This window comes from Pseudomonas sp. GL-B-19 (assembly GCF_019956415.1).
Taxonomy (GTDB): Bacteria; Pseudomonadota; Gammaproteobacteria; order Pseudomonadales; family Pseudomonadaceae; genus Aquipseudomonas.
Map to the genome: position 1 here is coordinate 57672 of NZ_JAHBDK010000014.1, position 57671 is coordinate 115342.

53 protein-coding genes, 1 tRNA gene and 1 pseudogene (2 of these 55 cut by a window edge) are annotated in these 57671 nt (G+C 58.7%); 32 read left to right on the top strand and 23 right to left on the bottom strand.

All coding sequences use genetic code 11. The features are described from left to right. On the top strand, positions 1-765 hold the 3' portion of the coding sequence (locus KGB06_RS03235) for a helicase HerA-like domain-containing protein (protein ID WP_223511824.1). 723 nt of this gene lie to the left of the window's left edge; 765 of the gene's 1488 nt are visible here — the last part of the coding sequence; its start codon lies off the left edge, out of view; its stop codon occupies positions 763-765. 107 nt (positions 766-872) lie between these two features. Here the strand turns inward: KGB06_RS03235 and KGB06_RS03240 are convergent, their stop codons facing one another. Further along, positions 873-1328: a DUF721 domain-containing protein gene (locus tag KGB06_RS03240; protein ID WP_223511825.1), complete on the bottom strand. Its 456-nt coding sequence runs from the start codon at positions 1326-1328 to the stop codon at positions 873-875. 307 nt (positions 1329-1635) lie between these two features. Here KGB06_RS03240 and secA point away from each other — a divergent pair, with 307 nt between their 5' ends. The 4 genes from secA to KGB06_RS03260 all read left to right on the top strand — a co-directional run bounded on the left by secA (position 1636) and on the right by KGB06_RS03260 (position 7449). Next, the gene (secA, locus tag KGB06_RS03245) at positions 1636-4371 is read left to right on the top strand and encodes a preprotein translocase subunit SecA (RefSeq protein WP_223511826.1); all 2736 of its coding nucleotides are present in this window, start codon (positions 1636-1638) and stop codon (positions 4369-4371) included. Between the two features lie 123 nt (positions 4372-4494). Then, positions 4495-5712, top strand: coding sequence for a bifunctional glutamate N-acetyltransferase/amino-acid acetyltransferase ArgJ (argJ, locus tag KGB06_RS03250; protein WP_223511827.1), 1218 nt, complete (start codon positions 4495-4497; stop codon positions 5710-5712). 163 nt (positions 5713-5875) lie between these two features. Beyond that, a complete protein-coding gene (locus KGB06_RS03255) occupies positions 5876-6508 on the top strand; it encodes a glutathione S-transferase family protein (RefSeq protein WP_223511828.1) in 633 nt (210 codons plus the stop codon). After that, the gene (locus KGB06_RS03260) at positions 6505-7449 is read left to right on the top strand and encodes a Nudix family hydrolase (RefSeq protein WP_223511829.1); all 945 of its coding nucleotides are present in this window, start codon (positions 6505-6507) and stop codon (positions 7447-7449) included. The genes KGB06_RS03255 and KGB06_RS03260 overlap by 4 nt, the downstream gene beginning before the upstream one ends. Before the next feature lie 127 nt (positions 7450-7576). Here the strand turns inward: KGB06_RS03260 and KGB06_RS03265 are convergent, their stop codons facing one another. Genes KGB06_RS03265 through KGB06_RS03275 form a run of 3 tightly spaced genes read right to left on the bottom strand, consistent with a single transcriptional unit; the run spans position 7577 to position 11161 of the window. After that, positions 7577-8158, bottom strand: coding sequence for a cob(I)yrinic acid a,c-diamide adenosyltransferase (locus KGB06_RS03265; protein ID WP_223511830.1), 582 nt, complete (start codon positions 8156-8158; stop codon positions 7577-7579). Positions 8159-8161: 3 nt separating this feature from the next. After that, on the bottom strand, positions 8162-10198 hold the full coding sequence (locus KGB06_RS03270; protein WP_223511832.1) for an ATP-binding protein: 2037 nt from the start codon (positions 10196-10198) through the stop codon (positions 8162-8164). Positions 10199-10243: 45 nt separating this feature from the next. Continuing rightward, complete coding sequence (locus KGB06_RS03275) at positions 10244-11161, bottom strand: putative 2-dehydropantoate 2-reductase (protein ID WP_223511834.1); 918 nt, start codon at positions 11159-11161, stop codon at positions 10244-10246. A gap of 140 nt (positions 11162-11301) precedes the next feature. Between KGB06_RS03275 and KGB06_RS03280 the strand changes: the two genes are divergently transcribed. Together KGB06_RS03280 and KGB06_RS03285 are read left to right on the top strand one after the other, a co-directional pair. Then, a complete protein-coding gene (locus KGB06_RS03280) occupies positions 11302-11787 on the top strand; it encodes a YajQ family cyclic di-GMP-binding protein (RefSeq protein ID WP_007906601.1) in 486 nt (161 codons plus the stop codon). A 144-nt stretch (positions 11788-11931) separates the two neighbouring features. After that, positions 11932-12774 (top strand): mechanosensitive ion channel family protein, encoded by an 843-nt coding sequence (locus tag KGB06_RS03285; RefSeq protein WP_223511835.1) that lies wholly within the window; start codon positions 11932-11934, stop codon positions 12772-12774. A gap of 142 nt (positions 12775-12916) precedes the next feature. Here KGB06_RS03285 and KGB06_RS03290 read toward each other — a convergent pair whose 3' ends face one another. Then, positions 12917-14263: an OprD family porin gene (locus KGB06_RS03290; RefSeq protein ID WP_223511836.1), complete on the bottom strand. Its 1347-nt coding sequence runs from the start codon at positions 14261-14263 to the stop codon at positions 12917-12919. A gap of 871 nt (positions 14264-15134) precedes the next feature. Here KGB06_RS03290 and KGB06_RS03295 point away from each other — a divergent pair. After that, positions 15135-15560, top strand: coding sequence for an HIT family protein (locus tag KGB06_RS03295; protein WP_223511837.1), 426 nt, complete (start codon positions 15135-15137; stop codon positions 15558-15560). A 3-nt stretch (positions 15561-15563) separates the two neighbouring features. Further along, a complete protein-coding gene (locus tag KGB06_RS03300) occupies positions 15564-15770 on the top strand; it encodes a SlyX family protein (protein ID WP_223511838.1) in 207 nt (68 codons plus the stop codon). A gap of 74 nt (positions 15771-15844) precedes the next feature. Here the strand turns inward: KGB06_RS03300 and KGB06_RS29965 are convergent, their stop codons facing one another. After that, on the bottom strand, positions 15845-16447 hold the full coding sequence (locus KGB06_RS29965) for a cold-shock protein (RefSeq protein ID WP_317849322.1): 603 nt from the start codon (positions 16445-16447) through the stop codon (positions 15845-15847). A 541-nt stretch (positions 16448-16988) separates the two neighbouring features. On the opposite strand from KGB06_RS29965, the gene KGB06_RS03310 reads away from it, so the two are divergent. From KGB06_RS03310 to nadA, 18 genes are all read left to right on the top strand, one after another. Beyond that, positions 16989-17327, top strand: coding sequence for a ribbon-helix-helix domain-containing protein (locus KGB06_RS03310; protein WP_223511839.1), 339 nt, complete (start codon positions 16989-16991; stop codon positions 17325-17327). A gap of 136 nt (positions 17328-17463) precedes the next feature. Further along, a complete protein-coding gene (locus KGB06_RS03315) occupies positions 17464-17685 on the top strand; it encodes an FmdB family zinc ribbon protein (RefSeq protein WP_010457489.1) in 222 nt (73 codons plus the stop codon). A 111-nt stretch (positions 17686-17796) separates the two neighbouring features. Further along, entirely contained in the window at positions 17797-19572 is a 1776-nt protein-coding gene (gene aspS / locus KGB06_RS03320; protein WP_223511840.1) for an aspartate--tRNA ligase, read from the top strand. Positions 19573-19688: 116 nt separating this feature from the next. Next, positions 19689-20435, top strand: a complete 747-nt coding sequence (locus KGB06_RS03325) for a YebC/PmpR family DNA-binding transcriptional regulator (protein WP_223511841.1) — start codon at positions 19689-19691, stop codon at positions 20433-20435. A gap of 158 nt (positions 20436-20593) precedes the next feature. Continuing rightward, complete coding sequence (gene ruvC, locus KGB06_RS03330) at positions 20594-21118, top strand: crossover junction endodeoxyribonuclease RuvC (RefSeq protein WP_223511843.1); 525 nt, start codon at positions 20594-20596, stop codon at positions 21116-21118. Positions 21119-21233: 115 nt separating this feature from the next. After that, positions 21234-21851, top strand: a complete 618-nt coding sequence (gene ruvA, locus KGB06_RS03335) for a Holliday junction branch migration protein RuvA (protein ID WP_223511844.1) — start codon at positions 21234-21236, stop codon at positions 21849-21851. Further along, on the top strand, positions 21852-22913 hold the full coding sequence (ruvB, locus tag KGB06_RS03340; protein WP_007945842.1) for a Holliday junction branch migration DNA helicase RuvB: 1062 nt from the start codon (positions 21852-21854) through the stop codon (positions 22911-22913). A gap of 127 nt (positions 22914-23040) precedes the next feature. Next, positions 23041-23508 carry a tol-pal system-associated acyl-CoA thioesterase gene (gene ybgC / locus KGB06_RS03345; RefSeq protein ID WP_223511846.1) on the top strand — a complete coding sequence of 156 codons (468 nt, stop codon included), beginning with the start codon at positions 23041-23043 and terminating at the stop codon, positions 23506-23508. Beyond that, positions 23498-24193 (top strand): protein TolQ, encoded by a 696-nt coding sequence (gene tolQ / locus KGB06_RS03350; protein ID WP_223511847.1) that lies wholly within the window; start codon positions 23498-23500, stop codon positions 24191-24193. The genes ybgC and tolQ overlap by 11 nt, the downstream gene beginning before the upstream one ends. A gap of 23 nt (positions 24194-24216) precedes the next feature. Beyond that, positions 24217-24669, top strand: a complete 453-nt coding sequence (gene tolR / locus KGB06_RS03355; protein ID WP_161807482.1) for a protein TolR — start codon at positions 24217-24219, stop codon at positions 24667-24669. Further along, entirely contained in the window at positions 24669-25748 is a 1080-nt protein-coding gene (gene tolA, locus KGB06_RS03360) for a cell envelope integrity protein TolA (RefSeq protein ID WP_223511848.1), read from the top strand. Before tolR ends, tolA begins: the two co-directional genes overlap by 1 nt. Continuing rightward, positions 25745-27046: a Tol-Pal system beta propeller repeat protein TolB gene (gene tolB / locus KGB06_RS03365; RefSeq protein ID WP_411741829.1), complete on the top strand. Its 1302-nt coding sequence runs from the start codon at positions 25745-25747 to the stop codon at positions 27044-27046. Before tolA ends, tolB begins: the two co-directional genes overlap by 4 nt. Positions 27047-27098: 52 nt before the next feature. Next, complete coding sequence (gene pal, locus KGB06_RS03370; RefSeq protein ID WP_007945836.1) at positions 27099-27596, top strand: peptidoglycan-associated lipoprotein Pal; 498 nt, start codon at positions 27099-27101, stop codon at positions 27594-27596. A 6-nt stretch (positions 27597-27602) separates the two neighbouring features. Further along, positions 27603-28448, top strand: coding sequence for a tol-pal system protein YbgF (gene ybgF, locus KGB06_RS03375; RefSeq protein WP_223511849.1), 846 nt, complete (start codon positions 27603-27605; stop codon positions 28446-28448). Positions 28449-28614: 166 nt separating this feature from the next. Next, on the top strand, positions 28615-29262 hold the full coding sequence (queE, locus tag KGB06_RS03380; RefSeq protein WP_046032066.1) for a 7-carboxy-7-deazaguanine synthase QueE: 648 nt from the start codon (positions 28615-28617) through the stop codon (positions 29260-29262). Position 29263: 1 nt separating this feature from the next. Beyond that, positions 29264-29956 (top strand): 7-cyano-7-deazaguanine synthase QueC, encoded by a 693-nt coding sequence (gene queC, locus KGB06_RS03385; RefSeq protein WP_223511851.1) that lies wholly within the window; start codon positions 29264-29266, stop codon positions 29954-29956. 63 nt (positions 29957-30019) lie between these two features. After that, positions 30020-30095, top strand: a tRNA-Lys gene (locus KGB06_RS03390). 273 nt (positions 30096-30368) lie between these two features. Continuing rightward, positions 30369-31427, top strand: coding sequence for a quinolinate synthase NadA (nadA, locus tag KGB06_RS03395; RefSeq protein ID WP_223511852.1), 1059 nt, complete (start codon positions 30369-30371; stop codon positions 31425-31427). 73 nt (positions 31428-31500) lie between these two features. On the opposite strand, the gene KGB06_RS03400 is transcribed toward nadA, so the two are convergent. The 12 genes from KGB06_RS03400 to arcD (KGB06_RS03455) form a co-directional block, all read right to left on the bottom strand. Beyond that, complete coding sequence (locus KGB06_RS03400) at positions 31501-31989, bottom strand: RDD family protein (RefSeq protein ID WP_223511853.1); 489 nt, start codon at positions 31987-31989, stop codon at positions 31501-31503. Positions 31990-32084: 95 nt separating this feature from the next. Beyond that, positions 32085-32297 carry a cold-shock protein gene (locus tag KGB06_RS03405; RefSeq protein WP_003175786.1) on the bottom strand — a complete coding sequence of 71 codons (213 nt, stop codon included), beginning with the start codon at positions 32295-32297 and terminating at the stop codon, positions 32085-32087. A 404-nt stretch (positions 32298-32701) separates the two neighbouring features. Beyond that, positions 32702-33826: a glycine cleavage system aminomethyltransferase GcvT gene (gcvT, locus tag KGB06_RS03410; protein ID WP_223511854.1), complete on the bottom strand. Its 1125-nt coding sequence runs from the start codon at positions 33824-33826 to the stop codon at positions 32702-32704. Positions 33827-33864: 38 nt separating this feature from the next. Next, complete coding sequence (locus KGB06_RS03415) at positions 33865-35241, bottom strand: L-serine ammonia-lyase (RefSeq protein WP_223511855.1); 1377 nt, start codon at positions 35239-35241, stop codon at positions 33865-33867. Positions 35242-35447: 206 nt separating this feature from the next. Continuing rightward, on the bottom strand, positions 35448-38312 hold the full coding sequence (gene gcvP / locus KGB06_RS03420) for an aminomethyl-transferring glycine dehydrogenase (RefSeq protein WP_223511856.1): 2865 nt from the start codon (positions 38310-38312) through the stop codon (positions 35448-35450). An 11-nt stretch (positions 38313-38323) separates the two neighbouring features. After that, complete coding sequence (gcvH, locus tag KGB06_RS03425; RefSeq protein WP_223511857.1) at positions 38324-38707, bottom strand: glycine cleavage system protein GcvH; 384 nt, start codon at positions 38705-38707, stop codon at positions 38324-38326. A 409-nt stretch (positions 38708-39116) separates the two neighbouring features. Beyond that, positions 39117-40625, bottom strand: a complete 1509-nt coding sequence (locus KGB06_RS03430) for a sigma-54-dependent transcriptional regulator (protein WP_223511858.1) — start codon at positions 40623-40625, stop codon at positions 39117-39119. Positions 40626-40828: 203 nt separating this feature from the next. Further along, positions 40829-41191: a DUF5064 family protein gene (locus KGB06_RS03435; RefSeq protein WP_223511859.1), complete on the bottom strand. Its 363-nt coding sequence runs from the start codon at positions 41189-41191 to the stop codon at positions 40829-40831. A gap of 12 nt (positions 41192-41203) precedes the next feature. Beyond that, complete coding sequence (gene arcC, locus KGB06_RS03440) at positions 41204-42133, bottom strand: carbamate kinase (RefSeq protein WP_223511861.1); 930 nt, start codon at positions 42131-42133, stop codon at positions 41204-41206. A 153-nt stretch (positions 42134-42286) separates the two neighbouring features. Next, positions 42287-43297 carry an ornithine carbamoyltransferase gene (locus KGB06_RS03445; RefSeq protein ID WP_046032048.1) on the bottom strand — a complete coding sequence of 337 codons (1011 nt, stop codon included), beginning with the start codon at positions 43295-43297 and terminating at the stop codon, positions 42287-42289. Positions 43298-43377: 80 nt separating this feature from the next. After that, on the bottom strand, positions 43378-44634 hold the full coding sequence (gene arcA, locus KGB06_RS03450; protein WP_223511862.1) for an arginine deiminase: 1257 nt from the start codon (positions 44632-44634) through the stop codon (positions 43378-43380). 35 nt (positions 44635-44669) lie between these two features. Then, positions 44670-46097 (bottom strand): arginine-ornithine antiporter, encoded by a 1428-nt coding sequence (arcD, locus tag KGB06_RS03455; RefSeq protein ID WP_223511864.1) that lies wholly within the window; start codon positions 46095-46097, stop codon positions 44670-44672. Positions 46098-46558: 461 nt separating this feature from the next. On the opposite strand from arcD (KGB06_RS03455), the gene arcD (KGB06_RS03460) reads away from it, so the two are divergent. Then, entirely contained in the window at positions 46559-47986 is a 1428-nt protein-coding gene (arcD, locus tag KGB06_RS03460; protein WP_223511866.1) for an arginine-ornithine antiporter, read from the top strand. Next, entirely contained in the window at positions 47983-48846 is an 864-nt protein-coding gene (locus tag KGB06_RS03465) for a DNA-3-methyladenine glycosylase family protein (protein ID WP_223511868.1), read from the top strand. Before arcD (KGB06_RS03460) ends, KGB06_RS03465 begins: the two co-directional genes overlap by 4 nt. A gap of 104 nt (positions 48847-48950) precedes the next feature. Here KGB06_RS03465 and KGB06_RS03470 read toward each other — a convergent pair whose 3' ends face one another. The 5 genes and pseudogenes from KGB06_RS03470 to gap form a co-directional block, all read right to left on the bottom strand. After that, the gene (locus KGB06_RS03470) at positions 48951-50282 is read right to left on the bottom strand and encodes a CoA transferase (RefSeq protein WP_223511869.1); all 1332 of its coding nucleotides are present in this window, start codon (positions 50280-50282) and stop codon (positions 48951-48953) included. A 163-nt stretch (positions 50283-50445) separates the two neighbouring features. Further along, positions 50446-51201, bottom strand: coding sequence for a methyl-accepting chemotaxis protein (locus tag KGB06_RS30045; protein ID WP_411741830.1), 756 nt, complete (start codon positions 51199-51201; stop codon positions 50446-50448). 150 nt (positions 51202-51351) lie between these two features. Then, a pseudogene (locus KGB06_RS30050) lies at positions 51352-52584 on the bottom strand (chemotaxis protein); the annotation flags it as partial. A gap of 339 nt (positions 52585-52923) precedes the next feature. Beyond that, complete coding sequence (locus KGB06_RS03480) at positions 52924-53388, bottom strand: methylglyoxal synthase (protein ID WP_223511871.1); 465 nt, start codon at positions 53386-53388, stop codon at positions 52924-52926. Between the two features lie 29 nt (positions 53389-53417). After that, the gene (gene gap, locus KGB06_RS03485) at positions 53418-54419 is read right to left on the bottom strand and encodes a type I glyceraldehyde-3-phosphate dehydrogenase (protein WP_223511872.1); all 1002 of its coding nucleotides are present in this window, start codon (positions 54417-54419) and stop codon (positions 53418-53420) included. 218 nt (positions 54420-54637) lie between these two features. Here gap and edd point away from each other — a divergent pair, with 218 nt between their 5' ends. From edd to KGB06_RS03500, 3 genes are all read left to right on the top strand, one after another. Beyond that, positions 54638-56464 (top strand): phosphogluconate dehydratase, encoded by a 1827-nt coding sequence (edd, locus tag KGB06_RS03490; RefSeq protein ID WP_223511873.1) that lies wholly within the window; start codon positions 54638-54640, stop codon positions 56462-56464. Beyond that, on the top strand, positions 56461-57411 hold the full coding sequence (locus KGB06_RS03495; protein WP_223511874.1) for a glucokinase: 951 nt from the start codon (positions 56461-56463) through the stop codon (positions 57409-57411). The genes edd and KGB06_RS03495 overlap by 4 nt, the downstream gene beginning before the upstream one ends. 183 nt (positions 57412-57594) lie before the next feature. After that, positions 57595-57671: the 5' portion of a response regulator gene (locus KGB06_RS03500; RefSeq protein WP_140667520.1), read on the top strand. 655 nt of this gene lie beyond the right edge of the window; only the first 77 of its 732 coding nucleotides appear in the window; it begins with the start codon at positions 57595-57597; its stop codon lies beyond the right edge, outside the window.

Here is a 57671-nt window from a genome sequence, read left to right on the forward strand (position 1 = left end):
TTCCTGCTCTGGCTGCTCGCTGAGTTGTTTGAGCAATTGCCGGAGCGCGGTGATGCGGACAAACCGCTGCTGGCGTTGTTTTTCGACGAAGCGCACTTGTTGTTCGCCGGTACGCCCAAGGCGTTGCAGGAGCGGTTGGAGCAGGTGGTGCGGCTGATTCGTTCGAAAGGCGTCGGGGTGTATTTCGTCACCCAATCGCCGGGTGACTTGCCGGATGACGTGCTGGCTCAGTTGGGGTTACGCATCCAGCACGGTTTGCGCGCGTTCACGGCCAAGGAACAGAAATCCTTGCGCGCCGTGGCCGAAGGATTCCGGCCGAACCCGGCGTTCGATGCCTTGTCGGTATTGACCGAGTTGGGGATCGGCGAGGCGCTGGTCGGGACGCTGGCCGATAAAGGCACGCCCGAGATGGTCCAGCGCGTATTAATTGCACCGCCGCAGTCGCGGATCGGGCCGTTGAGCGAAGCCGAACGTGCGGCACTGATCGCCGGTTCGCCGTTGCAGGGGCGATATGACAAACCGATTGATCGAGAATCGGCTTATGAAGTGCTGATGGGGCGCAAGGGGCTGGCACCCGATCCGGATGCGGCGCCAGTCAAACCTGCACCCGAAGAGCCAAGTTTTACCGAACAGGCTGGGGAGTTTCTCGGGACGGCAGCCGGTCAGGCATTAAAATCGGCCATGCGACAGGCGGCCAATCAATTGGGCCGACAATTGGTACGCGGGTTGATGGGGTCGCTGCTCGGTGGCAAAAAAAGCCGCTGAACCCTGTAGGAGCATGGTTTGCCCGCGATGAACGATAACGCGGTGTATCTGTTGCACTGCGTCGCTCCCATCGCGGGCAAGCCATGCTCCTACAGAAATCGGTGATCTCAGGTTTTGGGTTTTGCATGCGCCGCCAGGCGTTCCAGCGCGGCCCGCAGATTGGGATCGGTGATCCCGTCGGCCGTCGCCTGAATGGTCGCGCCCGCATCCGTCGACAAACTGATGGTATGCCCCGCCGCCCCTTGCTGAACGGTCGGTGGCTGAACCTTGAACAAAATCCGCGTCAAACTGGCGAACTCATCAAACATCTGTAGCTGACGCTGCAGACGCTTTTGCTGATAACGCAGGCGGGTCGCCCAATGTCCGTCGGTGACGATCAGCAACAAACTGCCTTCGCGCCACGACGCCACATGGCAATGTTCGCGAGCGGCGGGCTGCAATTGGCTTTCGAGCAGGCGTTGTAAATGACCCAGGCGTTGAGCATGGCCAAAAATAGCTTTCAGCGGCTTGGCTTCGCGAAGCAGAACGGCGGGGGCTCTGGCCGTAAGAGGGCGAAATGCCATGATCAGACACCTGAAGTAACAGAGCCGCCATGGTAGCAGAAAGCACCACGTGTACCTGACCCATTGCTTTGCGCGCGCTTTACCCATTAAATCAACGAGTAACTTCTGCCGTGAATGGCTTGAAGTTCAGCAAAAAGCCCTTATTTTAAGTGAGCCCCGTTACAGCGCAGTGCATGCATCGTGGAACAACGCCACTTTCCTCACCATCGTTTCCGGGTAGAATGCTCGTTCGCATGCGGCCATGAGGGCTGCACGGGCGACTCACGGGGCCGCCCTCCATCCCTTTAGTGTGGAAGATCCTGCCGATATGTTTGCGCCTTTGTTAAAGAAACTTTTTGGAAGCAAGAACGAGCGTGAAGTCAAACGCATGCTCAAGACGGTGCAACTCGTCAATGCCTTCGAAGAGCAAATGGTGGCCCTTTCGGACGATCAATTGCGTGCCAAGACCGATGAGTTCAAGGCCCGCATCGCCAAAGGGGAATCCCTCGACAAGCTGCTGCCAGAAGCTTTTGCGGTCGCCCGCGAAGCCGGCAAGCGCGTCATGGGTATGCGCCACTTCGATGTCCAGCTGATCGGCGGCATGACCTTGCATGAAGGCATGATCGCGGAAATGCGTACCGGTGAAGGCAAGACCCTGGTGGCAACACTGGGCGTTTACCTCAACGCACTGTCCGGCAAGGGCGTGCATGTTGTGACGGTGAACGACTACCTGGCCCGCCGTGACGCCAACTGGATGCGTCCGCTCTACGAATTCCTCGGCATGACGGTCGGCGTAGTCACGCCTTTCCAGCCGCCGGAAGAGAAACGTCTGGCTTACGCCGCCGACATTACTTACGGCACCAACAACGAATTCGGTTTCGATTACCTGCGCGACAACATGGCGTTCAGCATGGAAGAAAAATTCCAGCGTGAACTCAATTTTGCCGTGATCGACGAAGTCGACTCCATCCTCATCGACGAAGCCCGTACGCCGCTGATCATCTCCGGTCAGGCCGAGGACAGCTCCAAGCTGTACATCGAGATCAACAAACTGATCCCGCAGCTGGAACTGCACGTCGAAGAAGTTGAAGGCGAAGTCACCAAGGCTGGCCACTACACCGTCGATGAGAAGACCCGTCAGGTCGAACTCAACGAAGCCGGTCACCAGTACGTCGAAGAAACGCTCACCAGCATCGGCCTGCTGGCTGAAGGCGAAAGCCTGTATTCGGCACACAACCTGGGTCTGCTGACCCACGTTTATGCCGGCCTGCGTGCGCACAAACTGTTCCACCGCAACGTCGAGTACATCGTGCAGGACGGTCAGGTTGTCCTGGTCGACGAACACACCGGTCGTACCATGCCGGGCCGTCGTTTGTCCGAAGGCCTGCACCAGGCCATCGAAGCCAAGGAAAACCTGAACATTCAGGCCGAGAGCCAGACCCTGGCATCGACCACGTTCCAGAACTACTTCCGCCTGTACAACAAGCTGTCCGGCATGACCGGTACGGCCGACACCGAGGCGTTCGAGTTCCATCAGATCTATGGCCTGCAGGTCATGGTCATTCCGCCGAACAAGCCGCTGGCACGTAAAGACTACAACGACCTGGTGTTCCTGACGGCCGACGAGAAGTACGCGGCCATCGTGGCCGACATCAAGGAAAGCATGGCGGCGGGCCGTCCGGTGCTGGTGGGTACCGCGACCATCGAAACCTCCGAACACATGTCCAGCCTGCTCGTGAAAGAAGGCATCGAACACAAGGTTCTGAACGCCAAGTTCCACGAAAAAGAAGCCGAGATCATTGCCCAGGCCGGTCGCCCAGGCGCACTGACCATCGCCACCAACATGGCCGGTCGTGGTACCGACATTCTGTTGGGCGGTAACTGGGAAGTGGAAGTGGCTTCCCTGGAAGATCCAACGCCAGAGCAAATTGCCTACATCAAGGCTGACTGGCAGAAGCGTCACCAGCAAGTGCTCGAATCGGGCGGCTTGCAGGTCATCGCTTCCGAGCGTCATGAATCGCGCCGTATCGACAACCAGCTGCGTGGTCGTGCCGGTCGTCAGGGTGACGCCGGTTCCAGCCGCTTCTACCTGTCGCTGGAAGACAGCCTGATGCGTATCTTCGCCTCTGATCGGGTGAAGAACTTCATGAAGGCCCTGGGCATGCAGCCAGGCGAGGCGATCGAGCATCGCATGGTGACCAACGCCATTGAGAAGGCTCAGCGCAAGGTTGAAGGCCGTAACTTCGACATTCGTAAGCAACTGCTTGAGTTCGACGACGTCAACAACGAACAGCGTAAAGTGATTTATCACATGCGTAACACGTTGCTGGCCGCTGACAACATTGGTGAAACCATCGCCGATTTCCGTCAGGACGTGCTCAACGCCACCGTCAGCGCACACATTCCTCCACAGTCGCTGCCTGAGCAGTGGGATGTGGCCGGTCTGGAAGCTGCGTTGCAGAGCGACTTCGGTGTGGCGCTGCCGATCCAGCAATGGCTCGACGAAGACGATCACCTGTACGAAGAGACCCTGCGCGAGAAGCTGATGCAAGAGCTGATCGCGGCGTACAACGAGAAAGAAGACCAGGCGGGCGCCGAAGCGCTACGTAGCTTCGAGAAGCAAATCGTACTGCGCGTTCTGGATGACCTGTGGAAAGACCACCTGTCGACCATGGACCACCTGCGTCACGGCATTCACTTGCGTGGCTATGCCCAGAAGAACCCGAAGCAGGAATACAAGCGCGAGTCGTTCACGCTGTTCTCCGAGCTGCTGGATTCGATCAAGCGCGACTCGATCCGTGTGCTGTCCCACGTTCAGGTTCGCCGCGAAGACCCGATCGAAGAAGAACAACGCCTGCGTCAGGAAGCCGAAGCGCTGGCTGCACGCATGCAGTTCCACCACGAAGAAGCACCGGGTCTTGAGCAAGTGGAACCGTTGGGCGAGGAAATTGATGTCGCCCTCGCCGTAGCACCGGTTCGCAACGAGCAGAAGCTGGGCCGTAACGAGCTGTGCTATTGCGGTTCGGGCAAGAAATTCAAGCATTGCCACGGGCAGATCCAGTAAAACCCGTTTCAAACGCTGAAATACCCGCGCCGCGACCGGCATCAGCCGTCGCGGCGTTTTGCCATTTAATACCACCGTCCATCGTATGACGGTGATGACTACATTTTTTTAAGGAGCGCATTCATGGCTGTTGGTCTTGGTCCTTTGCCAACGTTGCACCCGGTTGCCGGTTTTGAACTCGGTATCGCCTCGGCTGGCATCAAGCGCCCGGGGCGCAAGGATGTTGTGGTCATGCGCTGTGCCGAAGGTTCCACCGTCGCTGGCGTCTTCACGCTCAACGCCTTTTGCGCCGCGCCCGTGATCCTCGCCAAGCAACGTGTGCAAGGCCCGGTGCGTTACCTGTTGACCAACACTGGCAATGCCAACGCCGGCACCGGCGAACCCGGCCTGGCCGCTGCCGAGCGTACGTGCGCCAAACTGGCTGAGTTGACGGGCGTTGATGCCAGCCTGGTGCTGCCGTACTCCACGGGTGTGATCGGTGAACCGCTGCCGGTCGAGAAAATCGAAGGCGCGCTGCAAGCGGCCCTCGACGACCTGTCGATCCACAACTGGGAAGCTGCCGCCACCGGCATCATGACCACCGACACCCTGCCAAAGGGTGCCAGCCGCCAGTTCCAGCATGACGGTGTAACCATCACCGTCACCGGCATCAGCAAAGGCGCGGGCATGATCCGTCCGAACATGGCGACCATGCTAGGCTACATCGCCACCGACGCCAAAGTCTCCCGTGACGTGCTGCAAAACCTGCTGCTGGACGGTGCCAACAAGTCGTTCAACCGCATCACCATCGACGGCGACACCTCGACCAACGATTGCTGCATGCTGATCGCCACCGGTCAGGCTGCCTTGCCGGAGATCACCCGCACCGAAGGCGAATTGTTCGCCAAGCTCAAGCAAGCGGTGTTCGAGGTGTGCATGGACGTGGCTCAGGCCATCGTTCGCGACGGTGAAGGCGCCACCAAGTTCGTCACCGTTGAAGTCAACGGCGGCGGCAATCACCAGGAATGCCTGGACGTCGGTTACACCGTGGCGCACTCGCCGCTGATCAAGACGGCCTTGTTCGCCTCCGATCCGAACTGGGGCCGTATTCTGGCTGCCGTCGGTCGTGCCGGCGTACCGAACCTGGACGTGAGCAAGATCGACGTGTTCCTCGGCGAGGTGTGCATTGCCAGCCAAGGCGCGCGCGCCGCGACTTACACCGAAGCCCAGGGCGCTGCGGTGATGCAGCAGGAAGAGATCACCATCCGTATCGAGTTGGGCCGCGGCGATTGCAGCGAAACCATCTGGACCACCGACTTGTCCCACGAATACGTGAAGATCAACGCCGAGTACCGTACTTAAGACCGAGTCGCCCCAATCGCGAGCAGGCTCGCTCCCACAGTAGATTTCCATTGAACACAGATTTTGTGTACAGCAGGAAACAATGTGGGAGCGAGCCTGCTCGCGATGACGGTCTTTCAGTCACCACAAGACTGGCCTGTACCCCATCAAAAAGGTCCCGAACATGAGCCTCCACCTGATCATCGGCGACAAACTGCATTCCTCCTGGTCCCTGCGCGGCGCACTGGCCCTCGACTTGACCGGCGCTGCCTACACCGAAGAACTGATCAAGCTGGGGCAACCGGACACCCGTGAGCGCCTGCTCAAGCATTCGCCGACCGGTAAAGTCCCGCTGCTGAAAACCGAACACGGCACCATTGCCGATTCCCTGGCGATTGCCGAGTATCTGGCCGAGCAATTTCCCGAGGCGGGTCTCTGGCCAAAAGACACCGCCGCCCGTGCGCAGGCGCGTTCGGCCTGTGCGCAGATGCACGCCGGTTTTTTTGCCATGCGTGGCAACATGCCGTTCGACCTGAGCCGCGATGCACCGCTGTCGCAGGCGCCTGATGATGTTCAGGCCGACATCCAGCGCATGCTGGCGTTGTGGGCTGAATGCCGCGAGGCGGCGACCGACACCGGTCCTTTCCTGTTCGGTGGCGCGACCCTGGCCGATGCTTTCTTCGCCCCGATTGCCGTACGCCTGCGCACCTATCAGGTGAAATTGCCGGCAGCGGACGAGGCCTACGTCGAAACGATTTACCAATGGCCGGCTTTCAAGGCCTGGCAGAAAGCAGGTCTGGAGGAGGTTGGGCAGTGAAACGAGTCCATGTAGCCGCCGCCGTCATCCGTGATCACAGCGGCAAGATCCTCATTGCACGCCGTGCTGACACTCAGCATCAGGGTGGCTTGTGGGAGTTTCCCGGGGGCAAGGTTGAGGGCGACGAGTCGGTCGAAATCGCGCTGGCCCGTGAACTTCAGGAAGAGCTGGGCATTGTGGTCAACGCAGCGCGACCGCTGATCAAGGTTCATCACGACTACCCGGACAAGCACGTGTTGCTGGATGTCTGGGAAGTCTCGGCCTTCACCGGCGAACCTCACGGCGCTGAAGGCCAGCCGTTGGAATGGGTGTCACCGCGCGATCTGTTGAACTACGAGTTCCCGGCGGCCAACCAGCCAATCGTCGCTGCCGCACGCTTGCCGGCCGAATACTTGATTACCCCGCAAGACCTGGAAACCCCGGCCTTGCTGCGCGGCATTCAGAAGGCCATCGCGGGGGGGATCAAACTGATCCAGCTACGAGCGCCCAACGGCTACGATCCCAAATACCGCGATCTGGCGGTGGACGCGGCGGGGCTGTGTGCTGGCAAGGCGCAGCTGATGATCAAGGGGCCGTTCGAATGGCTCGGTGATTTTCCGTCCGCGGGTTGGCACATCACTTCGGCGCAGTTGCGTAAATACGCGGCGGCGGGGCGTCCACTGCCAGCATCGCGCTGGTTGGCAGCGTCGTGCCATAACGCGGAAGAACTGGCATTGGCCGAGCAGATGGGCGTGGACTTTGTGACCCTGTCGCCGGTGCAAAAGACCCAGACGCATCCAGAAGCGCAGCCGTTGGGTTGGGAGCAGGCTTCGGTGTTGATCGAGGGGTTCAGCAAGCCGGTGTTCCTGTTGGGCGGTGTTGGTCCGGCAGAGCGGCAGAAGGCCTGGGAAGCTGGGGCGCAGGGTGTGGCGGGGATTCGGGCGTTCTGGCCTGAGGCTTGATTTTGCGATGATGCAACTGCCGCCATCGCGAGCAGGCTCACTCCCACAGTTGACCGAGTTCTTCCTGAAGAAATGCGATCCACTGTGGGAGCGAGCCTGCTCGCGATGGCGTCTTTGAATACGCCGACTAAACCTGAGGTTTAGCAGCCGCCTGCCAAAGAATCTCGGAAACCCCCTGCCGCTTGGCAATCAACCGCGCCACCACAAACAACACATCCGACAACCGATTGATATACGCCAACCCAACCCCGGCGAGTGGTTCGATCGCATTCAACTGCTGGCACCGCCGCTCTGCACTGCGCGCCAGGCTTCTGCACACATGCGCCTGAGCGATCAGCGCTGAACCGCCCGGCAAAATGAAATTCTCCAGCGGCCCCAACTCTTCATTCCACCGATCAATCGCCGCTTCCAGGCGTTCGATTTCCGCCGCGTCCAGCGCTTGGTACACCGGCATCGCCAGCTCGCCACCCAGGTCGAACAACCGGTGCTGACAAGGCGCCAAAACCTCGATCACCTCGTTCAACCCCGGATACGTGACGCTTTCTGCGGCCAAGCCGGCCAGCAGCACGCCGATTTGACTGTTCAGCGAATCGACTTCGCCAATGGCCTCGATTCGCGGGTGGTCCTTGGGCACTCGGCGGCCATCTCCGAGCCCGGTTTCGCCTTTGTCGCCAGTGCGGGTGTAAATCTTCGACAAGCGAAAGCCCATGGGTTACCTCGATAGCTGATTGAGTTCTTGAGAGGAGACCGTCGTGCCCGACAAGGGCAGGCGCAAGGTGAAGCAGGTGCCTTGGCCCGGCGTCGATTGCACTTCCATCTGCCCCTTGTGATTGTTGGTGATGATGAAATAGGAGACTGATAGGCCCAAGCCAGTGCCCTGGCCGATTTCCTTGGTGGTGAAGAACGGTTCGAACGTGCGCTTGCGCACGCTTTCGCTCATGCCGATGCCATTGTCTTCGACCTGGATTTCCGCCCATGGCGGATTCAGTCGAGTACGCAGAATGATCCGCCCCGGTTCGCTGTCATCTTCACGCTGGTGAATGGCCTGGGCCGCGTTTTTCAACAGGTTGAGCAGCACTTGTTCCAGTTCGTTGGCTGTGCCGGGCACCGGGCCCAGAGCCGGATCGAAATGGCGAATGATCGCCTGGCCCTTGAAGTCAAAACCGATCGCCAGGTCGAAGTCATTACCGGCGATTTCCACCGCTTGATCGATCAGCGCGGGCAGGTCGCAGGGGGCCATTTGCCGGGTGCTGCGGCGGCTGAAGCTGAGCATGTGCGTGACAATCTTCGCCGCGCGAGCGCCAGCCTGCTGAATGCCATCCAGCAATTGCGGCACTTCACGCACTTGCAGGTAGCGGTTGACCGTGTCCAGTTCGACACCGATCTGCTCGGCCTGCTCCATGTTCTTCGGCAGATCAGGAGACAGGCGTCGGCGAATGTTCTGCACGTTATGCAGGATCGCGCCCAAAGGGTTATTGATTTCGTGGGCCATGCCGGCGGCAAGGCCTCCGACCGAGAGCATTTTTTCCGACTGCACCATCATTTCTTCCAGGGACAGACGCTGGGTAATGTCATCGATCCGGATCACCACGCCGCGCCCGGCGCCGCCCATCAGCGGGTAAAAAGTCAGGGCGTAATGTTTGGGCTCATCATCCTTGAACCACGTTACCCGCTCGATCTTGGCCACGGTGTGCTGCTCGACGGTTTGCTTGAGCTGCGGCAGAAACGGCTTCAGCGGTTCGAAGGCGAGGAAGATCGGCTGGTTCAAGGCTTCGTCCAGGCGCGTGCCGGACAGGGCGCTGGCCTCTTGATTCCACTGGGTCACGTAAAGCTGTTCGTCGAGGGCGATCAGCGCCGATGGCATGGAGTCGATAATGCTGTTGAGGTAGTTCTGGAAGCCGGTGAGTTTTTTCTCAATCTTGCTGCGCACCTGGACTTCGAGTTCCAGCTTGCGATTGGTATGGCGCGTTTCTTCGGCCAGGCCCTGGGCCTGATCATAAGCGGCCTGGGAGTCGTCGCGGGCACGCTTGAGTTGCTGCTCCCGGGCTTCGATCCGCGAGAGCATGGTGTTGAACGCTTCGGCGAGGCTGCCGATTTCGTCGTGGTTGCCACGGGAGGCACGCAGCGCGTAGTTCTCTTCGCGGGTCACTTGCCGGGACAGTTCTTCGAGCTCATGGATAGGCCGTGTGATCAGGCGTTTGATTTGCCGGGCGATCACCAGCCACAACAGCACGCTGAAGATCAGAATGCCCAGGCTGGCGGTCAGCGTGCCGGTGTAGAACGCCATTGGCAATTCGCTGCTGGCCACCAACAGTAAATGGCCGGGCTCGGTGCCGGGACGGGGCAGGGTGATCAGTTGATTACTGCGAAACTCGGTCGCTTGCCAGGCTTCAATGTGCTGATAGCGCCCCGGCAGACTCAGTTTGTCGCCATGCTGCAACTGCGCCAGCCGTTCGCCCTTGCCGTCATAAAGGGCTGCCGCACGCAGGGGTGAGTAACTGTCGAGTTCGTTGAGCAGGCGTTCGGCGTTTTGTGGCGACTTTAAGGCATCAGCCACCATGCTGGGGTTGGACACCAGTCGGCCAATGGTCTGTAAGGCTTGGGGCGCCATGCTTTCCTGGGAGATGTAATACGCCGCGCTAATGAACGTCAGGTTGGCGACCAGCAGTATGGTGATCAACAGCACCAGCAGGGCAGCCAGTAACTTTTGGCCGACGGGGAGGTTTTCGAGGCGCTGGCGCAGTGGCATCAGGTTCGTCGCTGAAAAGGAACAAGTGGCCAGCGTAGCCGCTGCTCAGTCGCTGGGCAATCCAAGGCTGTGCAGATGGCCGATCAGCCGTTGCTGTAATTGATGGAGGTGGGGCAGGTTGAGTTGGTGACGCGAGGCTACTTTGCAGACGTAACCCAGCAAGTAGGTGATTTCGGTGCGGCGCATATTCGCTACATCCTGGTACATCGAGGAGTAATTGGCTGCTGTGGCATGGATCACGCGTTCGACTTCCTGTTGCAGGTTTTCTGCCGCCGCGGGCTGGCCACAACGCTCCAGCAACTCGGTCAATTCACCGCAAAGGGTAGCGACTTCGCACTGGTGCTCCTGCAATCCGCCATTGCGGCAATTGTGAAGGACGGTCAACGGATTGATTGCACAGTTGAGCGCCAGCTTGCGCCACAGCCGTGTGAGGATGTCGGTGCTCCATTCATGGGGAATCCCGGCGGCCGTCAGGTCATCCAGCCAGATCGGCGCAACTGGATGGCCGGCATCACCCAGCCAGGTGTAACCGTGACCCGCGAATACCACACGCCAGTCGCCATCGCGAAACGCACCTTCAGTACTCGATGCACTCACGCAACGGGCTTGTGGCACCTGCGCTGCGACAGCGTCCTGACTGCCGAGGCCGTTCTGCAACAGGATCAATTCGGCGTCGGGCGTCAGGCGTGGCGCCAGTTGCGCGACGGCTTTCTCGGCGTCGTAGGCCTTGCAGGCCACCAGCAGGCGTCTGATCGGTTCGCGGTTGTCGGGTGTTTCGCCGGGGATGTCATAGCTGTTGGCTTCGCCGTGCTCGACCAGCGTTAAACCGCCCGCAGCTTGATACGCCTGCAAGCGCTGCGCATCCCGAACGATCAGCCTGACCGGCAATCCGGCCCGAGCCAGGCGCGTGGCCCACAACGTGCCGAGGCTGCCGGCACCCAATACATGCCAAGGGGTCGACATCAGATTTTTACTCGGTTTGAGGCAGGCATGTGAGGCTCGCAGTATGGGTTGGAAAAGACCCGTTATAATGAGCCCGATTTTAACCGCAAGCCAAGCGCGCGCCATCGCAATCGAGTGCGCCTTTTTATTGGAGAGATTACATGCCGTCGTTCGACGTGGTATCCGAACTGGACAAACACGAAGTCACCAACGCGGTCGAAAACGCCGTCAAGGAACTCGATCGTCGTTATGACCTGAAGGGCAAGGGCACGTTCGAGTTCAAGGAAAAGGACCTGACCGTCAACCTGACCGCTGAAGCCGATTTCCAGCTCGAAGCGATGATCGAGATCCTCAAGCTGGCGCTGGTCAAGCGCAAAATCGACGTGCAGTGCCTTGAAGTCAAGGATGCCTACGCGTCGGGCAAGCTGATGAAGCAGGAAGCGGTCCTCAAGGAAGGCATCGACAAAGAGCTGGCGAAGAAAATCGTCGCTCACGTCAAAGACGCCAAGCTCAAGGTCCAGGCCGCCATTCAGGGTGAACAGGTGCGTATTACCGGCAAGAAACGTGACGATTTGCAGGAAGCCATTGCGGCCCTGCGCGCCAAGACGTTCGATATGCCGCTTCAGTTCAACAACTTCCGCGACTGACCTTATCAATGCGGGAACCCTGTGGGAGCGAGCCTGCTCGCGAAAGCGGTGTGTCATTCAAAAGTGATGTCGACTGATATGCCCTCTTCGCCGGCAAGCCGGTCTCGCTCCCACCCGGATTGCGCTTAACCCAGGAGAAAGTAGATGGATTTGAATACTGAAGTGGACAATCTGGTCAAGGCCTCTCAGGCCTGGATCCCGATGATCATGGAATACGGCAGTCGTGTACTGCTGGCAGTGATCACCCTGGCCGTCGGCTGGTGGCTGATCAATAAAGTGACGGAAAAGCTCGGCGGCCTGTTGGCGCTGCGTAACGCCGACCTTGCGCTGCAAGGGTTCATCAGCAGCCTGGCTAATATCATTCTCAAGGTTTTGCTGATCGTCAGCGTAGCGTCGATGATCGGTGTGGAAACCACGTCGTTCGTCGCGGCCATCGGTGCGGCGGGGCTGGCCATTGGTCTGGCCTTGCAGGGCAGCCTGGCAAACTTCGCCGGCGGCGTGTTGATTCTGCTGTTTCGCCCGTTCCGGATCGGTGACTGGATCGAAGCCCAAGGTGTTGCCGGTACTGTCGACAGCATTCAGATCTTCCACACCGTACTGCGTACCGGCGATAACAAAACCATCATCGTGCCTAACGGCAACTTGTCGAACGGCATCATCACCAATACCAATCGTCAACCAACGCGCAAAGTGGTGTTTGACGTGGGTGTGGACTACGAAGCGGACTTGCAGAAGGCCCGTGAAGTTTTGCTGGAGCTGGCCAAAGATCCGCGTGTATTGACAGATCCGGCACCTCAGGCGGTGGTTTCTACTCTGGGTGACAGTTCGATCACTCTTTCGCTTCGGGTCTGGGTAAAGACAGCCGACTACTGGGATGTGATGTTCATGTTTAACGAACAGTCCCGCGATCGTTTGAAAACTGCCGGTGTTGATGTTCCGTTGCCACAGCGGATGATTCGTGTGGTTCAGGAATCTGCGGTGCAGTGATTGTTTTTTGATCATGTCTGACTATTTGGTCAGGCATGTTTCTCACGGATTTGATCGTTTTAACGCATTGTTTCCAGCCAACGAAAAAAGGCCCATCCGAAGATGGGCCTTTCTTTGATTACCGGGTGCTAACTTTCTGCAATTACAGAATGTTGAGCGGGTAGTCGGTGATCAGGCGGAACTCTTTGATATCGCCTTCGCCTTCGTCAGCATTGGCGTAGTGCCATGCTTGACGGATGCGGAAGGACAGATCTTTGGCTGGGCCGGATTGAACCACGTACTTGGCTTCAAAGTTGATTTCGTGGTGTTTGCCGTCTTCGCCGTACAGACCAGCGTAAGCGCTGCCCGCTGGAGTCTTGGTGCCGTCGATGTTCCAACCATCCACGTAACGGGTCATGAAGCTCAGGCCAGGTACACCATATTCAGCCATTTTCAGGTCGTAACGGGCTTGTACCGATTTCTCGCCAGGACCGTTGAAGTCGGAGTACTGGATGGAGTTGGCGAGGAAAATCGAGTCGCCACCGCGGTTGTTCTTGCCCACGCCGATGTAGTCGAACGGAGTATCGCCGTTAACCTTCTGGAAGCCCAGGGTCAGGGTGTGCGCATTCAGGAACGAGTAAGCAGCAGCCAGCGAGAAGGCGGTGTTGCTGATTTCGCCTGCGTTAGCGTCGCCGGTGTCCTGAGTGTTGTAGATGTTACCGTCGAAGTTCAACGACTGAGTGCCACCCAGTGCGAGGGTGTAGTTCGCGTTGGCGTAGTACTGGTTCCAGATGTTATCGAGCTTGGCACCGTAGAACGAAAGGCTCAGTGCATCGGTGGCGCCCCATTTGATGCCTGCGTAGTCGATGTTGTCGGCTTCTACGCCAGCGTACGTTGCAAACAGGCCGCCGTCACGGGCGTTTTTGTCCTGGCTGGTCGCCGAGTAGAAGTGACCGCCTTCCATGTCAATGTTGTTGAATTCGCTGCTCTGCAGTTGGAAACCGCTGGCAGTTTGAGGAAGGATACGGGAACCGCCAACAGCGAACACTGGAGCAGTGCTTGGCTGCATGTCACCGGCTTTCAGCTCGGTTTTCGATACGCGAACTTTAACGGCGCCGCCGGCTTTGCCTTGGCTGTCGTTGACATGGCGATTGCCATTAGCGTTAGCGGTATCGCTACGGCTCATGTTGCCGGTGCCACCGGTGCCGTCGCCACCATCCAGTTTGATTGCCAGGTAACCGAATGTATCAACGCCAACGCCAATCAGGCCCTTGGTGTAACCGGAGCTGTAGTTGCCCCAGATGCCCTGGGTCCAGTCTTTCTGGTCGTTGGCGCCATTTTTGTTGTCACGGTTGAAGTAGTAGTTGCGAACCAGCAAGTTCAGCGAGCTGTCTTCAACAAAACCTTTGGCTTCAGCCTGGTCACTTACGAAAGGTGCGGCCGTAGCCAACTGAGTACTGGCTGCTGCTGCAACTGCCAGTGCGATGGTGCTCCACTTCATCACGCGCATCGTGATTTGCTCCTTTGGTTTTAGAAGAGTACTGCCGTCCACCTGATTTATTATCTGGGCGGCTCTTTCTTTTTGTGTCGGCGCAAACTTATATCACGCCGACTCTATTGGCGATACTTGCGTATCCATCCTTTCGGCTTCTTTACGACCCTGTCGCAAACAAGTCGGTAGATGTCGCAAATTTACAGCATTAATGCAAGCGGACCGACAACTTTAGCGTTGTTTTCCAGGGCTTGAACTTCGGTAAAAAGAGTCCTTGGTGAAACGTTTGAATCTCCATCGGGCAACCCTGCCGCTGTTTTTATTTGCCTTGAGCCTTCCACGTCCCGCAGAGGTTTCAAGGTGATGTGGGTGTGAATGCAACAAACGTGCACAAATTGGCAGTTTGTTGGCTTTTTTTCTTCTGGCCTGCCTTTCGCTGTAAAAACCTCATAAAACCGGGCGTTTCAAGCATGTTTTATGAGGCTTGACGCAAAGGTTTGCATCGTGTTTCAGCATACGGGTCGGCGGCGTAACAATGTAAAACGTTACCGGTCCACCCTGCAAGTGAGTAGATGGCGGATGCTGACGCGCTCAGCGTAGACGAACTGTGCGATTTTGGTGCAGAAAATTTTAACCGCTGTACCGAATTCATACAGTGCTGTCATTTGTCCGAATCGAACAGATCGTTGTTAATCAGTCATTTCAGTGTTTTTGGCCTCAAAGCTGGTTCTGTAGTGGTGCGTATTGGTAAAAATGCTTCATGTCGGGGCGTGTGTCTGTTCGTGAAGCCAGCGCCGTTCGCAGGTATGCTGCCGTCCTGTCGCTTGGTGCGCCGTCCTTCGGAAGGGGCGCTAAGCTGAAAAATGAGAACCAGGCGGGAGTGCGCACAGTGTTCGCTTTAGATCCACGGCTTCAACAAGACACGCTACCGATCGGGGATTTCCCGCTCTGCCGGTTGCTGTTGTCCAACGATTCGAATTACCCCTGGTTCATCCTGGTGCCTCGTCGTGACGATATCAGCGAGATATTTCAGTTGAGTGTCGCCGAGCAGCAACAGCTGTGGCAGGAGACGACTGCGTTGGCAGAAACGCTGAAGGATTCGTTCGACGCCGACAAGTTGAATGTCGCGGCCTTGGGTAACGTTGTCAGTCAGCTACACATGCATGTGATTGTGCGCAAGCGTGATGACGCCGCCTGGCCTGCTCCGGTCTGGGGCAAGCTTGCGGCCACGCCTTACACTGCGGAGCAGATCGCAGCGATTCGCGAACGCCTGCGTTTGGTATTGGCCGAAGACTTTACGTTTCTGGAGGGTTGAATCATGAGCCTGGAAGAACGCGTTACCGATCTGGAGAGCCAGTTGGCGTTTCAGGATGACGCCCTTCAGTCGTTGAGTGATGTGCTGGCGACGCAGCAGCGTGCAGTTGAACGCCTGCAGCTGCAAATGGCTGCACTGCTCAAGCGGCAGGAGGAAATGGCCGGCCAATTCGAATCCTTCGAAGAGGAAGCGCCACCGCCGCATTACTGACTTTTTATGATAAAGAAGTAGGCAATAAAAAACCGCGAACAGCCTGGCTGTTCGCGGTTTTTTTTAGCCTTGAATCAGCGACGCGGCAGGGCGGCGATCACATCTTCGGCTTGCAGGCCTTTGTCACGATTCATGACAGAGAACTCCACACGCTGGCCTTCGACCAGAACGCGGTGACCTTCGCCACGAATTGCCCGGAAATGCACGAAAATATCATCGCCGGAATCGCGGGAAATAAAGCCGAAGCCTTTGGATGTGTTGAACCACTTGACGGTGCCGGTATCGCGGTTGCTCATGTCATAGCTTGGCGAGGCGGCGGCTGGTGAAGATTTGTAGAAGCTGACGCCCAGGTGCAGCAAAACGGCGGACAGGGCAGCTAACAGGCTGAATAGAACGGCAGGTTGACCGGCGATGACAGGCATCGGCGCGAGCAACGTCAGAACTTGCAGGAAGACGGCCAGAACCAGCAGCACGCTGACCAGGTTTTGCAGTTGGTGGCGCGGGCCTTTGTTCCAGTAAGGGATAACAGGAGCAAGGGTGAGGTTCAGCAGGCCGAAAAACGCCAGGTACAGCGCATCGGGTTGTTGCAGGTAAGGGACCGCTTCAGCTCGCAGGCTGGGGATGAAGGACAGCAGCAGGGCGGCTGCGCCCGTTAGCAGGTGGACGATTTTCAACATTTTAATTAACTCGCGTTAAGACGGATCACAAGGAAGAGCTGATGGAGCACGGTTCGCTTCAGAACAATAAGAGGCGTTGGACACGTACCCGGTATCAGCCTATGCGCTGCCCCCGGAAAAATAGGCGGTAGCGACACACTGCCTATTTAACAGCAAAGCCTGCAGCTACTCAAATCAGGCAGTCCGGCGGTGCTCTGGTGTTCGACTTGTTGCGGGTCATGTAAGGAAGTAGCCGGCGTGCCCGGCACCGAAGATATGATCAAACAGCTTGCCGAGGGGGCAGGAGGCAGTCAGGTCCTTGGGTTTTGTTCTCTTTCTGGCTTTTTACTTCATCAGGTCTCTTTTGCACGGGGTAAAACGCGCCTGAGCGCGTAGGAAAATGGCCGGCCTAGGACGGGCTCCATGATCCCCCTTTAGCTGTTGGCTTATCCTACGTGGATGGTCATAAAGTCATCTGGATATACCTTTGCGCCTGCGCTTTTATAAGGCAACAGATGTAGCTCTCTATAGAAGGCAAGGATGGCAAAGGAGTGTCAGCGATATGGTTTACGAAGACAGGCTGGGCGAAGGGAGTCTCGGTCCGACCAAGGATATTAGGGTTGATCCGTTCGTCAGTGAATTTGATATGGGGCTGGCCCGGCCTTTATCCCGCTCGGTGCGTTTGAATGGTTTTGCGACCTGCTTGCGGCTTGAGCAGGTCTACTGGGATATTTTGGGTGATATGGCCAAGGTCAATTGCTGTTCTGTCAGTGCGCTGCTGTCCCATGTGGACCGCGAGGTGCATTTGCGTCACGGCGGGGTCAAGAACTTCACAGGGCTGGTGCGGGTTGTCTGTGTCGTGCGCAGCTTGAAGGAAGGGGGCTGCATTGTGATGCCCTAGTCGCAGCGGCGTGAGGAGTTGAGTGTCAGTCTGTGCAGTCTTACGGCTGCACAGGCTGCATTTAATGGATATAATCCCGCTCTTTGCCGCAAAACCCAGCGTGTGCGGTAGCAATCTGATCGCCGAGACAACCCCCATGCCGATGTACGACTATCAATGTGCTTCCTGTGGTCATCAGTTGGAAGCCATTCAAAAGATCAGCGCAGCACCGCTGGTCGACTGCCCTGCCTGCCAGGCGCCAGAGCTTAAAAAGATGCTGTCCATGCCAGGCTTCCGCCTCAGCGGCACTGGCTGGTACGAAACCGATTTCAAGACCGGCTCGAAGAAGAACCTGGCCGGCGGCGACAAAGCTGACTAGAGCCTGAGTTGAACCACACGCGTGAGCGCTTGCATCATCCGGCACCTTTATCAAGGGCAGGATGTGCAGGTCTCCAACCGAATTTCGATTACGAGAAGTGAAACCACTACCATGATGCGCAGCCATTATTGCGGCCAACTGAACGAAAGCCTGGAAGGCCAGGAAATTACTCTTTGCGGTTGGGTTCACCGTCGCCGTGACCACGGTGGGGTGATTTTCCTCGATATCCGTGATCGTGACGGTCTGGCCCAGGTGGTGTTCGACCCGGACCGCGCTGAATCCTTCGCCGCGGCCGATCGCGTGCGCAGCGAGTACGTCGTGAAGATCACCGGCAAGGTTCGCCTGCGTCCGGCCGGTGCCACCAACGCCAACATGGCGTCGGGTATGATCGAAGTCCTCGGTTACGAACTGGAAGTGCTGAACGAATCGGAAACCCCGCCGTTCCCGCTGAACGAGTTCTCCGATGTCGGCGAAGAAACCCGCCTGCGCTATCGCTTCCTTGACCTGCGTCGCCCGGAAATGGCCGAGAAGCTGCGTCTGCGTTCGCGCATGACTACCAGCATCCGTCGCTACCTGGACGAGAACGGCTTCCTCGACGTCGAGACTCCGATCCTGACCCGCGCCACCCCTGAAGGTGCTCGCGACTATCTGGTGCCGAGCCGTACCCACGCCGGTTCGTTCTTCGCCTTGCCGCAATCGCCGCAGCTGTTCAAGCAACTGCTGATGGTGGCCGGCTTCGACCGTTACTACCAGATCGCCAAGTGCTTCCGCGACGAAGACCTGCGTGCCGACCGTCAGCCTGAGTTCACCCAGATCGACATCGAGACCAGCTTCCTCGATGAAAAAGACATCATGGGCCTGACTGAAGGCATGATCCGCAACCTGTTCAAGGAAGTGCTGGATCTGGAATTCGGTGAATTCCCGCACATGACCTTCGAACAGGCCATGCGTCGTTATGGTTCCGACAAGCCGGACCTGCGTAACCCGCTGGAGCTGGTTGACGTTGCCGATCAACTCAAAGAAGTTGATTTCAAAGTGTTCAGCGGCCCGGCCAATGATCCGAAGTGCCGTATTGCTGCCTTGCGCGTTCCAGGCGCGGCGAGCATGCCGCGCAAGCAGATCGACGATTACACCAAGTTCGTCGGCATCTACGGTGCCAAAGGCCTGGCGTACATCAAGGTCAACGAGCGCGCCAAAGGCGTTGAAGGTCTGCAATCGCCGATCGTCAAGAATATCCCTGAGGCCAACCTCAATGTAATCCTCGATCGCGTTGGTGCGGTTGACGGCGACATCGTGTTCTTCGGTGCCGACAAAGCCAAAATCGTCAGCGAAGCCCTGGGCGCGTTGCGAATCAAGGTGGGTAACGACCTGGACCTGCTGACCTGCAAGTGGGCGCCAATGTGGGTCGTCGACTTCCCGATGTTCGAAGAGAACGACGACGGCAGCTTCAGCGCCTTGCACCACCCGTTCACCGCGCCGAAGTGCACGCCGGAAGAACTGGAAGCCAACCCGGCGACCGCTCTGTCCCGTGCCTACGACATGGTGCTGAACGGCACCGAGCTGGGTGGCGGTTCGATCCGTATCCACCGTAAGGAAATGCAGCAGACCGTGTTCCGCCTGCTGGGTATCAACGAAGCGGAACAGGAAGAGAAATTCGGCTTCCTGCTCGACGCCCTGAAGTACGGCGCGCCGCCGCACGGTGGCCTGGCCTTCGGCCTGGATCGTCTGGTGATGCTGATGACCGGCGCCCAGTCGATCCGTGAAGTGATCGCCTTCCCGAAAACCCAGAGCGCGGCGGACGTCATGACGCAGGCACCGGGTCAAGTGGATGCCAAGGCATTGCGCGAACTGCACATTCGTCTGCGCGAAACACCAAAGGCTGAGTAAGGCTGACCGCAAAGGCGCATCCTTTTGGGTGCGCCTTTTCTTTAGGTCGAGATTTTTTGTTGCTGGCCGACACTGTGTGGGGCGGGCAATGTTTCAAAGATAATTCGGAGCGAGTTATGGCGGGTCATTCCAAGTGGGCGAACATCAAGCACCGCAAAGAACGTCAGGATGCCAAGAAGGGCAAGATTTTCACCAAGTGGATTCGTGAACTGACTGTTGCTGCCCGTCAGGGTGGCGGTGATCCGGGCTCCAACCCGCGCCTGCGTCTGGCGCTGGACAAGGCCCTTGGCGCGAACATGAGTCGCGACATCATTGATCGCGCGGTTGCACGCGGCGCGGGTGCTGCCGACACCGACGACATGGTCGAGTTGAGCTATGAAGGCTACGGCCCGGGCGGTGTGGCGGTGATGGTCGAGTGCATGACCGATAACCGTAATCGCACTGCCGCTGCTGTTCGCCACGCGTTCAGCAAATGCGGCGGCAACCTCGGCACCGACGGTTCCGTGGCGTATCTGTTCGAGCGCAAAGGGCAGATTTCCTTCGCGCCAGGCGTTGATGAAGACGCGCTGATAGAAGCGGCCATGGAAGCCGACGCCGATGACGTAGTCACCCACGAAGATGGCTCGATTGACGTGTTCACATCTTTCGCTGGCTTCTATGCCGTGCGCAATGCGTTGGAAGCGGCTGGTTTCAAAGGTGAAGACGCAGAAATCGTCATGCTGCCGACCACCAGTGCCGAGCTGGACCTGGAAGGCGCCGAGAAGGTGCTCAAGCTGATCGACATGCTTGAAGACCTGGATGACGTGCAGAACGTCTACTCCAACGCGGACATCCCTGAATCGGTGGCCGCACAGTTAGGTTAAGGGCGACTAAGATTCAATGTGGGAGCTGGCTTGCCTGCGAAGACTTGGTTACATCAAACAATGATGTAGCCTGACACACCGTCATCGCAGGCAAGCCAGCTCCCACAATTGTTATCCGTTGCAGTGAATATCGTGCTCTTACCTGACCCGCAGGCGTTATGACTTTAATTCTTGGTATCGACCCCGGTTCGCGTATTACCGGTTATGGCGTGGTGCGCGATACCGGGCGTGGCTGTGTGTACGTCGCGTCGGGCTGCATTCGCACGGGCTCGGGAGAATTGCATGAGCGTCTGCAGATCGTTTATCGCGGCGTGCGTGAAATCATCCAGACTTACGGACCGGTCACCATGGGCATCGAAAAGGTGTTCATGGCGCGCAATGCCGACTCTGCACTGAAATTGGGTCAGGCGCGCGGTGCTGCAATCGTTGCCGGTGCCGAAGAATGCCTGGAAATCGCCGAGTACACCGCGACCCAGGTCAAGCAGGCAGTGACCGGCACCGGCGCGGCAAATAAAGAACAGGTGCAGATGATGGTCATGCACATGCTGAAATTGACCAGCAAGCCGCAAATCGACGCCTCGGACGCCCTGGCCATTGCCATCTGCCATGCTCACACCCGTTCCAGTTTGTTACCCCATGGCCTGGGGACGGCACGCAGTCGTGGCGGGCGCTTGCGTCTCTGATAGCATCAGCAGTCTTTTTTATGGAATGAGGGTTGTCGTGTCTGTGTCGTCGGCGCGACCCCTTGTTCTGTTCGTCGCCAGGCATTGATCTGGCCAACGCTCAAGGATCTGAAACGTGATTGGACGCTTGCGCGGCACACTGGCTGAAAAACAGCCGCCGCACCTGATTCTGGATGTAAACGGTCTGGGGTATGAGCTGGAAGTGCCCATGACCACGCTGTATCGCTTGCCGTCGGTCGGTGAACCGCTGACCTTGCACACCCACTTGGTCGTACGCGAAGACGCGCAGTTACTCTATGGTTTCTTCGGCAAGCGTGAGCGAGACTTTTTCCGCGAGTTGATCCGTCTCAACGGCGTAGGGCCAAAATTGGCGCTGGCGTTGATGTCGAGCCTGGAAGTCGATGAGCTGGTCCGTTGCGTGCAGTCCCAGGACACCTCGGCGCTGACCAAGGTGCCAGGCGTGGGCAAAAAAACCGCCGAACGTTTGTTGGTGGAACTCAAGGATCGCTTCAAAGCTTGGGAAACCGTACCGGCGATGTTCGCCCTGGTGCCAAACCAGCCGGGAGGGTCAGACGCGCCGGCTCCGGTTGCCACCGCCGAAAATGACGCGGTCAGCGCGCTGATCTCCCTGGGCTACAAGCCACAGGAGGCCAGCAAGGCGATTTCCGCGATCAAGGAGAAAGGTTTGAGCAGTGAAGACATGATTCGTCGTGCCCTGAAGGGAATGATTTAAGTGATTGAAGCTGATCGTCTGATTACCGCCGCGCCCGGTCCTCGTGATCGCGAGGAAGTCCAGGATCGGGCGATTCGTCCTGTCAGCCTGGCCGAATACATCGGCCAGCCGACTGTTCGCGAGCAAATGGAGTTGTTCATCCAGGCCGCCCGTGGGCGTAACGAGTCGCTGGATCACACGCTGATCTTCGGTCCGCCGGGCTTGGGGAAAACCACCTTGGCGAACATTATCGCCCAGGAAATGGGGGTGTCGATCAAGAGCACGTCGGGGCCCGTGCTTGAGCGTCCGGGTGACCTGGCGGCGCTGTTGACCAACCTTGAACCTCACGACGTGCTGTTCATCGACGAAATCCATCGCCTGTCACCGATTGTCGAAGAAGTGCTGTACCCGGCCATGGAAGATTTCCAGCTCGACATCATGATCGGTGAGGGGCCGGCCGCGCGTTCGATCAAGCTTGATTTGCCGCCATTCACTCTGGTCGGTGCAACGACTCGTGCCGGTATGTTGACCAACCCCTTGCGCGACCGCTTCGGGATCGTCCAGCGCCTGGAGTTCTACAGCACCGCTGACCTCGCCACGATTGTCAGTCGTTCGGCGAGCATTCTTGGTTTGCCGCTGGACCCGGAAGGCGCCTTTGAAATCGCCCGTCGTGCTCGCGGTACGCCACGGATCGCCAACCGTCTGTTGCGTCGGGTGCGCGATTTCGCCGAAGTGCGCGCCAAGGGGCACATTACCAAGCCGATTGCCGACCTCGCTTTGAATCTGCTGGACGTCGACGAACGTGGTTTCGACCACCAGGACCGGCGTCTGCTGTTGACCATGATCGAGAAGTTCGACGGTGGTCCGGTCGGAGTGGACAGCCTGGCCGCCGCCATCAGCGAAGAACGCCACACCATTGAAGACGTGCTGGAGCCCTACCTGATCCAGCAGGGCTACATCATGCGCACCCCGCGGGGGCGAGTGGTGACCCGGCATGCGTATTTGCACTTCGGTTTAAACATTCCGTCACGAATGGGCGAAATGCCCGTCGTAGACGAGTTCCTTGATGCCGTGGACGATTAATAATCTTTGCGCACTGATATATTCGGCGTTTGTGCGGTCCCAGGACCGTACTTTTGCCGCAAAGCCGCAGATCAATGAAAAACAGTTGCCTGGCCGGATTGGCAACCTGAGGAGTAAGCACTAGAGTATGCGCGCGCAAAACGGGCTTGAGCCGTTCGCACATCGTTGTCGCGTTTATTACGAGGACACCGATGCCGGCGGCATCGTGTATTACGTCAATTACCTCAAGTTTATGGAACGGGCTCGAACCGAGCGGCTCCGGGATCTGGGCTTTGCCCAATCGGCGCTGGTAGGGGAGGACCTGTTGTTTGTCGTGCACTCCAGCGAAGCGCGTTACCACGCGCCGGCGCGACTGGACGACGAGCTTCTGGTAAGCGCTGAAGTAATCGAATTGAACCGTGCCAGCCTGCGCTTCAAACAGCAGGTCAGGCGGGCTACGGATAATGTGCTGCTCTGCGAGGGGCAGTTTTTGGTGGCCTGTGTGCGCACTGACAGTTTAAAACCCCGGGCCATTCCCGAAGCTCTACGTGCGGCCTTTGCCGACGTGAGCGGCGCGGGTACACACTCAAAGCAGGAGATTAAGCGTGGAAGCTAACGTCGTCGACCATACCTCCATGTGGAGCCTGGTCAGCAATGCCAGTATCGTGGTGCAACTGGTAATGCTGATCCTGGTAGCCGCATCGGTCACCTCATGGATCATGATCTTTCAGCGCAGCAATCTGCTGCGCGCCGGTCGACGTGCCCTGGAGAGCTTTGAAGAGCGCTTCTGGTCGGGTATCGACCTGTCCAAACTCTACCGTCAGGCCGGCAGCAACCCTGATCCGGATTCGGGCGTCGAGCAGATCTTCCGTGCCGGCTTCAAGGAATTCTCCCGTCTGCGCCAGCAGTCAGGCGTTGACCCGGAAGCGGTCATGGAAGGTGTGGCCCGTGCCATGCGCGTTGCCATTTCTCGCGAAGAAGAAAAGCTTGAACAGAGCCTGCCGTTCCTCGCTACCGTCGGTTCCGTCAGCCCGTACATCGGTCTGTTCGGTACGGTCTGGGGCATCATGAACTCCTTCCGTGGTCTGGCCGCTGCCCAGCAAGCGACCCTGGCCACTGTGGCTCCAGGTATCGCCGAAGCACTGATCGCCACCGCGATCGGTCTGTTCGCCGCCATCCCGGCCGTTATCGCGTACAACCGTTTTGCTGCTCGCAGCGAAACCCTGCTGGGCCGTTACTACACCTTCGCCGACGAATTCCAGGCGATCCTGCACCGCAAAGTGCACACCAGCGAAGAATAAGCAGGTAATTTCCAATGGCTTTAATCGCTCGAGCTCGCAAAAAGCGCAAGCCGGTTGCGGAGATGAACGTGGTGCCTTACATCGACGTGATGCTGGTACTGCTGGTCATTTTCATGGTGACCGCGCCGATGCTCAATCAGGGCGTGAAAGTTGATCTGCCCAAGGTTTCCAGCGAAGCCTTGCCGCAGGACAACAACACTCAGGTCCTGACCATTTCGATCAAGGCTGACAAGACCTACTACTGGAACCTTGGCAGCGAAGTCGACACCGAAAAGCAGCAGGACAAGGCCATGACCTTGCCGCAGATGACTGACGCGGTGACCAAGATCATTCGTGCCGGTACTGAAGGTGGCAAGCGCACTCAGGTGTTCATCCGCGGCGACAAGACCGTCGACTACGGTTCGGTCATGGGCGCCATGGGCGGGTTGCAGAAAGCCGGCGTCGGTAATGTTGGCTTGATTACCGAGGCGCCCTGATGCAGCAACAACGAGAGCCAACAGCCTCGGAAAGCTACTTCTGGCCTAGTGTCTGGGCGATTGGCTTGCACGTGCTGGTGTTTGGCATGCTGTTTGTCAGTTTTGCCATGACGCCTGAGTTGCCGCCGGCCAAGCCGATTGTCCAGGCGACGCTGTACCAGCTGAAATCGAAAAGTCGGGCGACCACCCAGACCAATCAGAAGATTGCGGGTGAAGCGCAGAAATCTGCTGCGCGACAGACCGAAGTCGAACAGATGGAACAGAAGAAGGTCGAGCAGGAAGCGGTGAAGGCTGCGGAACAAAAGAAAGAAGAGGCGGCTCAAAAGGCCGAGGAAGCCAAGAAGGCCGACGAGTCAAAGAAAGCGGATGAGGCGAAAAAGGCTGATGAAGCCAAGAAAGCCGATGAAGCGAAGAAGACCGCCGAAGCCAAAAAGGCCGAAGAGAAACAATTGGCTGATATAGCCAAGAAGAAAGCCGAAGAAGAAGCCAAGAAAGCTGCTGAAGAAGAGGCCAAGAAAGAGGCCGCTGAAGAAGCGAAGAAGAAAATCGTCGAAGACGCGAAGAAGAAAGCCGCCGAAGACGCCAAGAAGAAAGCTGAAGCTGAAGAGGCGAAGAAGAAAGTCGCCGAAGACGCGAAGAAGAAAGCTGCTGCCGATGCTGCGAAGAAAAAATCGCAGGATGCGGCACGTAAATCTACCGAAGACAAAAAGGCTCAGGCCTTGGCCGATTTGCTTTCCGACACGCCGCAGCGCCAGCAGGCCTTGGCGGATGAACAGGGTGACGAAGTCGCCGGCAGTTTCGATGATTTGATTCGTGCTCGTGCGGCGGAAGGCTGGGCTCGTCCACCTTCGGCACGCAAAGGTATGACAGTCGTGCTGCAAATCGGCATGTTGCCGGATGGTACGGTGACTTCGGTCAACGTGGCCAAGTCCAGCGGTGACGGTCCGTTTGACGCGTCTGCTGTAGCGGCGGTCAAGAATATTGGACGTTTGATAGAAATGCAGGGAATGAAGCCGAGCGATTTCGCTCCGTATCGTTCATTCAAGATGACATTCACGCCTGAGGATTTAGCCCCGTGAGAAACCTTCTTCGAGGGATGCTTGTCGTTATCTGCTGCCTGGCAGGGTTAGCGACGGCAGATGAAAAAAACATTCTGGTTACCAGCGGCAGTGATCGGGCCACCCCGATTGCAGTCGTTCCGTTCGCGTTCCAGGGCGGTACTGTCCTGCCGGACGACATGGCCGAAATCATCGGTAACGACCTGCGCAACTCGGGTTACTACTCGCCGATTCCAAAGCAGAACATGATCAGCCTGCCGAGCCAGGCCAGCGAAATCATTTTCCGTGACTGGAAGGCGGTTGGCGCCCAGTACATTATGGTCGGCAGCATTGTTCCGGCAGGCGGTCGTCTGCAGGTGCAGTACGCTCTGTTCAACGTCGCCACCGAGCAGCAAGTGCTGACCGGCAGCGTGTCGGGCAGCGTTGATCAACTGCGCGACATGGCGCACTACATCGCTGACCAGTCGTTTGAAAAACTGACCGGTATCAAAGGTGCGTTCTCGACGCGTCTGTTGTACGTGACGGCCGAGCGTTTCTCTGAGAAGAACACGCGCTACACGCTGCAACGTTCGGACTATGACGGTGCCCGCGCCGTGACCTTGCTGCAATCGCGCGAGCCGATTCTGTCGCCGCGTTTTGCACCGGATGGCAAGCGCATCGCGTATGTGTCGTTCGAGCAGAAGCGTCCACGTATTTTCGTGCAGAACATCGACACCGGTCGCCGCGAGCAGATCACCAACTTCGAAGGCCTGAACGGCGCGCCAGCCTGGTCGCCGGACGGCAATCGCCTGGCCTTCGTATTGTCCAAGGACGGCAACCCGGACATCTACGTGATGAACCTGGGTTCGCGTCAGATCTCTCGCGTCACCAATGGTCCCGGCATCAACACCGAACCGTTCTGGGGTAAGGATGGTTCGACCATCTACTTCACTTCCGACCGTGGCGGCAAGCCACAGATCTACAAAACCAGCGTCGGTGGTGGCGGTGCGGAGCGTGTGACCTTCGTGGGTAACTACAACGCCAACCCGAAGCTTTCAGCTGATGAAAAGACCCTTGTGATGATTCACCGCCAGGACGGCTTCACCAATTTCAAGGTGGCGGCCCAGGATTTGCAGCGCGGTAGTGTAAAGATCCTCACTGATAGCACTCTGGACGAGTCGCCCACTGTCGCGCCTAACGGCACCATGGTAATCTACGCCACCCGCCAGCAGGGCCGGGGAGTCTTGATGCTCGTGTCCATTAATGGACGCGTAAGGCTCCCGCTTCCTACCGCACAAGGCGAAGTCAGAGAACCTTCCTGGTCCCCTTACCTGAACTGACGCGGCGCTACACGTTGTACTTAACACATTGGGGTTCATTAGGAGTTTCACGATGGAAATGCTGAAGTTTGGTAAATTTGCTGCGCTGGCTCTGGCCATGGCTGTAGCTGTAGGTTGCTCGTCCAAAGGCGGCGACAATGCCGGTGAAGGCGCAGTAGATCCAAACGCTGGTTACGGCGCAAACACTGGTGCCGTTGACGGTTCCCTGAGCGAAGAAGCTGCTCTGCGCGCAATCACCATCTTCTACTTCGAATACGACAGTTCGGACCTGAAGCCAGAAGCCATGCGCGCTCTGGACGTTCACGCAAAAGACCTGAAAGCAAACGGCGCTCGCGTTGTTCTGGAAGGCAACACCGACGAACGTGGTACTCGTGAGTACAACATGGCACTGGGCGAGCGTCGTGCGAAAGCCGTTCAACGCTACCTGGTACTGCAAGGTGTTTCCCCAGCTCAGCTGGAACTGGTTTCCTACGGCGAAGAGCGTCCAGTTGCTACCGGCAACGACGAGCAGTCCTGGGCTCAAAACCGTCGCGTCGAACTGCGTAAGTAATTCGTCATGCGAACGTGCCGTCGTGCTGTAACTGTCTTGGCTCTCAGTCTCGCGCCGCTTGCGGTGTGGGCTGCGGTTCCTGTGGTCGATAACAACTCCGGTTATAACAATAGCGGGACCAGTTATCCGCCTGCGGGTTACGGTACGAACGGCGCCTATGCCGGGGGAGGGGTTTCGACCCCTGTCTCGGCACAGGGCGAGCTGTTCAACCAACTGCAATCCATGCAGGAGCAGATCTCACGCCAACAGGGTGTGATCGAAGTTCTGCAAAATGAAGTAGCGCGCATGAAGCAAGAGAACCTGGAGCGATATCAGGATCTTGATCGGCGCATAGGAACCGGCGTTGCACCTGCCGCGACTCCTGAAAATTCTTCCACCGGTGGTGATTTGAATGCCCCCGGCGCAGCCGCAGCAGCTGGCGCAAGTGCAGGAGCCGCTGCCGCTCATGCACCTGCCGCGGGTAGCGAACCAGCTGATCCCGCGAAGGAAAAGCTGTATTACGACGCAGCCTTCGACCTGATCAAAGCCAAGGATTTCGACAAGGCCAGCCAGGCTTTTGCTGCCTTCCTGCGCAAATACCCGAACAGCCAATACGCGGGCAATGCCCAGTACTGGTTGGGCGAAGTGAACCTGGCCAAAGGCGATCTGCAAGGTGCAGGTCAGGCGTTTGCCAAGGTTTCGCAGCTGTACCCCAAGCACCCAAAAGTGCCTGACTCTCTGTACAAACTGGCTGATGTAGAGCGCCGCCTAGGTCACACCGACAAGGTCAAAGGCATTCTGCAGCAGGTTGTGTCGCAATACCCGGGCACTTCCGCCGCTCAGTTGGCCCAGCGAGACTTGCAGCGCATGTAAGCCTGTAAGGCCTGTTTTGAAGAAACCCGCGCCTGTCGCGGGTTTTTTCGTTAGAATTCACCCCCTTTTTATGAAACACGCTTTTTGGGATCTGCGCGGTGGCGGGGTTCCTTGAAGTGCCTGACGGAGGCGGACAGCCTGTTTAGCTGTTATGCCCGTGGCGACTATGCAAGACACATTGAGAATTACCGAAGTTTTTTACTCGTTGCAGGGTGAAACGCGGACTGCCGGGCTGCCCACAGTATTTGTGCGCCTGACCGGTTGCCCATTGCGTTGCCAATACTGCGACAGCGCCTATGCGTTCACTGGCGGCACCATTCGCCCGCTCGACGACATCCTCGAGCAAGTGGCCGGTTTCCGCCCGCGTTATGTGTGTGTCACCGGTGGCGAACCGTTGGCCCAGCCTAACGCCATCCCATTGCTCAAGCAGTTGTGCGACGCCGGTTACGAAGTGTCACTGGAAACCAGTGGTGCGCTCGACATCTCGGCAGTAGATTCACGGGTCAGTCGCGTTGTCGACCTGAAAACCCCGGGTTCGAAGGAAGCACACCGCAACCGCTACGAGAATATCGAATTGCTCACGCCTAACGATCAGGTGAAGTTTGTCATCTGCTCGCGGGAAGACTACGACTGGGCCGTGTCCAAGCTGATCCAGTACGGTCTTGATCGACGTGCCGGCGAAGTCCTGTTCTCGCCAAGCCACCACGACCTGAATGCTCGGGACCTGGCGGATTGGGTGGTGGCGGACAACCTGCCCGTGCGTCTGCAATTGCAGCTGCATAAATATCTTTGGAATGACGAGCCGGGGCGCTGAAATGACGGAACAACTGAATACAGCTGAAAAACGTGCGGTCATCCTGCTGTCCGGCGGCCTGGACTCGGCGACAGTCGTGGCCATGGCTCGCGCCGAAGGTTACAGCTGCTACACCATGAGCTTCGATTACGGTCAGCGTTCTCATGCCGAGTTGTACGCCGCCGAACGCGTCGCCCGAGACCTCGGTGTGGTCGAGCACAAAGTGATCGGTCTGAACCTGAACGGCATCGGCGGTTCGGCGCTGACTGACAGCAGCATCGACATTCCGGAGGAGCTGGGGGAGGGCATTCCAGTCACTTACGTGCCGGCGCGCAATACGGTATTCCTGTCGCTGGCGTTGGGTTGGGCCGAAGTGCTCGGTGCGCGTGACATCTTTATTGGTGTCAACGCGGTGGATTACTCCGGTTACCCGGACTGCCGTCCCGAGTTCATCGAGTCCTTCGAGCGCATGGCCAATCTGGCCACCAAGGCCGGTGTAGAGGGCAATGGCTTCCGTATCCAGGCGCCTCTGCAGAACCTGAGCAAGGCGCAGATCGTCGAGGCGGGCGTGAAGCTGGGCGTCAATTACGGGCTGACGGTTTCCTGCTATCAGGCCGACGATAACGGCCGTGCGTGCGGCAAATGCGATAGCTGCCGACTGCGTGCAGAAGGCTTTGCGGCGGCCGGAATCAGTGACCCAACACCTTATTTTTGATTTATTTCAAATTAGGTGTTGAATAGTCCTTAAAAATCAGTATTATACGCGCCACCACACAGCGGGTCGTTAGCTCAGTTGGTAGAGCAGTTGGCTTTTAACCAATTGGTCGTAGGTTCGAATCCCACACGACCCACCATTTTTGTAGCAGTTTTAAAAGTCTGGAAGGCCCACGCAAGTGAGGATTTCCGGATTTTTTTTTGCCCGCGATTTAAGGTCGCCCGGGTTCTGGGCTGCACCGCGTGACGCAGGTCAGAATCATCTTTTGCATCCGCGGGATATTCTGTAGCCTTGCCGGCTTCAACGCTGTCCGTGCCTGATGAATACTCACTCTCCCGGCGGTACCCCTGAAGGGTCCGGAGCCGGGTGTATACTCGACTTTCGCGCAAATGCGCCTGCAGGTCTTGCGAACATGACGCAGATTTCCGAACGCCTTTTGGTTCAGGCTCACCTCGATGCCAAGCAGCCCAAGCCGCTGACTGCCGAGGAAGAAGCCTATTACCGTGCCGCCATCGCCGCCGAGCTCAAGGCTCAGGACGCGGTGCTGGTTGCCCACTTCTATTGCGATCCGGTGATTCAGGCCCTGGCCGAAGAAACCGGTGGTTGCGTCTCCGACTCGCTGGAGATGGCCCGCTTTGGCAATGCTCACCCGGCCAAGACCGTGGTGGTCGCCGGGGTGAAGTTCATGGGCGAAACCGCAAAAATCCTCAACCCTGAAAAACGCGTGCTGATGCCAACCCTTGAGGCGACCTGCTCGCTGGACCTGGGTTGCCCGGTGGACGAATTTTCGGCGTTTTGCGATCAGCACCCGGAACGCACGGTAGTGGTGTATGCCAATACCTCGGCGGCGGTCAAAGCGCGAGCGGATTGGGTGGTGACGTCCAGCTGTGCGCTGGAGATCGTCGAAAGCCTGATGGATAACGGCGAGACCATCATCTGGGGGCCGGACAAACACCTGGGCACCTACATTCAGCGCCAGACCGGTGCGGACATGCTGCTGTGGGACGGTGCCTGCATCGTTCACGAAGAATTCAAGTCCAAGCAGCTTGAAGACATGAAGGCGCTGTACCCGGATGCTGCGATTCTGGTGCACCCAGAGTCGCCAACCGCGGTGATCGAATTGGCGGATGCCGTCGGTTCCACCAGTCAGCTGATCGCGGCGGCCCAGAGCCTGCCGAACAAAACGCTGATCGTCGCCACTGATCGCGGCATTTTCTACAAAATGCAGCAGTTGTGTCCGGACAAGGTCTTCATCGAGGCGCCAACGGCCGGTAACGGTGCAGCGTGCCGTAGTTGCGCGCACTGCCCATGGATGGCGATGAACACCCTTGAGCGCACGCTGAAGAGCTTGAAAGAGGGGGCGAACGAGATCTTTGTAGATCCAGCGTTGATCCCTCAAGCCATTCGGCCGTTGAAGCGCATGCTCGACTTCACTCAGGCGGCGCGGATGAAGCTGGCCGGCAACGCTTGAGAACTTTCAGCTAGTCACGAAAAACTGTGGGAGCGAGCAGGCTCGCTCCCACAGTGGTTTTCGTTTGGCTGAATTACTTGGTTTTCTTTGGAATCCGCACCAGTTGCGTATTGGAGTAGATGTCATGCCAGCTGCGCTTCTGCTTGTCGAACAGCGACCAGAAGAAACCCAGCCCGAGGCATAGCCAGGACGCAATCGACACCACAAATCGCAACAACGCCTGCCACAGGCTGATGGACGAGCCATCGGCGTTCTGTACGCGGATGCACCACACCTGCATGCCGAGGGTCTGACCCGACCAGGTCCAGAACTTGGCGAAGAAGCCGAACAGCACAAACAGCAGCACGGTCGAAAGCAATGGATCACCGTCCAGCGCGCCGGCTTCAGTCAGAGTGCGCATTTTGTCTTCGCCGAGGATCGCCATCTGGATCATCTTGTAAATGCCGCTGGTGACGATCAGCAGGGCGGTACACAACAGGAAGTCATAGAACATCGCTGCCAGACGACGACCCAGGGTGGCGGCGGGAAAGTCGCCCTGGGGGTTGAGCAGGTGTTTCGACATGGCAGCCTCTGGACAGAAAAAGAAGCCATTTTACGGATTTACGCGCACAAAAAAGCCCCTGATGTCAGCATCAGGGGCTTTTTCGTTACAGAAGATTAGGCTTCTGCTTGTACTTCGTCAGCCTGCATGCCTTTCTGGCCTTGCACAGCAACGAAAGTCACTTTCTGGCCTTCTTTCAGGCTCTTGAAGCCGTTGCCCTGGATGGCGCGGAAATGCACGAACAGATCCGGACCGCTTTCAGGAGTGATAAAACCAAAACCTTTCTCGTCGTTAAACCACTTGACGGTACCGCTCTGACGTTGGGACATTTCTTATTTCCTTTGACGCTAAAATTAATGACAGTCTCCTTCTCGTGAAAGAGTACTGGGGCTGGTTGCAGGAGAGTAAGAAGACGTCGAACGGGATGTAGCTAACTGGTAGGCTACTGCCCAGGTCACGATTCCAAGCGACCCTTGCAAACACAGTGGACAAACTCTACGCCAACTACGGGAGAAAAAACAAGCCCTGTCAGAGGCCCGGTTTTGCTCAGGTTGAGGGCATTAGTCGCTCCACTAGTGCGTTCTTATTCTTTGTGGCTGTTCAATTGTTTTCGAACGTTATAAGCCGCGTTCATAAACGAAGCTTACAGGTAATGATATGCACTACTTTATGGCGGTTGCGTTACACATTAGTGCACTGTTAACGCAACCGCGTTACTTATAGAAACAGTCAATCAGCCACGATAGTAGCGTTGTGCAACAAATGGCATTTTGCTTACAAGCAAAGGCACCTTTTTCCCACGGACAATCGCCCACACGGGTGTGTCGATGGCGATATAAGCGCTGTTGACGTAACCCATGGCCAACGGACCGCCGAGTGTCGGACCGAAGCCGCCACTGCAAACAGTACCGATGATGTCGCCGGCTTCGTTGACGATTTCCGCGCCTTCACGCACAGGCGTGCGTTCCTGAGGCAGCAGACCGACGCGCTTGCGGCTGACGCCACCTTGTTGTTGTGCGAACACGGTTTCAGCGCCAGGGAAGCCACCCGCCCGCGCACCATCGGCACGACGAGGCTTGGAAATGGCCCACAGCAGGCTCGCTTCGATAGGCGTGGTCTCGGTGTTCATGTCATGGCCGTAGAGGCACAGGCCGGCTTCCAGACGCAGCGAGTCACGGGCGCCGAGGCCGATGGCCGCCACTTCAGTTTCAGCCAGCAGGGAGCGGGCAAGGGCTTCGGCGTTGGCGGCCGGTACCGAGATTTCGAAACCGTCTTCACCGGTGTAGCCCGAGCGGCTGACAAAGCAGTCAACACCCAGCAGTTTCACGCGGGCGAACTGCATGAAGGTCATCTTCGTCACTTCGGGTGCCAGACGCGCGAGCACGGTGACCGCGGCCGGGCCTTGCAGCGCCAACAGCGCGCGTTCTTCGAACAACGGCTCGATGGTGCACTGGTCGCCGATGTGCTTGCGCAGGTGCGCCAGGTCCTGATCCTTGCAGGCCGCGTTGACCACCAGGAACAGTTCATCGTTACCGAGGTTGGCGACCATCAGGTCGTCGAGGATGCCACCGGTTTCGTTGGTGAACATCGCGTAGCGCTGCATGCCCACCGGCAGGTCGATGATGTCCACCGGCACCAGGGTTTCCAGGGCCTTGGCGGCATTGGCACCGGTCAGGCGAATCTGGCCCATGTGCGAGACATCGAACAACCCGGCCTGATCACGGGTGTGTTGGTGTTCTTTCATCACGCCGAGCGGGTATTGCACCGGCATGTCATAGCCAGCGAACGGCACTATGCGTGCGCCAAGTTCGATGTGCAGAGCGTGCAGCGGGGTTTTCAGCAATTGTTCGGTGGACATATTCAGCTCCTGAAAAAGTGTGCAAATGCGCGTGAGCATCAGCACTCGATAATGTTGACCGCCAAACCGCCACGGGCGGTTTCCTTGTATTTGCTTTTCATGTCGGCGCCGGTCTGGCGCATGGTGCGGATGACCTTGTCGAGGGAAACGAAGTGCTGACCGTCGCCGCGCAGGGCCATGCGTACCGCGTTGATCGCCTTCACCGAGCCCATAGCGTTGCGCTCGATGCAAGGCACTTGCACCAGTCCGCCAATCGGGTCACAGGTCAGGCCGAGGTTGTGTTCCATGCCGATTTCGGCGGCGTTTTCCACTTGCTGCACGGTCCCGCCAAGGACTTCGCACAAGGCGCCGGCCGCCATGGAACAGGCCACGCCGACCTCACCCTGGCAACCGACTTCGGCGCCGGAAATCGAGGCGTTTTCTTTATAGAGAATGCCGATGGCCGCCGCAGTCAGCAGGAAGCGCACGACGCCGTCTTCGGTCGCGCCGGGGATGAAGCGCATGTAGTAATGCAACACGGCGGGAACGATCCCGGCCGCACCGTTTGTAGGTGCGGTCACGACGCGTCCGCCATTGGCGTTTTCTTCATTGACCGCCAAGGCGTACAGGTTGACCCAGTCCAGCACCGACAGCGGATCACGCAACGACGATTCCGGGTTCTTGCACAGTTGTCGATGCAGGGCTGCGGCGCGACGTTTGACCTTCAACCCGCCGGGCAGAATGCCTTCGTTGCGGCAGCCGGCATCGACGCAGTCTTGCATTACTTGCCAAATCTTCAACAGGCCGGCGCGGGTTTCCGCCTCCGGGCGCCAGGCGCTTTCGTTGGTCAGCATCACCTGGCTGATGGACAGACCGTAGGTGGTGCAATGACTGAGCAGATCCTTGGCGCTTTTGAACGGGAAGGTCAGCGGTGTGGCGTCTTCGACGATGCGGTCGGCGCCGGCGGCGTCTTCATCGACCACAAAACCACCGCCGACCGAATAGTACTCGCGGCTGCGAATCTGCAGGCCGGCGGCGTCGAACGCGCGAAAAATCATGCCGTTGGGGTGATAGGCCAACGGTTTGCGAATCATCGCCAGGTGTTCTTTCTCGTTGAACGCAATGCTGTGTTCGCCGAGCAGGTTCAAGCGTCCGTTGCCACGGATGTCTTGCAGACGGGCGGCGACGGTTTCGGTATTCACGGTGTCCGGGTGTTCACCTTCCAGGCCCAGTAACACAGCTTTGTCGCTGCCGTGCCCCTTGCCAGTGGCGCCCAGCGAGCCGTAGAGCTCGACTTTGACGCAGGTGGTGGCCGCCAGCAGCCCTTCACGGCGCAAACCTTCGGCGAAACGCGCGGCTGCGCGCATCGGGCCGACGGTGTGGGAGCTGGAGGGGCCGATGCCAATCTTGAACAGGTCGAACACGCTTAACGACATGGTTGTTCTCCGGTTTCTTCTTATAGGTATGGGCGCAATCTGAAACTTGCCACAGATCCCCTGTAGGAGTGAGCCTGCTCGCGATAGCGGTCTTTCAGTCGACATTTATGGTGAATGTCAGTCCGTCATCGCGAGCAGGCTCACTCCTACAAGGGTTTTGTGATGTTCTTGGAAGTGGGGGCGAGCAGACTCGCCCCCTTATCCGTTTAAGCGTAGCTTTCGATCGACGGGCAGGCGCAGATCAGGTTGCGATCGCCGAACACGTTGTCGACGCGACCGACCGGTGGCCAGTATTTGCCTTCGATCAGCGACGCTACCGGATAAACGGCTTGCTCACGGCTGTACGGATGCGTCCACTCGCCGACGATTTCCGCTGCAGTGTGCGGAGCGTTCTTCAGCGGGTTGTCGTCCTTGTCCAGCGTGCCGTTTTCCACGGCGCGGATTTCTTCGCGGATGCGGATCATGGCGTCGCAGAAGCGGTCCAGTTCTTCCTTGGATTCGCTTTCGGTCGGCTCGATCATCAGCGTGCCGGCGACCGGGAACGACATGGTCGGGGCGTGGAAGCCGAAGTCGATCAAACGCTTGGCGACGTCATCAACGCTGATGCCGCTGCTGTCTTTCAACGGACGCAGATCGAGGATGCATTCGTGCGCCACCAGGCCGTTGCTGCCGGTGTACAGCACTGGGTAGTGCTCTTCGAGGCGACGGGAGATGTAGTTGGCATTGAGGATCGCCAACTGCGAAGCGCGCTTGAGACCTGCGCCGCCCATCATTCGAATGTACATCCAGGTGATCGGCAGAATGCTCGCGCTGCCGAACGGTGCCGCGCAAACTGCGCCTTCCTTGCGTTCCATCTGGGCGTGGCCCGGCAAGAATGGGGTCAGGTGCGATTTCACGCCAATCGGGCCAACGCCCGGGCCGCCACCGCCGTGCGGAATGCAGAAGGTTTTGTGCAGGTTCAAGTGCGACACGTCGCCGCCGAACTTGCCCGGTGCGCAGAGGCCGACCATCGCGTTCATGTTGGCACCGTCGATGTAAACCTGGCCGCCGTTGTCATGAATGATGCCGCAGATTTCGCGGATGCCTTCTTCGAACACGCCGTGGGTCGACGGGTAGGTGATCATCAGCGCGGCCAGGTGCTCGCGGTGCTCGATGGCCTTGGCGCGCAGATCTTCAATGTCGACGTTGCCGCGGGTATCGCAGGCGGTCACGACCACACGCATGCCAGCCATGTTGGCGGTAGCCGGGTTGGTGCCGTGGGCGGACGACGGGATCAGGCAGATGTCGCGGCGGTCTTCGCCACGGCTCTGGTGATAGGCGCGAATTGCCAGCAGACCGGCGTACTCACCTTGCGAACCGGCGTTCGGTTGCAGCGAGATCGAGTCGTAACCGGTAGCGGCGCACAGCATCGCTTCCAGTTCGTCGGTCAGTTGCTGGTAGCCGGCGCTTTGCTCGGCCGGGGCGAACGGGTGCAGGGCACCGAATTCAGCCCAGGTCACCGGGATCATTTCGCTGGCGGCGTTGAGTTTCATGGTGCACGAACCCAGCGGGATCATGGTGCGGTCCAGCGCCAGGTCCTTGTCGGCCAGCTTGCGCAGGTAGCGCATCAGCTCGGTTTCCGAGTGATAACGGTTGAACACCGGGTGGCTGAGGATCGGCGATTGACGAACCAGTGTGGCCGGAATGGCGCTGACCACCGAAGAGGCGAGGGCGGCGAAGTCTGGCAAGGTTTTGCCGTCAGCCAGCACGCTCCACAAGGTTTCGACGTCGGCCTGGGTGGTGGTTTCGTCGAGGGACAGGCCCAGGCGTTCAGCGTCGACCACACGCAGGTTGATGCGCTGGGCGCGAGCCTGCTCGTGCAGCTTGGCGGTGTTGGTGCCGGTGTTCAGGGTCAGGGTGTCGAAGAAAGCGGCTTGTTCGACGGTCAGGCCCAGTGCGCTCAAGCCTTTGGCCAGAATCGCCGTCAGGTGGTGCACGCGATTGGCGATCTGAGTCAGGCCTTTCGGACCGTGGTACACGGCGTACATGCTGGCGATGTTGGCCAGCAATACTTGTGCGGTGCAGATGTTGCTGGTGGCCTTCTCGCGGCGGATGTGTTGCTCGCGGGTTTGCATGGCCAGGCGCAGGGCCGGCTTGCCGAAACGGTCCACCGAGACACCGACCAGACGGCCCGGCATGTCGCGCTTGAACGCATCTTTAGTGGAGAAGTACGCCGCGTGCGGGCCACCGAAGCCCAGCGGCACGCCGAAGCGTTGTGCGCTGCCGATGGCCACGTCGGCACCGAATTCGCCCGGCGGGGTCAGCACGGTCAGGGCCAGCAGGTCAGCGGCCACGGCTACCAAAGCGTTGGCAGCGTGGAAGCGCTCGGTCAGTTCGCGGTAATCGAATACGTCACCGTTGCTGGCCGGGTATTGCAGCAGGGCGCCGAAGAACGGCGTCACGTCAGTCAGTTCGAGCTCGTCGCCGACTACCACGTCGATGCCCAACGGCTCGGCACGGGTGCGCAGCACGTCGAGGGTTTGCGGGTGGCAATGCACGGAGGCGAAGAAAGCGTGGCTGCCCTTGTTCTTGCTCAGGCGTTTGCAGAAGGTCATGGCTTCGGCAGCGGCGGTGGCTTCATCGAGCAAGGAAGCGTTGGCAATCGGCAGGCCGGTCAGGTCGCTGATCAGGGTCTGGAAGTTCAGCAGCGCTTCGAGACGGCCTTGGGAGATTTCTGGCTGGTACGGGGTGTAAGCGGTGTACCAGGCCGGGTTTTCCAGCAGGTTGCGCAGGATCGGCGACGGCGTGTGGGTGCCGTAGTAACCCTGGCCAATGTAGGTCTTGAACAGCTGGTTTTTACCGGCAATGGCTTTGATCGAGGCCAGGGCCTCGGCTTCGCTCAGACCGTCTTCCAGGCCCAGGACGCTAGTGCCTTTGATGCTGTCCGGGATGACGCTGGCGCTCAGGGCTTCCAGCGAGTCGAAGCCGAGACTGTTGAGCATCGCTTGCTCGTCACCGGCGCGCGGGCCGATGTGACGGGCGATGAATTCGTTGGCGGTGGTCACATTTACAGAAACAGGAAGTACAGTCATGTCGGTGCTCCTCAGGCTTCGGCGTTGGCTTTGATCAGGCGGTCGTAGGCGTCCTGATCCAGCAGTTTGGCGACCGCCGAGGCGTCGCTTGGCTGGAAGCGGAAGAACCAGCCTTCGCCCAGCGGATCTTCGTTGACCAGTTCAGGGCTGCTGTCGAGTGCCGGGTTGACTTCCAGCACTTCGCCGTCCAATGGCATGTAGACGCCGCTGGCGGCTTTTACCGATTCCACGGTGGCGGCTTCAGCGCCTTTTTCGTAGGACTGCAGCTCAGGCAGCTGTACGAAAACCACGTCGCCCAAGGCGTTCTGTGCGAAAGCGGTGATGCCGACGGTAACGGTGCCGTCAGCTTCGGTGCGCAGCCATTCGTGATCTTCAGTAAAACGCAAATCGCTCATGAGAACTCCTAAGGGGGCCAGACTCGTCTGGTGGACGCTATTGAATGCGTGGGCAATAAGCCCTGTTATGACGAACTACTTAGCAAGAACGCGGCCAATGTTGGTTTTGTCCTTATTAATCAATGTTCTATAGGGTTTTATGGGCGGGTGAAACTTGCGCGCTGTAGCGAAATCGATACGGGCAGGGGCGGAGAGGAAAGCCGAGGTGGATCAAAGCCTTGTGCAGCCGTGATTGAAGAGGAGTGTAGCGATATCGTTCCGCTGTAGCGCTTTCAGTACAGATGGAGGTCGTTTTCAGCATAGAGCCCTGTAGGAGCCGAGCTTGCTTGCGATAGCGGTATTTCAGTCGAAATCAATGGTGAATGAAATACCGCTATCGCGAGCAAGCTCGGCTCCTACAGGGGGGGATTCAGGGCTTGTTGGGTATGCCGTATTTGCGCAACCGATGGGCAATCGCCGTGTGGGACGTTTGCAGGCGGCTGGCCAGTTGGCGGGTCGAGGGGTAGCTGATGTAGAGTTTTTCCAGCAGGGTTTTCTCGAATTCCTCCATCGCCTGCTCCAGGCTGTCGACATCGCTGTCGCTCTGGCGTGCCACCGAGGTGCCGGCGATGTCGAGGTCGCCGATGTCGACCAGCGTGCTTTCGCAAATGGCCGCCGCGCGAAAGATCACGTTCTGCAATTGCCGCACGTTGCCCGGCCAGCGATTACCCAGCAGCGCCGGGTAGGTGCCCGGTGCCAGGCGACAGACCGGTCGCTGGATTTGCGCGCAGGCCTGCTGCATGAAGTAGCGGGCGAGCAACAGAATGTCCTGGCCACGTTCGCGCAACGGCGGGACTTCGACATTGAGCACATTGAGGCGATAAAACAGGTCTTCGCGGAAGCTGCCTTCGCTGACCATTTTTTCCAGATCGCGGTGGGTGGCGCTGAGGATCCGCACGTTGACCTTCACTTCACGATCGCCACCGACCCGGCGGAAGCTGCCGTCATTGAGAAACCGCAGCAGTTTCGCCTGCAAGTACGGCGACATCTCACCGATCTCATCCAGAAACACCGTGCCCTGGTTGGCCAGTTCCATGAGCCCGGGTTTGCCGCCACGCTGAGCACCGGTGAAGGCGCCGGGGGCGTAGCCGAACAGTTCGCTTTCGGCGAGGTTCTCCGGCAATGCCGCGCAGTTCAACGCAAGAAATGGCGAGCTGTGCCGAGCGCTGCTGGCATGGCAGGCCCGAGCCACCAATTCCTTGCCGGTGCCGGTTTCGCCCTGAATCAGCAGAGGCGCATCAAGGGCGGCGACCCGTTGGGCGCGAGCCTTGAGGGTGCGGATCACCGGCGACTCGCCGAGCAGCGCATCGAAACCTTCGGCGTGGTCATGGTGCAGCGCCGAGAGGCGTTCGCCGATGCGGTTGGGTTGATACAAGGTCAACAGGGCGCCCGCGTCGGTGATCGGCGTGGCGTCCAGCAGCAACGTCTGACCGTCGACGGTAATTTCCCGCAGCGGCAAGCGAAAGCCGTGTTCAAGCAGGGCGTCGAGCAGCGCCGGGTCGGCGAACAGCTCGGCGATGCTTTCACCGGCTGGTTCACGCCCGTACAACGCAATCAGTGCCGGGTTGGCCAACAACACTTTGCCGGCACTGTCCAGCGCCAGTACCGGGTCGGTCATGGCCGCGAGCAATGCGTCGAGTTGCAGGTGTCGGCGCTGGCCGGGAAGGATGTCGACCACCGTCACCGCCTGCACGCCACGCACGCTGAACAGCGCATCGCGCAGCTCCTCAAGGACTTGCGGGCTCAGGGTCGGGGCGTCGATGTAAACGTTGGGCGGAACCATTTCCACCGCATCCAGATTGAGATTGCGCCCACCGAGCAGGGCCAGGACTTCCTGGGTAATGCCGACGCGGTCGATGAAGCTGACGTGGATACGCATGGGGCGGTTTTTGGTTCTGAGGTGCGGAGGGTGGCAAGTATGCCTTGGGGCGGGCGAATGGTGAAATCCTGCGCAGGATTTCAGGCCAACACCAAACCCTTGTAGGAGCTGGCTTGCCGGCGAAGGCGGCGTGTCAGTCGCTATCGATGTCGACTGTTAGACCGCTTTCGCGAGCAAGCTTGCTCCTACAGGGGGAGTGCGGGTTACTCGAAGTGTTCGGGGTTGACCGGGTCGCCGGATTTCATATCCAGCTGCACCCGAATGTCTTCAAACATCAAATCGTAATGCTTGTGGACCGAGCCGATCTGGCTGTGTGTCTTCGGGATTCCGTATCTCTCGGCGATTTTCGTCACGTTGTTGGCAAAGTTGTAGGCTTCCTCCTTGGGCAGGAAGAAGGTCTCTGTCATGTCCTTACCTTGAATGCTGCCATGCATCGTGAACTGGATGCCTTTTTCCCCTTTGGGATTCTTGCTGACTTCATAGTCGAGGTGAATGTTGTAGCTGACATCATCCTTGGTCAGCGCGTGACGCTCGATGTGCAAGTGCCCTGGCTGAAACTGCGCCATAGACGTCTCTCCTTATAAGTAAGTAATGCCAGGTTTCGCTGTGCTGATGCGCGTACCGGCCGTGCCCTGGACGATCGCTTCGATGTCCGAGAGTGAACCGATCACTGCGACCTTTCCAGTATGGCGTGCGAATTCACAGGCTGCCTGAACCTTCGGTCCCATGGAGCCTGCGGCGAAGCCGAGTTTTTCCATTTCATCCGGGTGAGCCTGGCCGATGGCTTTCTGGGTCGGCTTGCCGTAATCGATGAACGCGGCACTGACGTCGGTGGCGATCACCAGAATATCGGCTTCAAGTTGTTCGGCCAGCAGCGCCGAGCACAGGTCTTTATCGATGACTGCTTCGACACCTTCCAGTACGCCGGGAGCCGTGTACATGGTCGGAATGCCGCCACCACCGGCGCAGATCACGATGCTGCCTTTTTCCAGCAGCCATTTGATCGGGCGGATCTCGAAAATGCGTTTCGGTCTGGGGCTGGCCACCACACGACGATATTTATCGCCGTCCGGGGCAATTGCCCAGCCTTTCTCGGCGGCGAGCTTTTCTGCATCGGCCTTGGCGTACACCGGGCCGATCGGTTTGGTGGGGTTCTGGAACGCCGGGTCGTTGGCGTCGACTTCGACCTGGGTGAGCAGGGTGGCGAAGGGCACTTCGAAGTCCAGCAGGTTGCCCAGTTCCTGTTCGATGATGTAGCCGATCATGCCTTCGGTTTCGGCACCGAGCACGTCCAGCGGGTAAGGGGTAACCGAGGTGTAGGCCGCGGCTTGCAGCGACAACAGGCCGACCTGCGGGCCATTGCCGTGGGCAATCACCAGTTGGTTACCGGCGTGGACCTTGGCAATTTGTTCAGTGGCGACGCGAATGTTGGCGCGCTGGTTGTCCGCGGTCATGGGTTCACCACGGCGGAGCAGGGCGTTACCGCCCAAAGCGACGACGATACGCATAATGCAGTCCTTCTAAACAGAGGAAAGGCAAACGACTCGATCAATTGTAGGAGTGAGCCTGCTCGCGATTGCGCGGCATCAGTCGACATTAATGTTGAATGTCAGACCGCTATCGCGAGCAGGCTCGCTCCCACATTGATCGGGTTCCGTTCTTTACAGATCAGCCAGGGTCGACACCAGGATCGCCTTGATGGTGTGCATGCGGTTTTCCGCTTGCTCGAAGGCGATGCAGGCCGGCGACTCGAATACGTCATCGGTCACTTCGATGCCGTTCTTCAGGTTCGGGTACTGCTCGGCAATCTGCTTGCCGATTTTGGTGTCACTGTTGTGGAAGGCCGGCAGGCAGTGCATGAACTTGGTGCGCGGGTTGCCGGTGGCTTTCATCAGTTCGGCGTTGACCTGATACGGCAGCAGTTGCTGGATACGTTCGGCCCAGGCTTCGACTGGTTCGCCCATCGAGACCCAGACGTCGGTGTGGATGAAGTCCACGCCTTTGACCGCAGCTTTCGGGTCTTCGGTCAGGGTGATGCGGGCACCGCTTTCTTCCGCGTATTGCTTGCAGCGCGCGACCAGATCGTCAAGCGGCCACAGGGCTTTCGGGGCGCAGATGCGCACGTCCATGCCCAGCTTGGCGCCGATCAGCAACAGTGAGTTGCCCATGTTGTTACGGGCGTCGCCAAGGTAGGCGTAGCTGATGTCGTGAATCGGCTTGTCGGCGTGCTCACGCATGGTCAGCACGTCGGCGATCATTTGCGTCGGGTGGTATTCATCGGTCAGGCCGTTGAACACGGGTACACCGGCAAATTTGGCCAGCTCCTCGACGATTTCCTGTTTAAAGCCACGGTATTCGATGGCGTCGTACATGCGCCCCAATACGCGGGCGGTGTCTTTCATGCTTTCTTTGTGACCGATCTGCGAGGAGTTCGGGTCGATGTAGGTGACGTTGGCGCCCTGGTCATAAGCCGCGACTTCGAACGCACAGCGGGTGCGGGTCGAGGTTTTTTCGAAGATCAGCGCGATGTTGTTGCCTTTGAGGTGTTGCTGCTCGGTGCCGGTGTACTTGGCGCGCTTGAGGTCGCGGGACAGGTCGAGCAGGTAGCGCAATTCGCGAGGGGTGTGGTGTTCCAGGCTCAGCAAATTACGGTTGTGAATATTAAAAGCCATGATGGATCTCCTTTGGTGTCGGTTATCCCCTTGGTCGTGCATGCCCAGGGGTACAGGGCAGCGACGGCCAAGGCTGAAGGTTAGTAGTCGATTGGGTCGCGAATGATCGGGCAGGTCATGCAGTGGCCGCCGCCACGCCCACGGCCCAGTTCGCCGGCGCTGATGGTGATGACTTCGATACCCGCCTTGCGCAGCAGGGTGTTGGTGTAGGTGTTGCGGTCATAACCGATGACCACGCCTGGCTCCACGGCCACCACGTTGTTGCCGTCGTCCCATTGTTCGCGTTCCGCGGCGAAGCTGTTGCCGCCGGTTTCCACCACTCGCAACGTTTTCAGGTTGAGGGCCTTGGCCACCGTGTCGAGGAAGCTGGTTTCTTCGCGCCGGATGTCAATGCCGCCCGGTTTCTTCTCGTCCGGACGCAGGGTGAAGGCGACGATCTGGTTCACGACTTCGGGGAAAATGGTTACCAGGTCGCGGTCACAGAAGCTGAACACGGTGTCCAGGTGCATCGCGGCGCGGGATTTTGGCAGGCCGGCGACAATGACTTTTTCGACCGCTTTGTTTTTGAACAGGTTTTGCGCCAGCAGGCCAATGGCCTGGCGGGACGAGCGTTCGCCCATGCCGATCAGCACCACGCCGTTACCGATTGGCATCACGTCACCACCTTCGAGGGTGGAACTGCCGTGTTCCAGGTCCGGGTCGCCGTACCAGATCTGGAAGTCGGCGTTGGTGAATTCCGGATGGAATTTGTAAATGGCAGTGGTCAGCAGGGTTTCCTGACGGCGTGCCGGCCAGTACATCGGGTTCAGGGTCACGCCACCGTAGATCCAGCAAGTGGTGTCGCGGGTGAACTGGGTGTTAGGCAGTGGCGGCAGAATGAAGCTGGAGTGGCCGAGGAAGTCGCGGAACATCTCGATGGTTTTGCCGCCGAAACTGGTCGGCAGATCATCGGCGGAGACACCGCCGATCAGGAACTCGGCGATTTTGCGCGGCTCCAGGCTACGCAGCCACGAGCCGGTTTCATTGATCAGGCCCAGGCCCACAGAGTTGGGGGTGATCTTGCGCTCCAGAATCCAGTCGAGCGCTTCCGGGATCGCGACGATGTCGGTCAGCAGGTTGTGCATTTCCAGCACGTCGATGTTGCGTTCGCGCATCTTGGTGACGAAGTCGAAGTGGTCACGCTTGGCTTGGGCGACCCATAGCACATCATCAAACAGCAGTTCGTCACAGTTGTTCGGGGTTAGCCGCTGGTGGGCCAGGCCGGGGGAGCAAACCATGACTTTGCGCAGTTTGCCGGCTTCGGAATGTACACCGAACTTAACTTTTTCCGTGGTCATTACAGTGATCCTCCAGATGACAAATTATTCAGGTGTTACAGGGTCAGGAAGCCGTCATACAGGCCGAAGGCCGCCACCACGGCGCCCACGATTACGCCTGCAAAAATCAGCTTCTCGACGTTGGTGAAAACAGGTTTGTTGAGTTCTCTCTTGGCTTTGGCGAACAGGATCACGCCGGGCGCATAGAGCAGGGCGGACAGCAGCAGGTATTTGGTGCCCCCCGCGTAGACCAGCCAGACCGCGTAGATCACCGAGATAGCGCCGATGAGCAGGTCTTTGGTGCGGTCGCCGGAATCGTTTTCGTAAGTCTCACCGCGCACCGCCAGCAGCAGCGCGTAAGCCGCCGACCACAGGTAGGGCACCAGAATCATCGAGGTGGCGAGGTAGATCAGCGACAGGTAAGTACTGGCCGAAAACAGCGTAATGATCAGGAACAGCTGCACCATCGCGTTGGTCAGCCACAGTGCGTTGACCGGCACATGATTGGCGTTTTCCTTGCGCAGGAACTCCGGCATGGTGTGGTCCTTGGCGGCGGCGAACATGATCTCCGCACACAGCAGCACCCACGACAGCAAGGCTCCCAGCAGCGAGATGATCAAGCCGACGCTGATCAGCACCGCGCCCCAATGCCCGACCACATGCTCCAGCACTGCCGCCATCGACGGGTTCTGCAGCTTGGCCAGTTCCGGTTGGGTCATGATGCCCAGGGACAGGACGTTCACCAGCACCAGGAACAGCAGCACGGTGATGAAACCGATGACGGTGGCTTTACCCACATCGCTGCGTTTTTCGGCGCGGGCCGAGAAAATGCTCGCGCCCTCGATGCCGATGAACACCCAGACGGTGACCAGCATCATCTTGCGCACCTGGTTCATCACGCTGCCCAGGTCCGGGTTTTTCAAGCCCCAGATGTCAGCGGTGAATATGTCCAGTTTGAAAGCGAAAATCGCGATCAACACGAACAGCACCAGCGGCACGATCTTGGCGACCGTGGTCACCATGTTAATGAACGCCGCTTCCTTGATCCCCCGCAACACGAGGAAATGCACACCCCAGAGCAGCGCCGATGCGCCAATGATGGCAGCCACGGTGTTGCCTTCACCGAAAATCGGGAAGAAGTAGCCAAGGGTGCTGAACAAGAGAACGAAGTAGCCAACGTTGCCCAGCCAGGCACTGATCCAGTACCCCCAGGCGGAAGAGAAACCCATGTAGTCGCCAAAACCGGCCTTGGCGTAGGCGTAAACCCCGCCGTCCAGATCAGGCTTGCGGTTGGCGAGGGTCTGGAAGACGAACGCCAGGGTCAACATGCCGACGGCAGTGATGGCCCAACCGATCAGTACCGCGCCAACATCGGCACTGGCGGCCATGTTTTGTGGCAACGAGAAGATCCCGCCACCAATCATTGAGCCGACTACCAACGCAACCAATGCGCCAAGTTTCAGTTTTCCGGGGGATTCAGACATCGCATGACTCCAGTGCAGGAGAAGAGAGACAACAGAGTAGATCTGCTAGCTATTCGAACATCTGACTTAGATCAGTGGATGGGCGCATTTCATTGTTAATTAAAGAGTTACTAATCTTTTCCGTCCATGGCGGTGTTGCCGGGGAAAGCCCTATCCAGAGGTCTCGGTAAGAACAAACAGGAATAACGAACCCCCTGCTTCGATTTTCAAGCTAGTTGGTTTTTGGGTTTCCGCAAATATTTGGCGCCGGTTTCATGAACAGACCAGATTCATCAGGATTAGGCCACGCAATTGCTCTTTGCCATGACGCTCATAGAATGATCGGTTATAAATAAAAAGGCCTGACATGGCGTTATCTAATAAACGTTATTACGCTGTATCTATTTAGTTAAATCCAAGCATGTGACGGTTTTATAACCATGGTCGCCCCGGCCGGATCAGGAAACAGTGGAGACGCAGGAATGTCACAACCGACGCAAAAGCTACGCCTGAGCGCGCTGATCGCCCTGGTGGTGGGATCGATGATTGGTGGCGGGATTTTCTCGTTGCCGCAGAACATGGCGGCGCGGGCCGATGCGGGGGCGGTGCTGATCGGCTGGGCCATTACCGCCGTGGGGATGCTGACGCTGGCGTTCGTCTTCCAGACCCTGGCCAATCGCAAACCCGAACTGGATTCCGGGGTGTATGCCTACGCCAAGGCCGGCTTCGGTGACTACATGGGATTCTCGTCGGCCTGGGGGTACTGGATCAGCGCCTGGCTGGGCAACGTCGGCTATTTCGTGTTGCTGTTCAGCACCCTCGGTTACTTCTTCCCGGTCTTTGGCCAGGGCAACACGCCCATTGCGATCGGCTGCGCCTCGGTATTGCTGTGGGCTGTACATTTTCTGGTGATGCGCGGGATCAAAGAGGCGGCGTTCATTAACCAAGTGACGACCGTGGCCAAGATCGTGCCGCTGATCATGTTCATCGTCATCGCCGCCGTCGCCTTCAAGGCCGACATTTTTACCCGGGACATCTGGGGGCGCAGCAACCCGAGTTTTGGCGGGGTGATGGACCAGGTGCGCAACATGATGCTGGTGACGGTGTTCGTGTTTATCGGCATTGAAGGCGCCAGTGTGTATTCGGCACGAGCGCAGAAGCGTTCGGATGTGGGGCGGGCGACGGTTATCGGTTTTCTCGGAGTGCTGGCGCTGTTGGTACTGGTCAATGTGCTGTCGCTGGGGATCATGAGTCAGCCGGAACTGGCCAACTTGCAGAACCCGTCGCTGGCGGCGGTACTGGAACATATCGTCGGGCCCTGGGGCGCGTTGCTGATCAGCGTTGGCCTGGCGATTTCGCTGTTGGGGGCGTTGCTGTCCTGGGCGCTGCTATGTGCCGAGATTCTTTTCGCCACGGCCAAAGACAAGACCATGCCCGCTTTCCTGAAAAAGGAAAACGCCAATCACGTGCCGGTGAACGCGTTGTGGCTGACTAACGTGATGATCCAGATTTTTCTGCTGATCACACTGTTTTCCGCCGGCACTTACACCAGCCTGATCTACCTCGCGTCGTCGATGATTCTGGTGCCCTACCTGTGGTCGGCGGCGTATGCGGTGTTGTTGAGCGGGCGGGGCGAAACCTACGAACACGCCAGCGCCGAACGCACCAAAGACCTGATGATCGGCGGTATCGCGCTGGGATATGCGGTGTGGTTGCTGTATGCCGGCGGGGTCAAATATCTACTGCTATCGGCGTTGCTGTATGCGCCGGGGGTGATTCTGTTTGCCAAGGCCAAGCATGAGCAAGGCGAGCCATTGTTCACGCCTATAGAGAAGGGCATTTTTACCGGTGTCCTGATTGGTGCCGGGCTGGCCGCGTACGGGTTGTACAGCGGGTTACTGTCGTTGTGAGATTGTTTTTGGCGTATCAACCTCCGTATGACTGGCCGGCAATGTTGCAGTTTTTATCGGCACGGGCGGTGGCCGGTATGGAAGTCGTGGCCGGTGGGGTGTATTCGCGCAGCATCGGGCTGAACGGTGTTCACGGTACGTTTTCGATAGGGCCGGCGGACGGTGATGCGCTTGAACTGACGCTGGATTTTGCGGATGAGTCGGCGGTGCCTGAGATTGTGGCGCGACTGCGACGGATGTTTGATCTGGAGGCGGATTTGCCGTCGATTCACCGTCAGTTAGCCTTGGACCCCTTGATGAAACGCTTGATTGCCCAGCGTCCGGGCTTACGGGTGCCGGGGGCGTGGGATGGGCTGGAGCTGGCGATTCGTGCCGTGCTGGGGCAGCAGATTACCGTGAGCGCGGCGATCCGCTTGGCGGGCAAACTGGTTGCGCAGCATGGCGTGCCGTTGCAGTCGCCGCTGGCGGGTTTGACTCATGTATTTCCTGCGCCGGCCGTGTTGGCGCAAGCGGATCTGGCGACGTTGGGCATGCCGAAAAGCCGGGGGCGAACCTTGTCTGGCGTAGCGCAGGCGTTGCTGGATGATCCGCTGTTGTTTGAGCCCGGCCGGGAGGGCGGTGTGGCGCGGTTACTCGCCTTGCACGGGATTGGGGACTGGACGGCGCAGTACATTGCCTTGCGCCAGTTGCGCGAGCCGGATGCATTTCCGTCAGGGGATGTGGGGTTGATCAAGGCGCTGGCCGCGCTTGAAGGCGGGCCGGTGACCGCGCGGGAGTTGCTGCTGCGAGCGGAGGAATGGCGACCTTGCCGAGGGTATGCGGCGCAGCTGCTTTGGGCTTCGTTGAGTCGGTCGGACTGAATTGTCTGTTCGGGCCTCATCGCCAGCAGGCTGGCTCCCACAGTGGATTTATGTCGATCACAAAACCTGTGGAAGCGAGTCTGCTCGCGAAGGCGATCTGACAGTCACCACCACTGCGCGCGATGGGAACCCAATTCAGAGGCAGGAAGCACCCACTGCAACGGCGTCCCGGTGATTTTCAGCGGCACATGAAGCCGATGCGCCGGTCCCCAAGTCGTCTGTTCAACCACTAACCCCTGATCGTTTTCATCCTCCGTCCGCAACGCCTCGGCTGTTCCCGCGCCATTTTCAATCAACAACTTCGCTGTGCGCGCCAACGACAACCGCGCCGAGCCACCACGCCCCAACAATCTGATCGCTGCAGCCGCCATCAAATACCCGGTGGCGTGATCGAGTGCTTGCACCGGCAAAGGCGTCGGTTTGTCCGCGTTCTTCCACTGCATCCCGGCGTCTGCAATCCCGCTGCTCATCTGCACCAGGCTGTCGAAACCACGGCGGTTTTGCCACGGGCCACTCCAGCCGTAAGCGTTGAGGCTGACATCGATCAGGCCTGGCGCCAGTGTTCGGCGCTCGGCAACGCCGTAGCCCAGGCGTTCCAGCGCATCCGCGCGGTAACCGTACAGTAGGATGTCGGCCTCCTTGAGCAGGGTTTCGAACACCGCGCGATCCTCGTTGTTGTGCAGGTCCAGGCGTGCGCAGCGTTTGCCCAAGGTGACTTCCGGCACCACTCCGGGTTCGTTCCAGGTCGGTGGGTCAATGCGCAACACATCCGCACCGAGGCCTGCGAGAAACCGGCTGGCGACCGGACCTGCCAGCACGCGGGTCAGATCCAGCACCTTGAGCCCGTTCAGCGGCCGGGCCACATTGCCTTGCCACAGTTTCGCGGGTTGGCCACTGTCGCCGCTGAACTGAATCAACGACTCGGCGTTCACGGCCAAACCCTGGGGGTGGCGTTGCCATTGCGCCCACGTGCGCATCTGGGCGGCACATCCCCCGGCGTCGACCACGGCCTGTTCCAGATCGCTTATGGCCCATTGCGCCACCTTGCTCGCCATCGCCGTGCGGTCGACACAGCTGCCGAGCACGCTTTCAGCTGCTGCTCGGTGATGGGGCGCGTTGGTGTGCAGACGGATCCAGCCGTCCTTGGTCGCGTAGTCACCGGCAATCGGGTCCCACAGGGGAGGGACGCTCCAGCCAACGGGACGGATCGAGGTGGCGAACCAGAAAGAGGCGAGGCGGCGGTCGACTTCAACGCCGGGCAAGCGACCGGTGTGCTGCAGCAACAACTCGCTGACAGCTTGTCCGGCCACGGCAATGCTGGCGCAGGCAAGATCCGTAACGGCAAACGCCGAGGGCTGTGCGCCGCTCGACGTGAAAGGAATGGGGGTGTGGGGCAAGCCGAGCGCGGCTTGAATGGACGTGAGTAAATCAGTCATCGAATGCCCTCCGGAGCGAGAGCCCGAGCATAGTTCAAATTAGCTGACAGGCCAGATGAAACCTGTAGGAGCAAGGCTTGCCTGCGATTGAGACACCTCGGTTTGTCAGGCCGCCCGCGTCATCGTTTATCGCGGGCAAGCCTTGCTCCTACAGGGACGGGGATTACACCCGGAACTGATCCATCAATTTCATCTGGTGGGTGGTCAGCGAGTTGAGCTGGCTGCTGATCTGCGCTGATTCGGTGGCCTGGCCGGTCAGGGTTTCGGTGACGGTGCGGATCGCCGAGACGTTGCGGTTGACCTCTTCGGCCACGGCGCTTTGCTGTTCGGCAGCGCTGGCGATTTGCAGGTTCATGTCGCTGATCACCGTTACCGCATCACTGATTTTGCCCAGGGCCTGGACCGCTTGCTGGATTTGTCCGGCGTTGCTGTGGGCCTGGGTCTGGCTCGAATGCATGGTGGCGACCACGCCGCGCGTGCCGCTCTGGATGCGTTCGATCACCTGGCGAATTTCTTCCACTGAATCCTGGGTGCGTTTGGCCAGGTTGCGCACTTCATCGGCCACCACCGCAAAGCCGCGACCGCTCTCGCCGGCGCGGGCCGCTTCAATGGCGGCGTTGAGCGCCAGCAGGTTGGTTTGCTCGGCAATGCTGCGGATCACTTCCAGTACCGAACCGATTTGCTCGCTGTTGACCGCCAGCGCTTCGACTTCGGTCACGGCTTTGCTGACTTCGTCGGCCAGTTGATTGATGTCGCGGGTGCTGCGTTCGATGATCTGCATGCCATCACGGGCCGATTGGTCGGCGCCTTTGGCGGCGTTGGCCGCGTTCGAGGCGCTGTTGGCGACGTCGTGGGCAGTAGCGCTCATTTCATTGGACGCGGTGGCGACCTGATCGATTTCGCGGAACTGTAACTGCATGCCTTCGCTGGTCTGACGGGCGATTTCCGAGGATTGGTCGGCGGTGCCGCGGGCGTCGGTGATGCTTTGTTTGATCTGCGCGATGGTCGGTTGCAGCTTGTCGAGGAAGCGGTTGAACCAGCTTACCAGCTCACCCAATTCGTCTTTCTTGCTGTAATGCAAACGCTGTGTCAGGTCGCCGTCGCCGCTGGCAATTGCCTTGAGCATCTGGGCCACGCTGTTGATCGGCCGGGTCACGCCCGATGCGGTGAGCCAGATCAGCAGCAAGCCGACCAGGCCGGCGATGACCGCGACCAGCACGGCTTTGATCGTGCCGCTTTGCTGGGCGTCATCGAGCAGCGCTTGCAGTTTCACCGAGTCGGCCAGCAATACTTGTTTGGGCAGGTCGATCACCACGCCCCAGGCTTTGGAGTCGCCAATCGGGTTGACGGGGTACACCGCGCGGATCAAGTCACCTTGTTCGAGAATTTTTGGTGCGCCGCCGCTGAGCAGTTGCAGGATTTCCTTACCGTCTGCGCCCAGGGTTTCGCCAATGCTTTTGCCGACCTTGCTGGCATCAACGCTGTAGCCGGCCAGCACGCCAGTTCCGGAGACGATCAGCATGTGCCCGGCGTTGTTGAACAGTTCTCGCTGGGAGTCGACCGCCGCCGCTTGCAGCGCATCGAGCGCAATGTCGACACCGACCACGCCGATGGACTTTCCATCCACCAGCAGCGGCACGGAAATGGTGGTCATCAACACTTCCTTGTTGCCCACGGTATCGGCGTACGGGTCAAGCAGGCAGGTACGCTTGCTGTCACGCGGGCAGGTGTACCAGACGTTGTAAGGCGTGCGGCTGAGGTTCAAGGTGGTTTTGGTCATGTCTTCTTCGACCATGATCGTATTGAGCGCTTGCCCCCCGGCGCGGCTCCAATACGTGGCGAAACGACCGGCTTCGTTGGACTGGCGGGCGGCGTCGTTGACGAACTCACTGTCCTTGCCATCCAGGCCATTGGGTTCGAACGCCAACCAGACGCCCAACACCTTGCCGTTGCGCTCAAACGCGGTTTTGATGCTCTGGTTCAACTCTTCACGCAGGGCGCCGGGCTCAATGGAACGCTTGGCGGCCATGTTGCGCATGTCGTTGATCTGATCCGCCAGGGCGGTCACTACCGTCAGTCTTTCGCCAAAGGTCTTCTGCACCCGCACCGCTTGTTCGGCCGCCTTGGCTTGCAGCAGGTTCTGCACACTGTTGGTGAGCATTTTACTGCTGGAGGCACTGACCAGTTCATCGTTCTGATTGGTCTGGTACATGTTCATGGCGACGATCAAGGCGACCACGCCGAGCAGGCAAAGACCGGACAGCAAAACGATTTTCAGGCGGATAGAGAGAGAGTCGAACATAGGGCGAACTCACAAATGGATGAAGTGTTGGCAAGGAGTCGACAGCGACTCGGTACGCCAAATCCATTCAGCGTCATTCAATGCACATCGGCGCCTTGTGACGATTGCATGAATCCACACCGACGAACGGTAACAAGTAAACGTTTGCGCAGAAAAATGCCCTGAAAAGACTGGGAATTCAGGAGATTCTCGGTAGTGATTCGGGCCGTTCGGCAGGGTGAGGCAGAGGGGGGCGGCAAGTCGTCCTGCTGGAACAAGCGCCCGCAGGAGGGCGCTTTTTAGTCAGGAGGGGATTCGGGGGGGGCTGACGCAAGCCTGTTCCGGCAACAGGTTGAAACGTCAGGCGCGGCCGAGCAGATAGGTCGCGTAATCGGGGATTCGATGTTCGTGGGCCTGATCCATCAAGGGGCTGCTCAGTAAGTAATCGGCGCTGCATTCGTTGCAGGCCACCGGGATGTTCCAGACCGCCGCGACCCGCAATAACGCCTTGATGTCCGGGTCGTGAGGCTGTGGTTCGAACGGGTCCCAGAAGAACACCAGCATGTCGACCCGCTGCTCGGCGATTTGCGCACCCAGTTGCTGGTCGCCGCCCAACGGACCGCTGATCATGCTCTCCACTGGTAAATCCAGGCGTTGTTGCAATAACAATCCCGTGGTGCCGGTGGCGACCAGTTCATGCTGTGCGAGCCTGTCTTTCTGCCGCTCGGCCCAGTCCAGCAAAAACACCTTGCAGTGGTCATGGGCGACCAAGGCAATACGCTTGCGCGCTGCCATGGTCTTTTGCGTAAAGCTGATACCGATCATCGGTGCTGCTCCTGCTTTTTCACGGCGGGTTACTCAGCGTTACAGAGCGCCAGGCAGTTATCGAGCATGCGGTTGGAGAAACCCCATTCGTTGTCGTACCAGGCCAGCACCTTGAGCAGCTTGCCGCTGGATTTGGTGTGGTTGGCATCGAAAATCGACGACAGCGGGTTGTGATTGAAGTCGCTGGAAACCAGCGGCAGGGTGTTGTAACCGAGAATTTTCGAGTGCTGGCTGGCTTCTTTAAGCAGCGCATTCACTTCATTGGCTGACGCTTCGCGCTTGAGTTGCACGGTCAGGTCCACCAGCGACACATTGATCACGGGTACGCGCACCGCCATGCCGGTCAGTTTGCCCGCCAGTTCCGGCAGCACCAGGCCGACGGCTTCAGCCGCACCGGTCTTGCTCGGAATCATGTTCTGGGTGGCAGATCGGGCTCGGTACGGGTCGGTGTGATAGACGTCGGTGAGGTTTTGATCGTTGGTGTAGGCGTGGATCGTGGTCATCAGACCGCTCTCGATGCCCAATTCGCGGTGCAGCACCTGGGCGACCGGGGCCAGGCAGTTGGTGGTGCACGACGCGTTGGAAATGATTTGGTGATGCTGGCGCAAAATGTCGTGGTTAACCCCATAAACCACAGTGGCGTCGGCGCCTTGGGCCGGGGCCGAAATGATCACTTTGCGGGCGCCGGCCGTAATATGCGCGGCGGCTTTGGCACGCTCGGTGAACAGGCCGGTGCATTCGAATACCACATCAATTTTTTCCGCAGCCCAGGGCAGGTCGGCCGGGTTGCGAATGGCGCTGACTGCAATGCGGTCGCCGTTGACCGTAAGGCTCTCGCTGTCGTGCTGAACATCAGCGTCGAACGTGCCGTGAACAGTGTCAAACTTGAGCAGATGAGCGTTGATTGCGCTGTCACCCAAATCATTGATGGCAACGATCTGAAGATCCTGACGATAGCCTTGGGTATACAGTGCGCGAAGGACATTGCGGCCAATCCGGCCAAAACCATTGATTGCAATTCGAAGAGTCATTTACAGCGCCGCCGTCGTTTTGTTGTTGGAATTACAAGATTATTCGCATAAAAATAGAAAACAAGCGTTTTTAATGGCAATATTTTGTTCAATCTACAACGAGTGACCTGATCAACTGGTCCGACCGATCAAGAAAACCGTCTGTCATCCCAATCACAACGGTCCTTGTTCAGCATAGACAATCAGGTCGCCACATCCGTTAGCCTGGAGTTCTACACATGCATCCCCGCGTCCTTGAGGTCACCGAACGGCTTATCGCCCGTAGCCGCGCCACGCGTGAGGCCTACCTTGCACTGATTCGTGGTGCCGCCAGCGACGGTCCAATGCGCGGTAAGCTGCAATGCGCCAACTTCGCCCATGGCGTGGCGGGTTGCGGCACCGAAGACAAGAACAGCCTGCGGATGATGAACTCCGCCAACATCGCAATAGTTTCGTCATATAACGACATGCTCTCGGCGCATCAGCCGTACGAAGTCTTCCCGGAGCAGATCAAAAAAGCGCTGCGCGAGATTGGTTCGGTCGGCCAGTTCGCTGGCGGCACCCCGGCCATGTGCGATGGCGTGACCCAGGGCGAACCGGGCATGGAGCTGAGCCTGCCGAGCCGCGAAGTGATCGCCCTGTCCACTGCCGTGGCGTTGTCCCACAACATGTTCGACGGCGCGCTGATGCTCGGCATCTGCGACAAGATCGTGCCGGGCCTGATGATGGGCGCGTTGCGTTTCGGTCATCTGCCGACGATTTTTGTGCCGGGCGGGCCGATGGTCTCGGGCATTTCCAACAAGCAAAAAGCCGATGTGCGCCAGCGCTACGCCGAAGGCAAGGCCAGTCGTGAAGAGCTGCTGGAATCGGAAATGAAGTCCTACCACAGCCCTGGTACCTGCACCTTTTATGGCACCGCCAACACCAACCAATTGCTGATGGAAGTCATGGGCCTGCACTTGCCGGGCGCTTCTTTCGTCAATCCGAACACGCCGTTGCGTGATGCCCTGACCCGCGAAGCGGCGCATCAGGTGACGCGCCTGACCAAGCAGAGCGGCGACTTCATGCCGATCGGCGAGATCGTCGACGAGCGCTCGCTGGTCAACTCCATCGTGGCGCTACACGCCACCGGCGGTTCGACCAACCACACCTTGCACATGCCGGCCATCGCCATGGCGGCTGGTATTCAATTGACCTGGCAGGACATGGCCGACCTCTCCGAAGTCGTGCCGACCCTGAGCCACGTCTACCCGAACGGCAAAGCCGACATCAACCACTTCCAGGCGGCGGGCGGCATGTCGTTCCTGATCCGCGAACTGCTGGAAGCCGGGCTGTTGCACGAAAACGTCAACACTGTGCTGGGCCATGGCCTGAGCCGTTACACCATGGAGCCGTTCCTCGATAACGGCGAACTGGTCTGGCGCGAAGGCCCGACTGAAAGCCTCGACGAAAACATCCTGCGCCCGGTTGCTCGTGCATTTTCGCCAGAGGGCGGCTTGCGGGTGATGGAAGGCAACCTCGGTCGTGGCGTGATGAAAGTCTCGGCCGTGGCGCTGGAAAACCAGGTTGTCGAAGCACCGGCCATGGTGTTCCAGGATCAGCAGGACCTGGCCGATGCGTTCAAGGCCGGTTTGCTGGAGAAGGATTTTGTCGCGGTGATGCGCTTCCAGGGGCCGCGCTCCAACGGCATGCCGGAACTGCACAAGATGACGCCGTTCCTCGGCGTGTTGCAGGATCGCGGCTTCAAAGTGGCGTTGGTGACGGACGGGCGCATGTCCGGTGCCTCGGGCAAAATCCCGGCAGCGATTCACGTCAGCCCCGAAGCTTATGTCGGTGGCGCTTTGGCGCGGGTGCAAGAGGGCGATATCATCCGCGTCGATGGCGTCAAAGGCACCCTGGAGCTTAAGGTGGACGCCGAAGAATTTGCAGCGCGTGAACCTGCCAAGGGCTTGTTGGGCAACAACATTGGCAGCGGACGCGAACTATTTGGATTCATGCGCATGGCCTTCAGCTCCGCAGAGCAGGGCGCCAGCGCCTTTACTTCTGCCCTGGAGACGCTTAATTGAAACTGGCTTTGGTCGGTGACATCGGTGGGACCAACGCTCGTTTCGCGTTGTGGAAAAACCAGCAGCTGGAATCGGTCCAGGTGCTGGCGACGGCAGATTTCGCCAGCCCGGAGGAGGCGATCGCTCTCTATCTGAGCGGGCTCGATTTGGCGTTGGGCTCGATCGGTTCGGTGTGCCTGTCGGTGGCAGGTCCCGTGAGTGGCGATGAATTCAAGTTCACCAACAATCACTGGCGCCTGAGCCGCAAGGGATTCTGCGAGACCTTGCAGGTCGAGCAACTGTTGCTGGTCAACGATTTCTCGGCGATGGCGCTGGGCATGACCCGTTTGCAGCCGGGAGAGTTTCGCGTGGTCTGCGAAGGCACCCCGGAACCGTTGCGGCCGGCGGTGGTGATTGGCCCGGGCACTGGCCTTGGCGTTGGTACCTTGCTGGATCTGGGTGAAGGGCGTTTTGCCGCGTTGCCGGGGGAAGGCGGTCACGTCGATTTGCCGCTGAGCAGCCCGCGCGAAACGCAGCTGTGGCAGCACATCTTCAATGAGATCGGCCATGTCAGTGCTGAAACCGCGTTGAGCGGCGGCGGGTTGCCACGGGTTTACCGGGCGATTTGCGCCGTGGACGGCCACACGCCAGTGCTTGAAACGCCTGAAGCGATCACCGCTGCCGGGCTGGCGGGCGATCCGATTGCATTGGAAGTGCTGGAGCAGTTCTGCTGCTGGCTCGGCCGCGTGGCCGGCAACAACGTGCTCACCACGGGCGCGCGTGGTGGCGTGTACATCGTCGGTGGCGTGATTCCGCGGTTTGCCGATTTCTTCCTCGAAAGCGGATTTGCCCGGTGCTTCGCTGACAAGGGCTGCATGAGCGATTACTTCAAAGGCATACCTGTGTGGCTGGTGACGGCGCCGTATTCCGGGCTGATGGGCGCGGGCGTGGCGCTGGAACAGGCTTGAGACCGCGTCGTCTTCATCGCGGGCAAGCCTTGCTCCTACAGGATTGGAGTCGTTCACAAAAATGGCGACCAACCCTATACCTGTAGGAGCCGAGCTTGCTCGCGATGGGGCCATGACAGACAACATAGATTTACGCACGATCAGGCATAATCCGCCCAATTCAAACAACAAGGACGCCGTCCCGTGAGCTCAGTCAACAAGTCGATATTGTTGGTCGATGACGATCAAGAGATACGCGAGTTGCTGGATACCTACCTGAC

What these genes read in the sequence shown, in the direction of transcription:
- KGB06_RS03325 (WP_223511841.1), top strand. Translation starts at nt 19,689, where the DNA reads ATGGCGGGTCATTCCAAGTGGGCGAACATCAAGCACCGCAAAGAACGT.
- ybgF (WP_223511849.1), top strand. Translation starts at nt 27,603, where the DNA reads ATGCGAACGTGCCGTCGTGCTGTAACTGTCTTGGCTCTCAGTCTCGCG.
- queC (WP_223511851.1), top strand. Translation starts at nt 29,264, where the DNA reads ATGACGGAACAACTGAATACAGCTGAAAAACGTGCGGTCATCCTGCTG.
- tolA (WP_223511848.1), top strand. Translation starts at nt 24,669, where the DNA reads ATGCAGCAACAACGAGAGCCAACAGCCTCGGAAAGCTACTTCTGGCCT.
- KGB06_RS03290 (WP_223511836.1), bottom strand. Translation starts at nt 14,263, where the DNA reads ATGCGCGTGATGAAGTGGAGCACCATCGCACTGGCAGTTGCAGCAGCA.
- KGB06_RS03310 (WP_223511839.1), top strand. Translation starts at nt 16,989, where the DNA reads ATGGTTTACGAAGACAGGCTGGGCGAAGGGAGTCTCGGTCCGACCAAG.
- secA (WP_223511826.1), top strand. Translation starts at nt 1,636, where the DNA reads ATGTTTGCGCCTTTGTTAAAGAAACTTTTTGGAAGCAAGAACGAGCGT.
- pal (WP_007945836.1), top strand. Translation starts at nt 27,099, where the DNA reads ATGGAAATGCTGAAGTTTGGTAAATTTGCTGCGCTGGCTCTGGCCATG.
- KGB06_RS03430 (WP_223511858.1), bottom strand. Translation starts at nt 40,625, where the DNA reads ATGCGTATCCACGTCAGCTTCATCGACCGCGTCGGCATTACCCAGGAA.
- queE (WP_046032066.1), top strand. Translation starts at nt 28,615, where the DNA reads ATGCAAGACACATTGAGAATTACCGAAGTTTTTTACTCGTTGCAGGGT.
- gap (WP_223511872.1), bottom strand. Translation starts at nt 54,419, where the DNA reads ATGACTCTTCGAATTGCAATCAATGGTTTTGGCCGGATTGGCCGCAAT.
- gcvH (WP_223511857.1), bottom strand. Translation starts at nt 38,707, where the DNA reads ATGAGCGATTTGCGTTTTACTGAAGATCACGAATGGCTGCGCACCGAA.
- ruvC (WP_223511843.1), top strand. Translation starts at nt 20,594, where the DNA reads ATGACTTTAATTCTTGGTATCGACCCCGGTTCGCGTATTACCGGTTAT.
- KGB06_RS03405 (WP_003175786.1), bottom strand. Translation starts at nt 32,297, where the DNA reads ATGTCCCAACGTCAGAGCGGTACCGTCAAGTGGTTTAACGACGAGAAA.
- KGB06_RS03255 (WP_223511828.1), top strand. Translation starts at nt 5,876, where the DNA reads ATGAGCCTCCACCTGATCATCGGCGACAAACTGCATTCCTCCTGGTCC.
- KGB06_RS03265 (WP_223511830.1), bottom strand. Translation starts at nt 8,158, where the DNA reads ATGGGCTTTCGCTTGTCGAAGATTTACACCCGCACTGGCGACAAAGGC.
- gcvP (WP_223511856.1), bottom strand. Translation starts at nt 38,312, where the DNA reads ATGACTGTACTTCCTGTTTCTGTAAATGTGACCACCGCCAACGAATTC.
- KGB06_RS03435 (WP_223511859.1), bottom strand. Translation starts at nt 41,191, where the DNA reads ATGGCGCAGTTTCAGCCAGGGCACTTGCACATCGAGCGTCACGCGCTG.
- KGB06_RS03270 (WP_223511832.1), bottom strand. Translation starts at nt 10,198, where the DNA reads ATGCCACTGCGCCAGCGCCTCGAAAACCTCCCCGTCGGCCAAAAGTTA.
- aspS (WP_223511840.1), top strand. Translation starts at nt 17,797, where the DNA reads ATGATGCGCAGCCATTATTGCGGCCAACTGAACGAAAGCCTGGAAGGC.
- arcD (WP_223511866.1), top strand. Translation starts at nt 46,559, where the DNA reads ATGTCACAACCGACGCAAAAGCTACGCCTGAGCGCGCTGATCGCCCTG.
- KGB06_RS29965 (WP_317849322.1), bottom strand. Translation starts at nt 16,447, where the DNA reads ATGTTGAAAATCGTCCACCTGCTAACGGGCGCAGCCGCCCTGCTGCTG.
- edd (WP_223511873.1), top strand. Translation starts at nt 54,638, where the DNA reads ATGCATCCCCGCGTCCTTGAGGTCACCGAACGGCTTATCGCCCGTAGC.
- argJ (WP_223511827.1), top strand. Translation starts at nt 4,495, where the DNA reads ATGGCTGTTGGTCTTGGTCCTTTGCCAACGTTGCACCCGGTTGCCGGT.
- arcD (WP_223511864.1), bottom strand. Translation starts at nt 46,097, where the DNA reads ATGTCTGAATCCCCCGGAAAACTGAAACTTGGCGCATTGGTTGCGTTG.
- KGB06_RS03415 (WP_223511855.1), bottom strand. Translation starts at nt 35,241, where the DNA reads ATGTCGTTAAGCGTGTTCGACCTGTTCAAGATTGGCATCGGCCCCTCC.
- KGB06_RS03480 (WP_223511871.1), bottom strand. Translation starts at nt 53,388, where the DNA reads ATGATCGGTATCAGCTTTACGCAAAAGACCATGGCAGCGCGCAAGCGT.
- KGB06_RS03445 (WP_046032048.1), bottom strand. Translation starts at nt 43,297, where the DNA reads ATGGCTTTTAATATTCACAACCGTAATTTGCTGAGCCTGGAACACCAC.
- KGB06_RS30045 (WP_411741830.1), bottom strand. Translation starts at nt 51,201, where the DNA reads ATGCAGTTACAGTTCCGCGAAATCGATCAGGTCGCCACCGCGTCCAAT.
- KGB06_RS03275 (WP_223511834.1), bottom strand. Translation starts at nt 11,161, where the DNA reads ATGTCGACCCCTTGGCATGTATTGGGTGCCGGCAGCCTCGGCACGTTG.
- KGB06_RS03315 (WP_010457489.1), top strand. Translation starts at nt 17,464, where the DNA reads ATGCCGATGTACGACTATCAATGTGCTTCCTGTGGTCATCAGTTGGAA.
- KGB06_RS03280 (WP_007906601.1), top strand. Translation starts at nt 11,302, where the DNA reads ATGCCGTCGTTCGACGTGGTATCCGAACTGGACAAACACGAAGTCACC.
- gcvT (WP_223511854.1), bottom strand. Translation starts at nt 33,826, where the DNA reads ATGTCCACCGAACAATTGCTGAAAACCCCGCTGCACGCTCTGCACATC.
- KGB06_RS03240 (WP_223511825.1), bottom strand. Translation starts at nt 1,328, where the DNA reads ATGGCATTTCGCCCTCTTACGGCCAGAGCCCCCGCCGTTCTGCTTCGC.
- KGB06_RS03300 (WP_223511838.1), top strand. Translation starts at nt 15,564, where the DNA reads ATGAGCCTGGAAGAACGCGTTACCGATCTGGAGAGCCAGTTGGCGTTT.
- arcC (WP_223511861.1), bottom strand. Translation starts at nt 42,133, where the DNA reads ATGCGTATCGTCGTCGCTTTGGGCGGTAACGCCCTGCTCCGCCGTGGT.
- nadA (WP_223511852.1), top strand. Translation starts at nt 30,369, where the DNA reads ATGACGCAGATTTCCGAACGCCTTTTGGTTCAGGCTCACCTCGATGCC.
- arcA (WP_223511862.1), bottom strand. Translation starts at nt 44,634, where the DNA reads ATGACCACGGAAAAAGTTAAGTTCGGTGTACATTCCGAAGCCGGCAAA.
- ybgC (WP_223511846.1), top strand. Translation starts at nt 23,041, where the DNA reads ATGCGCGCGCAAAACGGGCTTGAGCCGTTCGCACATCGTTGTCGCGTT.
- KGB06_RS03470 (WP_223511869.1), bottom strand. Translation starts at nt 50,282, where the DNA reads ATGACTGATTTACTCACGTCCATTCAAGCCGCGCTCGGCTTGCCCCAC.
- KGB06_RS03400 (WP_223511853.1), bottom strand. Translation starts at nt 31,989, where the DNA reads ATGTCGAAACACCTGCTCAACCCCCAGGGCGACTTTCCCGCCGCCACC.
- KGB06_RS03285 (WP_223511835.1), top strand. Translation starts at nt 11,932, where the DNA reads ATGGATTTGAATACTGAAGTGGACAATCTGGTCAAGGCCTCTCAGGCC.